36 protein-coding genes (1 of these 36 cut by a window edge) are annotated in these 57671 nt (G+C 61.9%); 13 read left to right on the top strand and 23 right to left on the bottom strand.

Annotation, left to right across the window (positions count from 1 at the left end; translation table 11 throughout):
- The 4 genes in view from BJP06_RS05305 to BJP06_RS05290 are tightly spaced (at most 13 nt apart) and all read left to right on the top strand, a layout consistent with a single transcriptional unit that may run on beyond the window.
- A protein-coding gene (locus BJP06_RS05305) for a Na+/H+ antiporter subunit D (protein WP_070478199.1) crosses the window boundary here: on the top strand, positions 1-773 show its end. The gene continues 1012 nt to the left of window position 1, outside the view; only the last 773 of its 1785 coding nucleotides appear in the window; its start codon lies beyond the left edge, outside the window; it ends in the stop codon at positions 771-773.
- On the top strand, positions 770-1291 hold the full coding sequence (locus tag BJP06_RS05300; RefSeq protein ID WP_070478201.1) for a Na+/H+ antiporter subunit E: 522 nt from the start codon (positions 770-772) through the stop codon (positions 1289-1291). The genes BJP06_RS05305 and BJP06_RS05300 overlap by 4 nt, the downstream gene beginning before the upstream one ends.
- A 3-nt stretch (positions 1292-1294) precedes the next feature.
- The gene (locus BJP06_RS05295; protein ID WP_070478203.1) at positions 1295-1570 is read left to right on the top strand and encodes a monovalent cation/H+ antiporter complex subunit F; all 276 of its coding nucleotides are present in this window, start codon (positions 1295-1297) and stop codon (positions 1568-1570) included.
- Positions 1571-1583: 13 nt separating this feature from the next.
- The gene (locus BJP06_RS05290) at positions 1584-2006 is read left to right on the top strand and encodes a monovalent cation/H(+) antiporter subunit G (protein ID WP_070361855.1); all 423 of its coding nucleotides are present in this window, start codon (positions 1584-1586) and stop codon (positions 2004-2006) included.
- A gap of 645 nt (positions 2007-2651) precedes the next feature.
- Here BJP06_RS05290 and BJP06_RS05280 read toward each other — a convergent pair.
- The 4 genes from BJP06_RS05280 to BJP06_RS05265 form a co-directional block, all read right to left on the bottom strand.
- Positions 2652-3041 carry a Panacea domain-containing protein gene (locus BJP06_RS05280; protein WP_255365794.1) on the bottom strand — a complete coding sequence of 130 codons (390 nt, stop codon included), beginning with the start codon at positions 3039-3041 and terminating at the stop codon, positions 2652-2654.
- Positions 3042-3357: 316 nt separating this feature from the next.
- Positions 3358-4491, bottom strand: coding sequence for a glutamate--cysteine ligase (locus tag BJP06_RS05275; protein WP_070361853.1), 1134 nt, complete (start codon positions 4489-4491; stop codon positions 3358-3360).
- Positions 4492-4533: 42 nt separating this feature from the next.
- Positions 4534-5262, bottom strand: coding sequence for a LytR C-terminal domain-containing protein (locus BJP06_RS05270; RefSeq protein ID WP_071573094.1), 729 nt, complete (start codon positions 5260-5262; stop codon positions 4534-4536).
- A gap of 718 nt (positions 5263-5980) precedes the next feature.
- Entirely contained in the window at positions 5981-6196 is a 216-nt protein-coding gene (locus BJP06_RS05265) for a DUF3263 domain-containing protein (RefSeq protein WP_070361851.1), read from the bottom strand.
- A gap of 16 nt (positions 6197-6212) precedes the next feature.
- Between BJP06_RS05265 and BJP06_RS05260 the strand changes: the two genes are divergently transcribed.
- Genes BJP06_RS05260 through cls form a run of 4 tightly spaced genes read left to right on the top strand, consistent with a single transcriptional unit; the run spans position 6213 to position 9616 of the window.
- On the top strand, positions 6213-6785 hold the full coding sequence (locus BJP06_RS05260) for a peptide deformylase (RefSeq protein ID WP_070363431.1): 573 nt from the start codon (positions 6213-6215) through the stop codon (positions 6783-6785).
- A 15-nt stretch (positions 6786-6800) separates the two neighbouring features.
- Positions 6801-7328 (top strand): hypothetical protein, encoded by a 528-nt coding sequence (locus tag BJP06_RS05255; RefSeq protein WP_070361850.1) that lies wholly within the window; start codon positions 6801-6803, stop codon positions 7326-7328.
- A 9-nt stretch (positions 7329-7337) separates the two neighbouring features.
- Positions 7338-8129 carry an exodeoxyribonuclease III gene (locus tag BJP06_RS05250; RefSeq protein ID WP_071573093.1) on the top strand — a complete coding sequence of 264 codons (792 nt, stop codon included), beginning with the start codon at positions 7338-7340 and terminating at the stop codon, positions 8127-8129.
- Positions 8130-8134: 5 nt separating this feature from the next.
- Positions 8135-9616, top strand: coding sequence for a cardiolipin synthase (gene cls, locus BJP06_RS05245; protein ID WP_071573173.1), 1482 nt, complete (start codon positions 8135-8137; stop codon positions 9614-9616).
- A gap of 302 nt (positions 9617-9918) precedes the next feature.
- Here cls and BJP06_RS05240 read toward each other — a convergent pair whose 3' ends face one another.
- Together BJP06_RS05240 and BJP06_RS05235 are read right to left on the bottom strand one after the other, a co-directional pair.
- The gene (locus BJP06_RS05240) at positions 9919-12375 is read right to left on the bottom strand and encodes a hypothetical protein (RefSeq protein WP_071573092.1); all 2457 of its coding nucleotides are present in this window, start codon (positions 12373-12375) and stop codon (positions 9919-9921) included.
- A 4-nt stretch (positions 12376-12379) separates the two neighbouring features.
- The gene (locus BJP06_RS05235) at positions 12380-15760 is read right to left on the bottom strand and encodes a Rib/alpha-like domain-containing protein (RefSeq protein WP_143110550.1); all 3381 of its coding nucleotides are present in this window, start codon (positions 15758-15760) and stop codon (positions 12380-12382) included.
- A gap of 697 nt (positions 15761-16457) precedes the next feature.
- Between BJP06_RS05235 and BJP06_RS11895 the strand changes: the two genes are divergently transcribed.
- Positions 16458-16931 (top strand): DUF559 domain-containing protein, encoded by a 474-nt coding sequence (locus BJP06_RS11895; protein ID WP_143110549.1) that lies wholly within the window; start codon positions 16458-16460, stop codon positions 16929-16931.
- A 200-nt stretch (positions 16932-17131) separates the two neighbouring features.
- Here the strand turns inward: BJP06_RS11895 and BJP06_RS05225 are convergent, their stop codons facing one another.
- Genes BJP06_RS05225 through BJP06_RS05215 form a run of 3 tightly spaced genes read right to left on the bottom strand, consistent with a single transcriptional unit; the run spans position 17132 to position 19279 of the window.
- Positions 17132-17860, bottom strand: a complete 729-nt coding sequence (locus BJP06_RS05225; protein WP_071573089.1) for an ABC transporter permease — start codon at positions 17858-17860, stop codon at positions 17132-17134.
- 2 nt (positions 17861-17862) lie between these two features.
- A complete protein-coding gene (locus BJP06_RS05220; protein ID WP_071573088.1) occupies positions 17863-18807 on the bottom strand; it encodes an ABC transporter ATP-binding protein in 945 nt (314 codons plus the stop codon).
- The gene (locus tag BJP06_RS05215) at positions 18800-19279 is read right to left on the bottom strand and encodes an NUDIX hydrolase (protein ID WP_071573087.1); all 480 of its coding nucleotides are present in this window, start codon (positions 19277-19279) and stop codon (positions 18800-18802) included. Before BJP06_RS05215 ends, BJP06_RS05220 begins: the two co-directional genes overlap by 8 nt.
- A 59-nt stretch (positions 19280-19338) precedes the next feature.
- Here BJP06_RS05215 and BJP06_RS05210 point away from each other — a divergent pair, with 59 nt between their 5' ends.
- Genes BJP06_RS05210 through BJP06_RS05200 form a run of 3 tightly spaced genes read left to right on the top strand, consistent with a single transcriptional unit; the run spans position 19339 to position 23952 of the window.
- The gene (locus BJP06_RS05210) at positions 19339-20700 is read left to right on the top strand and encodes a hypothetical protein (RefSeq protein ID WP_071573086.1); all 1362 of its coding nucleotides are present in this window, start codon (positions 19339-19341) and stop codon (positions 20698-20700) included.
- Positions 20697-21701 (top strand): glutamate ABC transporter substrate-binding protein, encoded by a 1005-nt coding sequence (locus tag BJP06_RS05205; protein ID WP_255365793.1) that lies wholly within the window; start codon positions 20697-20699, stop codon positions 21699-21701. The genes BJP06_RS05210 and BJP06_RS05205 overlap by 4 nt, the downstream gene beginning before the upstream one ends.
- Positions 21688-23952 carry a serine/threonine protein kinase gene (locus tag BJP06_RS05200; RefSeq protein ID WP_071573085.1) on the top strand — a complete coding sequence of 755 codons (2265 nt, stop codon included), beginning with the start codon at positions 21688-21690 and terminating at the stop codon, positions 23950-23952. Before BJP06_RS05205 ends, BJP06_RS05200 begins: the two co-directional genes overlap by 14 nt.
- A gap of 673 nt (positions 23953-24625) precedes the next feature.
- Here the strand turns inward: BJP06_RS05200 and BJP06_RS11890 are convergent.
- The 12 genes from BJP06_RS11890 to BJP06_RS05140 all read right to left on the bottom strand — a co-directional run bounded on the left by BJP06_RS11890 (position 24626) and on the right by BJP06_RS05140 (position 55390).
- Positions 24626-24880: a hypothetical protein gene (locus tag BJP06_RS11890; protein ID WP_143110548.1), complete on the bottom strand. Its 255-nt coding sequence runs from the start codon at positions 24878-24880 to the stop codon at positions 24626-24628.
- A gap of 446 nt (positions 24881-25326) precedes the next feature.
- Positions 25327-27777 carry a hypothetical protein gene (locus tag BJP06_RS05190; RefSeq protein ID WP_071573084.1) on the bottom strand — a complete coding sequence of 817 codons (2451 nt, stop codon included), beginning with the start codon at positions 27775-27777 and terminating at the stop codon, positions 25327-25329.
- 13 nt (positions 27778-27790) lie between these two features.
- Complete coding sequence (locus BJP06_RS05185; RefSeq protein ID WP_071573083.1) at positions 27791-31063, bottom strand: YPDG domain-containing protein; 3273 nt, start codon at positions 31061-31063, stop codon at positions 27791-27793.
- Between the two features lie 162 nt (positions 31064-31225).
- Entirely contained in the window at positions 31226-32428 is a 1203-nt protein-coding gene (locus BJP06_RS05180) for an acetate kinase (protein ID WP_071573082.1), read from the bottom strand.
- Entirely contained in the window at positions 32429-33772 is a 1344-nt protein-coding gene (gene pta, locus BJP06_RS05175) for a phosphate acetyltransferase (protein WP_071573081.1), read from the bottom strand.
- A 988-nt stretch (positions 33773-34760) separates the two neighbouring features.
- The gene (locus BJP06_RS05170; RefSeq protein ID WP_071573080.1) at positions 34761-39788 is read right to left on the bottom strand and encodes a putative Ig domain-containing protein; all 5028 of its coding nucleotides are present in this window, start codon (positions 39786-39788) and stop codon (positions 34761-34763) included.
- A 547-nt stretch (positions 39789-40335) separates the two neighbouring features.
- Positions 40336-45759, bottom strand: a complete 5424-nt coding sequence (locus BJP06_RS05165) for a Rib/alpha-like domain-containing protein (protein ID WP_071573079.1) — start codon at positions 45757-45759, stop codon at positions 40336-40338.
- 553 nt (positions 45760-46312) lie between these two features.
- Complete coding sequence (locus BJP06_RS11885; protein ID WP_143110547.1) at positions 46313-47122, bottom strand: hypothetical protein; 810 nt, start codon at positions 47120-47122, stop codon at positions 46313-46315.
- A 15-nt stretch (positions 47123-47137) separates the two neighbouring features.
- On the bottom strand, positions 47138-48445 hold the full coding sequence (locus BJP06_RS05155; RefSeq protein WP_071573077.1) for an AAA family ATPase: 1308 nt from the start codon (positions 48443-48445) through the stop codon (positions 47138-47140).
- A gap of 26 nt (positions 48446-48471) precedes the next feature.
- Positions 48472-52602 (bottom strand): YPDG domain-containing protein, encoded by a 4131-nt coding sequence (locus BJP06_RS05150; RefSeq protein ID WP_143110546.1) that lies wholly within the window; start codon positions 52600-52602, stop codon positions 48472-48474.
- Positions 52603-52687: 85 nt separating this feature from the next.
- Complete coding sequence (locus BJP06_RS05145; RefSeq protein ID WP_255365792.1) at positions 52688-53863, bottom strand: ATP-grasp domain-containing protein; 1176 nt, start codon at positions 53861-53863, stop codon at positions 52688-52690.
- A 237-nt stretch (positions 53864-54100) separates the two neighbouring features.
- A complete protein-coding gene (locus BJP06_RS05140) occupies positions 54101-55390 on the bottom strand; it encodes an adenylosuccinate synthase (protein WP_071573075.1) in 1290 nt (429 codons plus the stop codon).
- A gap of 50 nt (positions 55391-55440) precedes the next feature.
- Between BJP06_RS05140 and BJP06_RS05135 the strand changes: the two genes are divergently transcribed.
- Positions 55441-56325, top strand: a complete 885-nt coding sequence (locus tag BJP06_RS05135) for a hypothetical protein (RefSeq protein WP_071573074.1) — start codon at positions 55441-55443, stop codon at positions 56323-56325.
- On the opposite strand, the gene BJP06_RS05130 is transcribed toward BJP06_RS05135, so the two are convergent.
- Together BJP06_RS05130 and BJP06_RS12290 are read right to left on the bottom strand one after the other, a co-directional pair.
- A complete protein-coding gene (locus BJP06_RS05130; protein WP_071573073.1) occupies positions 56322-57494 on the bottom strand; it encodes an aromatic acid exporter family protein in 1173 nt (390 codons plus the stop codon). The two genes, BJP06_RS05135 and BJP06_RS05130, sit on opposite strands and share 4 nt — an antisense overlap.
- A gap of 70 nt (positions 57495-57564) precedes the next feature.
- Positions 57565-57630 carry a type II toxin-antitoxin system RelE/ParE family toxin gene (locus BJP06_RS12290; protein WP_369822218.1) on the bottom strand — a complete coding sequence of 22 codons (66 nt, stop codon included), beginning with the start codon at positions 57628-57630 and terminating at the stop codon, positions 57565-57567.
- Positions 57631-57671 lie beyond the last annotated feature (41 nt).

The following is a 57671-nucleotide window of genomic DNA, read 5'->3' as shown; positions in this document are numbered from 1 at the left end:
GCCTGTCGGGCGCGATCTTCTACGCCGTCCACCACATCCTGGTGCAGACCTCGCTCTTCCTGGTCGTCGGCCTGATCGAGCGCCAGGCCGGGTCCGCGCAGCTGCGCCGCCTCGGCTCCCTGCTCTACACCGCGCCGCTCATCGCTCTGCTCTACTTCATCCCGGCGCTCAACCTGGGCGGCATCCCGCCGTTCTCCGGGTTCCTCGGCAAGATCATGCTCATCCAGGCCGGCGCCGCCGAGGGCTCCTGGCTCGCCTGGGTGCTCATCGCAGGGGCCGTCGTCACCTCCTTATTGACGCTCTACGCCATGATCCTCGTCTGGTCCAAGGGCTTCCTCCGCGACCGCGCCGACGCCCCCGAATCCGTCGCCATGGCGCGGCCCTCATCGCTTACCGAGCGCCACGACACCATCGCCGTCGACGACCGCGCCGACGTCGGCCGCATCCCCGTCGGTATGCTGCTGTCCACCGCGCTCCTCGTAGCGACCTCCGTGGCCATCACGTTCCTCGCCGGCCCGATCTCCGCCATTACCGACCGCGCCGCCGAATCCGCCAGCGACCAACGCATCTACCAACACGCCGTCCTCTCCGGCGACCCCACCAACCCGACCCGGGACCTCGACGCCTTCCGCCAACCCACCGACTCCGGCGGCGGCAAAGACGCGCTCGCCCGCAAGTCAGCGCGCTCCGCTGACGGAGAGGACGTCGTCACGACAGAACGAGTCCCCCTCCCCGCCAGCGCAACCGCCGAACCGACAGGAGCAGACCGATGAACCACCTCCTTCCCGGCATCCGAAACCGCTTCCGCGGCGCCTTCGTCCTCTGGCTCGCATTCATGTGGGTCCTCATGCAAGGCGACCTGACCTGGGGCAACGTCGCCGCCGGACTGGCGCTCGGCGTCCTGATCGTGCTCGTGCTGCCGCTGCCGAATATCCCCCGCAGCGGCAACAAAATCCACTGGGGCAAACTGCTGCTGTTCGTGCTGCAGTGGTTCGCCGACCTCATCGTCGCCTCCGCGAAAGTCTCTTGGCTCGCGCTGCGGCCCGCCGCCCCACCCAAGAATGCCATCCTCCGCGTGCCCATGCGCGTCTCCGACGACCTGGTCCTCTACCTCGCCACCTGCGCCTACAACCTGCAACCCGGCGGCAGCGTCACCGACATCGACATCGCCAACCGCGAATGGACCATCCACGTCCTCCACGCCGACAACCAAACCGACATCGACCGCGAAATCGCCAACGTAGCCAAACTCGAGCGCCAAATGATCGACATCTTCGAAAGCAGGCGATAGCCTATGAACCCCCAGGTATACAACGCATTCCTCATCGTCGCCGGCATCTTCCTCGCCATCGGCTTCCTCGTGCTGGCCTGGCGAGTCATCGTCGGCCCCGACTCCATGGACCGCGTCCTCGGCAACGACGCCATCACCGCATCACTCCAATGCATGCTGGCCCTCTACATCTGCTGGACGCTCGACACCACCGTCGTCAACGTCATGATGGTGATCGCGCTCCTCGGCTTCATCGCCTCCCTGTCCGTCGCCCGCTTCCGCAAACGCGACAACTCTTAGGAAGGACCCACCAATGACACTCGCATTCTTCCTCGACACCGCCTCCCTCGTCTTCATCCTCCCCGGCGCATTCATGGTGTTCTCCGCCGCCATCGGCACCGCCCGCTTCCAATCCACCATGGCGCGCATCCATGCCATCACGAAGCCCCAAACCACGGGGCTAGTCCTCATGATCATCGGCACGATTATTCGACTCTCGAATGGGCAGGCCGGAGGGGCCACCGGCACCGGCGAGGCTGTCGGCACCCACGAACTTCACGACATCGGTGTCATCCTCATCCTGCTCATCTTCGCCCTGATGACCAACCCCGTCACCGCGCAGCGCCTCGGCCGCGTCGCCCGCCGCGAAGGCCTCTACGGCAACCCCGACTCCCTCAGCCGCAACGACCGCCCCGCCGCCTACCACCCCAAGCGCGTCGACCCCACCAAGAAGTAGGTTTTTGGCGCTCCCGCGCGAGTCGCGCGCACCACATTCCTGGATTCCGCGAACGCCCCAAGGTGTTTCCCCTGGTCGCGCGCACCCCTCGTGGGAATGTGGTGCTCAAGGTCCAGACCCACTAGGTACTTTGCTTCTCTACAGGGCAAACGGCATGGTGAGGGTCGTACCACAATACCCGGAATAGGTCACCGGATCGGAAGCCCCATAATCGGGTCTCGCCAGATAGGCGGAATCGAAACACGCGCTCCTCCGCAGAGGGCAGCGCTTGGATGCGCTTTTGGGCGTCGACACTTAGGGTCGAAACGTGTTGGTCATGGTTTCGGGGTCGTTTCTTCCGGCCGGACATGACGGTCTCAGCAAGGCACTCTTTCCATGTCTTCCGTGAAACGCTCTCCAAAAATGTCAAGAGCTCTTTCGTCTCTTTGGCCTCCAGCGACCATCGGCACCAGATTTCACTGGGAGGGATGTCCAATTCAGCGACTGTCCACCGAACAGGCATGTCCCGCCAGGCACTTTGTGTCGCCTCACTGGGCACACTTTTATCGCTTGCCACCGGCGACAAGTGCGGAACACGCTTACCCCCGAAGTTGTTTTGCTGACGCGCAAGCTTCTTCCGACTACGCTTTCCCCCACCCACGCGAACTACACCGCAGACGCCGACTGCATCGAACTGTAGAAATCCTGCATGACTTCCTGACTCACCTCATGTGTGGAAGGTGCCCCCACTGCAACGCCTTCACGGGCTTCCCGCCACGGCCGCTCGCCATGCGCGAGGTCGCTCAACTGTTGGCCAGTGAGATGTCCGTATGCGTCGAGCACAGTGTCGATCGTCTCCCGCTCATCGTTTGTGAGCCGGTGAGCATCGCCGGGAAACATTTCGGGAGTTGCGGTGAAGTGCCCACGGTGTTGGTTGTATAGTTCACGGCACACTGGGCCGTTCGCCCAGGCCTCGAAACGGGAGTTAAACAGCGGCTTCTCGTCCCAGACCAAGCTCCAAGCCTGTGCGTAGTAAACGAGTTTTTGCAGCTTCATGGTACTCAGGCTTTCCCCCTGACGCTCCAAAATGTATCTCGCCACATCATTCACGTTTGCCATGCTGTTCCCCTCTCAACACTTATCGACGCCAACCCTACCCCATCAAGCATCAACCAGCCCCTACGCGCACCACATTCCCTCACGAGCTTCCAACCACCTGGGCTTATTCCAGCCCGCTCTGCAGAAATCCAGGATTTTGGTGTCACCCCAGCTGGCACGCACACCACATTCCTGGATTCCGCGAAGACCCCAACGCATTCCCCCAGGTCGCGCAACCTCCCCGCGGGAATGTGGTGCACTAGGCCCAAACAAGCTACTCCCAGGTCATCTCCTGCATCTCGGCGCAGGTGGCGGCGACGACGTCGTGCCAGGAGCCCGTCATCTCGTAGATGCGGCGTTGCCGCTGGTAGCCGGCGCCGCGTTGCATGATCTCCAGCACCAGGTTCAGCTCGCGCGTGCACCCAAGCTGCGCAGCCACAGGCTGCAGGGTGTCCACCAACGTAACGAGTTCGTCGCGGAGCCAGCGTTCGTCGGTGTCGCGGCTGGTGATTACTAGGGCGTCGAGGCCGTAGCGGGCCCCGCGCCACTTGTTTTCGGCGACGTGCCAGGGCTGGAGCGTTGGGAGGGCTTCGCCGGCGTCGAGAAGCTGGTCGTAGTAGACGACCAAGCAGTGCGTGAGCGCGACGACCGCGGCGAGTTCGCGCAGGTTGGAGGTGGCGTCGCTGATGCGGACTTCGATGGTGCCCCACTTGGCGGCGGGGCGGACGTCGAAGTGCATGGAGCCGGTGTGGTTGATCACGCCGGAAGTGCGCTGGTCGTCCATGAATTGGACCCATTCGGCCCAGCTTTGGAACTGGTACGGCATCCCGGCGGTGGGAAGCTGCTGGTAGAGCATGGTGCGGTTGGAGGCGTACCCGGTGTCCAGCCCGTCCCAGCCGGGGCTGGATGCGGAGATGGCGAGCAGGTGCGGGTAGTGCGTCATCACCGCGTTGATGATTGGCCAGACGCGGTCTTCGTGACTGATGCCGACGTGGCAGTGAATACCCCACAGCAGCATTTGCTGACCCCAGTACTGAGTACGGTTGATCATTTCCTTGTAGGAAATTTTGGGGCTGAGGGCTTGCTCGCGGAAGTCGGAAAATGGGTGGCCGCCGCTGGCCCACAGGTCGAGGTCGCGGGCGTCAGCTTCGGCGCGCACGACGGCCAAGCTCTCCGCCAGCTTATCGACGGCCTCTTTCGTATTCTTACATACCGGCGTCACCAGCTCGACCGTGTTTTGGAGGAACTCCCGCTCGAGGTGCACGTTGGGGTTGGTGGCGGAGATGGCGTCGATAATTTCGGGGGCGCGGGGTACCAGGTCCCGCGTCTCCTTATCGACAACACAGATCTCCCACTCCACTCCCAGTGTCGGCTCGGGGGAACGGGCGAACTCGCGGTATGGATCCATAAGTAGCCAGTCTAAACGCTGCGCTGGGCCCGCGCGGGGGTTTTATTCTCCCGCAAGGACGACAGTGATCGCCTCCGGCTTCTCGACGGCCTCCCGCGGCAAACTCGTATTCGCCGGCACATCCGTCGTCGCCCGAGGCGTACCACCGATCCGCTGCGCGAGCTCCGCCGCAACCGCGTCAGCACCCGGAGTGTTCGGGTTAAAGAACACGAAGGTTTGCGGGAACGCGCCGTAGGTCTGCTCCGGCATGTTCATCGCGGCGGCGTCATTGGAACGGTTCGCCACGTTGTAATGGGCGGCGAGGTCACCGGCGGTCCGGTTCGCCAGATCCGGGATGCCGGAGTTGTTGTAGACGTACACCTGCGCCTGCTCCCGGGCCAGGCCGGCGGGGGCTGGCGCTGGCTGTTCCTGCTCGGCTGGCTTTTCGGTGGGCTTGGCTTCTTCGGCTGGTTTTTCCTGCTCGCTTGGTTGCGCCTGCTCCGACGAGTTCGCCGGCGCCGAGATCGCGGTCGTTGCCTGGGTTGCTTGGGTGGCTTGGGCGGTCGTGGCTTCGGTGGAGCCCGGCGCGGCCGCGTCCTGGTTTCCGTCGCCCTTGTTCATGGCGTAGATGCCCCACAGCAGCAGAAGTGCCGCGACGGCCAGCAGGATCATCGCGACGCCCCGCTTCGGGAACGCCGCCGCCGGCGCCGCTTCGTAGTTTTGGTCGTAGTCGTCCTCTTCGGCGCGGCGGTGGGCGCCCTGGTACTCGTTCTCAGGATTCACATTAGTCACATGCGCCACTCTAAACGTTTTTGCACACGTTTACACCTTCCCACGCGCACCGCGTTCCCGGTTTCGCCAACCGTCAGTACATTCCGGTCGAGGTGTTTAAGGAGTGCGACGCTGGTCGCCGAAAATCGACCGGGCTGGGTGAAAATGCGCGACCTGCATCGCACGCTTCTAAGCGCACGCTACGAGCGAAAAAGGTATCAAACCTGGCGGTTGCGAGCCCGTGTCGGCCGCAAGTTGAGCGCTACATACAGTGCTCTCTCCTGTCGCTTTCGTTCCGGTCGAGGTGTTTAAGGAGTGCGACGCTGGTCGCCGGAAATCGACCGGGCTGGGTGCAAATGCGCGACCTGCATCGCACGCTTCTAAGCGCACGCTACGAGCAGTTTGGGGCGAGGAGCGGGCCGGGTGCGCACCAAATTCCTGCATGGAATTATGCGACCTGGACTTTCGCAGATCCGCTTGCCGAAAAACAGGAATGTGGTGTCTGAGTGGGAGGGACGCGCACCAGATTCCTGGTTTTTGGCGGGCACGTTTGGAAAATCCCAGGTCGCTAGGGGAAAACCCGGAATCTGGTGCGCGATCACGCCGGGTCGGGGAACAATCTTCGTAAACAAACGTCGCGACCTGGGGAAACGAAAGCGTTGGTCGACCGGAGCCGGCCCCAAACGCAAAATAGTTCCCGGGCGCGGGAACTTTTTCACAGCTCGAAGAGAGGAGCGGCTCAACGGTCGCGGAGGCGCTGCAGGCGGCGTACGAGTTGTGGGAATTCGGAAAGGGCGGAGGGGTCGTCGAGAAGGAGGTTGAGTTTTTGGTAATAGCGAACCGGTGTGAGCCCGAGCTGGGTGGTGATGGCCTCTTCTTTGGCGCCGATGGCACGCGGGGCGTGGGCCTCGAAGGTGAGGATGGCGCGGTCCGAATCTGAAAGCTGCTCAGGCATGCCTATTATGGTAGCCATGACCATTCGACCGATCGTTATTTATGGCGACCCTGTCCTGCACAACCCGACGAAGCCTGTGGAGCAACCGGTCGAGGAGCTGCAGGAACTCATTGCAGACATGCACGAAACCATGGACGCCGCCAACGGCGTGGGCCTGGCCGCGAACCAGATTGGTGTGCCGCTGCGCCTGTTCGTGTACCACTGCCCTGACGGCGACACGATGCGTCGCGGCACCGTGATCAACCCGGTGCTGGAGACGAGCGAGATCCCGAAGACCATGCCGCGCGACGACGGCGAGGACGACGAAGGCTGCCTCTCCGTCCCGGGCGAGGGCTTCCCTACCGGCCGCGCGGACTGGGCCAAGGTCACCGGCCTGGATGAGAACGGCAACGAGATTGAGGTCGAGGGCACTGGGTTCTTCGCGCGGTGTCTGCAGCATGAGGTCGGCCACCTGGACGGCTTCGTGTACACGGACGTGCTCACCGGCCGCTACAAGCGCGAGGCGAAGCGCGCGATCAAGGCGAACGGGTGGACGGAGCCGGGCAACACGTGGCTGCCGGGCACGGACGAAGACCCGTTCGGGCACTAAGGCACTAACAGCAAGATGTTCCGCCAAGAAGCGCCCGCTGTCGGGGGCAGGGTGACGGTTCGCTACCGCACGGAGTCCGGGGTCAATGAGGCGATCGGGGAGGTCGTGGGGTTGGACCCGCTGCGGGTGCGCCGCCGCGATGGGCGCGAGGTGACGATCACGGAACCGGTGGCGGTGCGTTCGCTGGCGCCGAAGACGGTTCGGAATTCGGAGATTCGTCGAAAAGAGGTGGAGCTCGCGGAGGCGAACCCGGCACCGGTGCAGGAGTGGGTCGAGGGGTGGCTGGCCCGCGCGGGCGCCGCGAACCCGCAGGATAATACGGCAGTGCCGTTGGGCCCGTCGGCGGCACTCGCACCGCTGCCACTCACCGAGCTCAAAGATTTTTACGACGCCCACTCCCTCCCAGTGCGCCTGTTGGTGCCGGAGCGCATCGGCAAGGCGGCGGAGAAGCACGCGGCGCGACACCCGGAGCTGTGGGAGGTCGGCCCGGAGGAGATCGTGGGCGATGACCATCATCGGCGGCGTGTCCTGCGTCTGCGCTAGGATATTGGCATGCGCATCGCCACTTGGAACGTGAACTCTGTACGTACGCGGGCGGAGAGGATCGCCGCTTTCCTCGACCGCAACGACGTCGACGTGTTGGCCATGCAGGAAACGAAGACGAAGGACGCCACGTTCCCCTACTCAACGTTCGAGGCGGCGGGCTACGAGGTCGCACACGTGGGCTACGACCAGTGGAATGGTGTGGCCATCGCGTCGCGGGTGGGGCTGGAGAACGTGCGGACGCACTTTGAGCGCCAGCCGTCGTTCGCGAAGAAGGGAGATCCGGTTGTGGAGGCCCGGGCGGTTGGGGCGAGCTGTGGGGGCGTCGATATCTGGAGCTTGTACGTGCCGAACGGGCGCGAGATCGGCGACCCACACTACGACTACAAACTCGAGTTCCTCTACTCTCTGCGCGAGACCGTGGACCCGCAAACGTTGCAGCTGTTCACGGGCGATTTCAACATTGCGCCGCGCGACGAGGACGTGTGGGACATCGCCTGGTTTGAGGGCAAGACGCACGTCACGGAGCCGGAGCGCGCCGCGTTCCAGATGCTGCTGGAGTCCGGCTTGGAGGAGATCCGCCACGCGGACCCGTACTCGTTCTGGGATTACAAGTCCATGCGCTTCCCCAAGAACGAAGGCATGCTCATCGACTTCCACTTAGCGACGCCCCCTCTCGCCCGCCGCCTGCAACAGGCTTGGGTGGACGTGGCGGAGCGCGACGGCAAGGGCGCATCGGATCACACGCCCGTCATCGCTGATTACGACACCGCCGACCTCGCACTCGACCAGGTGCGGTAGCCATGTTGTCTCTGTTCAGTGGCCTCTCCCTGTGGCAGCTCATCGCCATGGGCATCGACTACGCCATCAAGTTCGTCATGATTGGCGTGGTGCCGTCGAACCGCAAGCCGTCGAGCGCGAACGCTTGGCTGCTGCTCATTCTGCTGCTCCCGTTCGTGGGCCTGCCGCTGTACCTGCTGATGGGGTCCAAGTACGTCTCGCAGCGGCGCCACCGCATCCAGAAGGAAGCGAACGCCGTCCTCAACGACGTCTACTCCGACATCCCGGACATTCCCGCCGGTCAGCAGGCGAACCCGGAAGTGACCTCGATGATCACGCTGAACCGCACCCTGACCGGCTTCCCCGCCGTGCACGGTAGCGCGGTCGCCATGTGGGCGGATTACGAGAAGACGATGGTGCGGATTGCGGAGCTCGTCGATAAGGCGGAAGAGTACGTCGACATCGAGATTTACGCGGTGGCCTGGGACAACACCACCGCCATTGTGTTTGAGGCGTTGGAGCGTGCCGTGGCCCGCGGCGTCCACGTCCGCCTCCTCTTCGACCACATCGGCTCCATGAAATACCCCGGCTTCCGCGCGCTCAAACGGCGCCTGACGAAGGCCGGCATCCACTGGCACCTCATGTTGCCGCTGAGCCTGCTCAAGGGCCGCTTCCGCCGCCCGGATCTGCGCAACCACCGCAAACTCATCCTTATCGACGGCCACACCGCCATGATGGGCTCCATGAACCTCATCGACCGCACCTACCTCACCCGCCAACACCGCGCCGCCGGACGCCAATGGGTCGACGCCTTCGTGGAACTCCAAGGGCCCATCGTCACCTCCATCGAGGCGCTGTTCGCCGTGGACTGGTACTCCGAATCCGGCGAACCCATCGAGCTCACCGCCCCCTTGGACCTCGGCGCCCCCGCGGATGCCAACCTGGTCCAGCTCATCCCCTCGGGACCCGGCTACCAGGCCGAACCGAACTTGCGGATGTTTAACACCCTCATCCACCACGCCAAAGAACACCTGGTGCTGTGCTCCCCCTACTTCGTCCCCGAGGACTCACTGCTGGAGGCCATCACCACCGCCTGCTACCGCGGCGTGCGCGTGGACCTGCTCGTCGGGCAGAAGGCGGACCAGTTCATGGTGCAACACGCCCAGTCCTCCTACTACCAACAGCTCCTCGAGGCCGGCGTGCACATCTGGGAGTTCCCCGCCCCCTACGTCCTGCACACCAAGTTCCTGCTCGTCGACCCCACCTCGAAGGAGCCCGGCGCCGCCGTCGGCGTGCTCGGCTCCTCCAACATGGACATTCGCAGTTTCTCACTCAACTACGAAAGCTCACTCTTAATTTGCGACGGCCCCCTCCTCCGCAACCTCAACCACCTCGCCGACACGTACTTGTCCGTGACGCGGGAGCTCACGCTGGAGCGCTGGAACACGCGGCCGTGGTACCGCCGCTACATCGACAACGTGATGAAGCTGACCTCGGCGCTGCAGTAGCCACTCGCTGAGGACGCGCGCACCAAATTCCTGGATTTCTGTGAGCAAGTCCTTTGTTTCCCCAGGTAGCGCATTGGGCGAACTGGAATTTGGTGCGCGCCCTCAAACGCCAAACACCAAATTCCCTCACAACCGACCAGCGACCTGGGAAAACGCCGAGGCCCCGTGCTCGAACCCGGGAATTTGGTGTCCCCCCCATCTAGCTAGACACCAGATTCCTGGATTTTCGCGAGCAAACCCTACGTTTCCTCAGGTCGCGCATTTGGTGAACTGGAATTTGGTGCGTCGGGCGAATAAGCGACCTACTTGTTCGCCATCACGGCGGCGGCCGCGCCGCCCAGGCCCAGGATGCCGAGCAGCACGCCGACAACGATCAGGATCGTGTTGCGCGTCTTCTCGTCGACGCCGCCCTTGTCGGTGGCCTTGGCGTCTTGCGTGGTTGGGTCAGCTGGCGCCGCGGTGCTCGGGGCCGCTGAAGGCGATGGCTTTGCCGACGTGGTTGGTGGCGTCGATGGCCGCTTAGGTTGCTTCAGTTCCTTGGTGTCCGCGAGGTTGCGGCGGTTGGTGTCCTGGAAGTCGCCGAGTTTACCTTGGGAGAGCAGTGCGGATGCCCGCTGGCCCAGCACGGAGTCACCGAGTTGGGTGCTGACTTGGCGCAGCTCGTCCTCGGTGTAGTCGAGGAGGCTGATGTCGAAAAGCTCGCTGAAGACGATTTCGCCGGACTCGTTTTCGATCTGGATGTAGACCGGCACGTAGGAGCCGTACAGGCGCTGCGTGTCCGGGATTGGGATCTGGATTTCCTTGCGGGACTGCGGCCCGGCTTCCTTGGCGTCGCCGATGCCCTTGACCTTGATGGTCTGGACTGGGGCGATGCGGGAAAGTTCCTTGCCGTAGAATGCGCGCACGGTGAACTCATGGTCGTGGTAGCCACGGTTGCCGATGGTGCCCACAACCTTGTTGTCGGTGCGCACGGTGGCGATGCTGTTCTCGTCGGCCATGTAGAAGTCGGCCTTGCCGTCGTTCTTGAGGGCAGCGGCGGCGTCGAGTTCGCGGGCGTCGCGTTCGATGCCGCGGCGCTTCTCGGCGTCCTTGTCCGACTCGGAGTCGGACTCGGCGGGCTTGACGGAGACGTCACCGATGCCGCCAGCCTTGACGTTGAGGTTCTTCCACTCGGACGGGACGGACCACTCGCCGACGTAGCAGTCGGGGGCGCCGGCGCAGCCTGGGTGCGGGGCCTCCTGGTTGCCGCTCTTGTCTTCCTCCTGGTAATCGAAGGTGACGAACTGGTAGGCGTAGTTCATGGCGGATGGGCGATCGCTGAGCCAGTCTCCGTACTTGGTCCATTCGTAGACGGATTGGCGCTTGCCGTCGACCCACAGCATGCCGTTGTGGTTCAGGCCCAGGTTGTGACCGAGCTCGTGCATGATGGTGTTGCGTACTTTGTCCTCGGCGCCCATGCGGGCGTTCTTGGACACGTAGAAGCTCGTGCCGCCGATCAGTGCGCGTCCGGTGGCGTAGTTGATGGAGCCGTTGGCGGAGGGGGCGTCCATAAGGTCGCCGATGACACCGGAGCGGAAGATGCCTTCGCGCTCTTTGAGCAGGTCCACCGACGTGGTGATCAGCTCCGAGCCGGACGTTTCGGGCGAGTTGAAGTAGTGGTCCTTGTAGCCAAGGATCGGCCCGCCGCGGTATTCGTCGTCGCGGGCTTCGAAGTTCTTGGAGTAGCCCTTACCTGCGTCGATGTGCAGGTTGTAGCCGTGTGCGGCGAACTTCTTCACCAGCTGGTCCAGGATGAGCCCGGACGGGCGGTAGACGTTCGTGTTCATCTTCGAGCAGGCGTCGTAGCGGGCGAAGCCTTCGGGGTTGACGGCGAAGCGCGCCGCTTCCTGGCAGCCCTCGGTTTCCCATTCGGACTTCATCCAGTTCATCTGGAGGAAGATGTCTTTCTCATACGGGTTGGCGCCCCAGCGGTGCAACGGCATATCGACGCCATTTACATTCGCACCCTGCATTTCCCAGATGTCTAGCAGGCCGTCACCATCCGAGTCCAACGCCCCCAGCTGCGTTTCGATCTTGACCGTCATCTCGGCCTTCATCGTCGCGCCAGGCTCGACGGTCTGGACCCAGGTGCCGCTGAGGACTTCACCACGTTCCATGTTTTTGTTGTCAGAGCCCGCGTTCCACTCTGGGAGAGTCGCCGGATCCTGAGCGGTGGCAAGTGCCGTCGCACCCGGGAAGTTCGCGTCGACTCGGTAGGCGGACTTGTCCTCCCCGCGCAGGCTGTCCCCAAACTGCGCGGCGGTCATGGTGCCCTTCATTGGCTTGGCGTGGTTGTACATGCGGATCGCCAGCTCACGGGCGGTTCCGGCGTTGTTGGTCAGCTCGGTGACCACGTTGATCTCGTCGCCTTTGACGGTAAAGGTGCGCTTCATGGTGACTTCGCGTCGCGGGTCGGTGTGCTCCAGCACCGTGACGCCGTCCTCGGGGGAGCTCTCAGTCGTACTCTTCGCGATCGGCGCCACCACGCGCCCATCGGCCCAGCCGATCACACCGACCTGGTTCTCCAACTTGCCCGCAACCGACTTCGGGTTCATGTAGGTCAGGGTTGCCTCGTGGTAGCTCTTCCGGATGTGGAGCTGGGTCTGGATGGCATCATCATCTGAATTGACGGGGGACGCCGTCGCAGGCACGGCCGACACTGCGCCCATGCCGAGCGCGAGCGTCACTGCACCTGCAATCACTGTCTTGTGAAAACGCATCCTTTTACCTCCTCAAGCCCAGGTCACGCATAAGGTGTCTGAGATTCGACTGAACAACTGGGACTTCCTGCAGCGCGAGCAAACCGGCGCCTACCAGGAACCCAAGTGCACCGAGAATTACAGTAATCCACCCCGCTGCCGAACTCCCAGTCTCGGGGGCTGGGTCCGGCTCCGGCGTTGACGCCGGGGTGCTCGGGGTCGGTGTCGGCGTGGACGTGGGTGCCTCTGTCGATGGTGTCGGCGCAGCGGTCTGGCGCGGCTCACGCACGTACGCCGACACCTTCACGGTGCGCTGCGAGCCGTCCTGGTAGGTCACCACAACCGGCACCTCAACCTTCGACTTCGGCTTCACCGACGCGTCCGGCAGCACCTGCAACCTGCCCGAATACTTATCGACGTGCACCTGCCACCCCTTGGCGGCGAAGCTGGCGTCGATACCAAAGGTGGTCTCAGGCGGGACGCGCTGGCCCTGCGGCGTGGAAGCCAAGTCGCCGGCGTTGACGTAGATGTCGCTCCAGCGCGGGCGCTCTTCGTCGGCGATGGCCTTCTTGCGCAGCTCGGCGTCGATAAACTCCTCGGAGCCATCGGGGTACTTCACGCGCACGCGCACGTTGTACTTGGCGCCGCCCGGCGCGTCTTTCGGTAGCACGGCGGTGATGCGGCCCGTCTTCGTATCGACGCTCACATCCAACCCAGCGTTCTCCTCAATCGAGAACGTGGTGTTTTCCGGCACCGGGGTCAGCATCTCGTAGGACGTGCGGGTGCCGCCGGTCAGCGTTTCCGGCGCGTACCTCGGCGTGAATGTCTCCGCGTCCGGTTTGCTGTGCTTCACCCCGACGTGGAATGGCACATCGGTGGAACTGCCGTCCGGGTAGGACACCGTCACCACCGCGTCCAGCGGCCGGGCACCATTTTCCGGCGCACGCACGACCAGGTTGCCGGTGTCACGGTTCACGGACACCTTCCACCCATTGAGGTTCTTGTTGCCCTCGGCGTCCTCGAAGAACACGAAGTCGGTGCCCTCCGGCACGTTGCGAACATCCGTCCTATGCAGGACGATCGGCGTCCCCGGCAGCACCTCGCGGCCAGTTTCATAGGCGTGGTTGTAGCTGCCCGCGATCTGGCGCGGCAGGATGTTGAAGTAGACGGGGACGTGCTGGGTGGAGCCGTCGCTAAAGCTGGCCTTTACCATCACTTGCACGACGTCACCGGCCTCCAGGTCGTCGCCTGTGGCCTTGAACGTGACCATGCCTGGCTGCTCGCCGTCCTCGGCGGTGCCCTCCCGCTCAACGACGCTCGCGTCAGTTTCGCCCTCGATCGAGTAGGAGACCTGTGCCTCTTCCGGGATCGGCTGGTTGAAGAACACCTCGGCGCCCTGCATCAGGGTCGCCAGCGGCGCGTGGCTGCGGGTCTCTTCGCCCAGGCGGACGAACACGTCCGGGTACTGCAGCTTGTACTCTTCGGCGTACGGGGTTGGGTCGAGCACGTTGACCTTAATCACGCGCTGCTCGCCGGTGGAGAGCCGTACCCAGTACCTGCGCTCACCCTTCGATCCGCCCTCGGAGCGCGGCGGCTTCAAGAACACCTCGCCGTCCCTACCGATGGAAACCCAATCCGGCACCCCACCGGCCTTCAGTTCATCCTTCGTCGAGACGATCTCCATGCCGCTCGCGATTTCATCCGGTCTCATCACGTTCGTCTCAAGCGTCGTCCCCGCCTTCACGTTGATCGGCGTCCAATCCTCCGAGAAGTCAGACTCGACGTGAAGCGTCGCCAGCTCTTCGTACAGCGGGTCCCACACCTTGAAGGAGAACTTGTGATTCCACTTGTCACTACTGCCGACAACACGCACGTTGCCATCCGGCGTCAGCGACACCTGGTAGCCCTCCGCACCCAGGAACTTGGTATTCGGGTCCAACTTCGCCGACGGCACGAACTCGTACACCTCGCCAGGCTTTACGCTCTTCGAGGTAATCGCGAACTTCGGCTTCTCATGAGGAGTGCTGTCCGGTGAGAAGGGGTTCGTCCCCAAGCTCACTTCGTCCTCGTTGCTCACGCCATCGCCGTCGAAGTCCGCGGCTGGGATGGAGAACACACGCTCGTCCTCGCCAACAAACCCGATCAAGAAATCCTTCGCATCAGACGAGTTATCCGGGTAGTCCACCTCCACGCGCGCATGCGTGATGAAGGTGTTCATGAACCACTTCGAAACCCGCTCAAACTCCGGCTTCGAGTTCCCAAACTCCTGCTCGTAGGCCTCCGCGAACGCCTCCAGGCCTTTCGCCTTCACAACGAAACGGTTACCGTCGGAGGCGTCGACAAGCGCGTGGTCTAGCGCCGGCGACTTCCTGCCGTTCTGCTCGCCCTTATACCGAATCGAGCGCACCTTCACCTCAGCATTGCCGAACGGCGTCCCGCTTCGGAACTCCTGGCCCGGCTTCAGCCGCACCAGCAGCTCGCCCGGGTACGGGTCGTACTGCTCAGCCATGTATGGCTTCCGCGTCGTCGTAGTCGGCTTCACACTTGTCGACGTCGGCTTCGCACTCGAAGGCTTCGTCTGCTGCGCGCTGCTCGGCTTCGGCTGCGGCTGCGGGGTGCTGCTCGACGGCGACGGCTTTGGCTGCGGTTTTGCGCTCGTCGTTGTTGAAGTAGGCGCCGGCGTTGTCGTCTCCGGAAGCTTCGGCAACGGATTCTTCGCAACACCCCTATCCCTGGCGTCGAACGGGTTCGCCCCCTTCTTGGCCTCCTCGCCATTCGACACACCATCGCCATCAAAATCCCCATCCGGATCGTTGGCGAGGCGGCCGTCGAGACCCAAGAGACGCAGCGGCAACACCACGTTCTCCTGCACCGAGCCATCCGTGAACCTAATGTCGAAATCCAGTTCGTTGATCTTCGACTGGTCATCCAAAAACTTCTGAGGATTCCACTTATAAATGGAGTCCTTCCCCGACAGCACTTCTTTGTGATATTCGGTGGCAAGTACCCCAATCTCCGGTGCCCACACACTCACCTGAAAGCGATGCGTCGCATCAATGCCGCTCGTGGGTGTAGGGTGCCACGCCACGTCCGAAAACTTAATTTTCTTGATAAGCCGCTCGACCCTGCCTATCGACGTCAAGTCCCCCGACTCCAGCTCACTACGCCCCAGCTTCCCGGGCCTGACCTCCAGCAGCTTATATTTGATTGGATTCGTCTCGGCCAGCGCCGGGCCCTTCGCCTGCGCATTTGCCTGCACCTGCAGCTCTGTTGGCCCTGCAACCTGCACCAACGGCGTCACGATCAACGCCGCCGCCGCAACAACCACACCCCTCCGCAACCGGGTCCGCACACGCGAACCCGCCCGGCGAGCTTCATCTGCTGCCCGGCCGCGATTATTCGCCACAACGAATCCTTTCTGCAGCAAAAGCCAATGACACTCCCAGGGTAGTCCCCATTATTCGTTTTGCCTAAACCTCCGCAACTTTCTAAATGTTTTCTCATGTGGCGGGTGTGGTTTGTGGGTCTTGCCATCTCATGCGCTTCGTTGGACGTGCACCAAATTCCCCTCCAGCCCCCGCACGAACAGGGAAAACGTCGTCACCCCCTTCCGAAATCAAGGAATCTGGTGCACACCCCGCCCAGCCTGACACCAAATTCCCCTTTCACCCCTACACCACCAGGGAAAATACAGATGACATCCGCCGAAAACAAGGAATCTGGTGCAGACCTTGGAACCAAACGGGGGTCCGAGAAGTCTAAAAGATATGCGATACACACCAATGAACCAGTCAGACGCGCTCCAGCGAATCCTCACTTTTGCGAGGCCGCGTCCTCAACACATCGCGAGTGGGTACTCCGCGCTCGCCCTGTATCAACTGCCCTACCTTGTAGACTCAGCGCCGCTCACATTCATCGGCCCCACCCGAAAAACGCGCACCCCGACCCCGGAGGTTCCTGGTGTCACCCGCCGTGGCGCCGAACGCATCCTGGTAACAGAAGTACGCTACCCGGGGCAATTAATTCTCGCAGCGTCGCCAGTTCATGCCACTGTCCAGGCATTACAGATACTGAGGAAGGGAACATACCAACCGCCAGCGGTAGTGCCTGATGGCTTTGACCCACTGTTAGTGCGGGCAGTACAGCTGGTCGACTGCGTACGCAGGCACCTGCAGGTTTCACCAGATGCGTTGCTTGAGGCAGCTTGGGGCAGGGTTGATCGCCCGTGGTTGTTGAAGGTACTCAATCTGTCCAGTAGGTTCGCGGACTCGCCACGCGAGACGGAGCTGCGTCTGCTGCTTCGGGCTGTGACGAAGGAGCGTCAGCTGAAACTAAGTGAGCAAGTCCCGGTATATAGAGGCCGCCGCCTCGTAACGACGTTCGACTTCGCCATCGAACCGCTCAAAATCGGGATCATGTATGACGGCCAGCACCATTGGGAGTATGACCAGCGTCAGAAGGATGCCCGGATCAACTTGGATCTGGCGTTGGAGGGCTGGACCGTGGTCAGGTTCGCCGCCGCCACGTTTAGTGAGGTGGTTCCACGGATGGTAGAGCTCCTCGACAGGCCTCGATAGATAGGCGTGCACCAAATTCCCCCGCAGCCTTCCAGCCACCTGACGAAACGCCAACGGCGCCTCCAAAAACCAGGAATTTGGTGCCACGCGATCCAGCACAAGCACCAAATTCCCCCTCACACCCGAGCTGAACTGGGGAAATGCAAAACCCGCGCCCCAAAAGCAGGAATTTGGTGCGCGGGAAGGCAAGCGGCGAAAAGCTACGCGTCCCGCGCCTCAGTCAACAGCACGCCGATCACCCACAACGCCACGGCCCAGACGGCGAAGATGCCGAGGGAGGCGCCGAGCTCCCAGTGTTGGGTGGGTTGGTTCATCATGAAGGCGATGAGGTTGTTGAAGGGGAGGAACTTCGCTACGTCTTGGCCGTATTTGGGGATGAACCCGACGATGGTCTCCAGGAGGAGCATCATGGACAGGCCGATCACGATGGCGGCGGACGTGTTGCGGACGATCCAGCCGACGCCCTGGGTGAACAGGGTGAGCAGCGCCATGCCGAGGGGTACTGCCCACAGGGCGCGCTGGGTGGCGCTATTTGTGGTCCAGCCTGCGGGGACGGCGGTGGTGAGGTCGGCGAGGATGAACGCCACGACCACGGCTAGCAGCGTCGCAACCACAACGCCGACGACGCCCACTACGACTTTGGCCAGGGCGACTTGCCAGCGCTGCGGTGTGAGGCGGAAGTTGGTGGCGGGGATGCCGAATCGGTATTCGGTGGTGACGGTCATGGCGGCTTGCACGATGACGACGATCCCGATGGTCATGGAGACGGTCGAGACGACGGTCAGGGGTGTGTAGGGCATGCCGGAGGTGTTGGCCAGCCAGCCGAAGAGTGCGCCGTAGATGCCGGCGACGATGATCATGGCGGCGCTGGTCCACCAGAAGGAGCGGGTGCTGCGGAGTTTGGTCCACTCGGAAAGTATGAGGTTCATGGTTACTTGCCCTCCTGGACTGTGCGGGATGCGAACTGTTCGGTGCCTTCGGTGGATTGGATGTAGGCGTCTTCGAGGGAGGCGTGGTGTTCGCTGAGTTCGGTGAGGATGACGCCGGCTTCGAAGGCGATGCGCCCGATGGTTTCGGGGGTGGCGTCGTTAATGGTGAGGTTGGGTCGGCCATCGGCGTCGGTGCCTGGGCTGATGGTGGCGCCCGGCGCGCCTGCTTCCACGGCCACCCGCAACGCCCCCAAGCCATCGTCCAAAGCACGCACCACAACGCGGGAGCCGGAGTGGGCTTTGATGAAGTCGTGGACGGAGGTGTCGGCGACGAGTTTGCCCTTGCCGATCACGATGAGGTGGTCGGCGGTCTGCGCCATTTCGGCGAGGAGGTGGGAGGACACCAGGATGGTGCGGCCTTCCTGGGCGAGCGCGCGCAGCAGGGAGCGGACCCAGCGGATGCCTTCGGGGTCGAGGCCGTTGACGGGTTCGTCGAGGATGAGGTATTCGGGGTCGCCGAGCAGGGCCGCGGCGATGCCGAGGCGCTGCCCCATGCCGAGGGAGAACCCGCCGACTTTCTTGCCCGCCACGTCGGTCAGGCCGACGAGGGAGAGGACTTCGTCGACGCGGGAGGCGGGGATGCCGGAGGCCTGCGCCTGCCACAACAGCGTCGCCCGGGCGGAGCGGTTGGGGTGCACACCTTTGGCGTCGAGGAGCGCGCCGACTTTTTGGGCGGGGCGCTTGAGGTTGCGGTAGCTGGTGCCGTCGATAAGACAGCTGCCTGACGTGGGCTTATCCAGGCCGACGATCATGCGCATGGTGGTGGATTTGCCTGCGCCGTTGGGGCCGAGGAACCCGGTGACGATGCCGGGTTTGACGCGGAAGCTCACGTCGTCGACGGCGCGGACGGGGCCGTAGACCTTTGACAGGTTTTGGACTTCAATCATGCGAAACAGTATGCCTGAGAATGTCTGGCAGCGCGGCACGCAGCCCCGGGTGTAGGGCGAGTTCTTCGAGTTTTTTCAGGGGAACCCAACGCAGCTCAACGCTTTCTTCGTTGGCGGTGGTCTCGAGTGGCTCGCCGGAGCGCACGCGCGCGAGCACGGTGGTGTAGGTCCAGCCACTCTCGGCGGGCCCGGAGGTGACGAGCTCCTTATTGACGTCCACTTCGCCCCCATCGATACCACATTCTTCTTCCGTCTCCCGCAGGGCGGCTTGGGAGGCCGTTTCGTGTGAGTCGCGGGCGCCACCGGGGATGCCCCACGTGTCTCCTTGGGCGGTCCAGGGGGCGCGGTGTTGCATGAGCACGACGGGCTCGCCGCCGTGCGTGGCCTGCAGGAAGAGCCCCGCGGCGCCGTGTTTGCCCCACATTTTCTGTCCGTTGGGCCCTTCGACCCATCCGTTGCCGTCTCCTTGCATGTGTTCCACTGTAGGTCGTTTCCTAGAAATAGGTCGGGCCCGGTGGTTATGGTTGAGGAATGACTGTCACGACGCCACCTCCCAGCGACGCCTGGTTGGATGATCTTGCGCTGCATCCGCAGCAGCGCGCGTCGAGTGGGCCGATTCGCGCGGCGCGGCGCCTGGCGGACTTCGTGATCACCACGCCGGGCAAGATGCTGGCGATGATGCTGGTGCTCACGGTGGCGGTGGGCGCGATTGGGTTCGCGCAGAGCCAGTCGATGAGTAAGCGCCAGCACGCCCTCGACGTGCTGGTGCAGACAACAGAGCCGATGAGCCACTCCGCCCACGTCCTGCTCACGTCGTTGTCGCAGGCGGACACGGTGGCCACGACGGGCTTCGTGCAGACAGGGTTGATGACGCCGGATGAGGTGCAGGCGTATTTGGCGTCGATAGATCAGGCGGTGATCGCGGCGAGCGACATCTACGAGGGCGCCTCGGAGTTGACGCGGCCTGAGGACCAGGAGCGCATCCAGTCCCTGGTGCGCTCCATCCAACGCGACCTGCCGCTGTACGTGGCGTTCATGGAGCGCGCGAAGGTGAACCAGCGCCTGGGCAACCCGGTGGGCGTGTCGTATATGTCGGAGGCGTCCGGCATGATGCGTGAGCGGATGATTACCTCGGCGAACACGCTGTTTGCGCTGACGCAGCGCCAGGTGGCGGTGGAGATGGTGCGCCTCAACGCGCCGCAGTGGGTGCCGCTTTCGGGTCTGGTGGCGGCGCTGTTGCTGCTGGCGGGGGCGCAGTGGTGGCTGTGGCGCACGTTCCGCCGCCGTTGGAATAAGGGCTTCGTGGCGGCGACGGCGGCGATGGTGGTGGCGCTGGCGTGGGTCGCGGGCTCGAACTTCATTTCGTGGCGCTCGGGCGTCATCGGGTTCGAGCAGGCCGCGGCGCCGCTGCGCCAGCTTACCGACGCCCGCCTCCGCGCCCAGGAGACCCGCACCGACGAGACGATGGCGCTGCTGCGTCGCCAGTCCGTTGCGGAGTCGGCGGAGTCCTTCGAGTCCACGTACCAGGGGGTGAGCGCGGCGTTGGATACGGCGTCGGATGCGCCGGAGGTGGCGTCGGCAAGAAGGGCGCTGGAGCAGTGGTCGCAGGCGCATGGCGAACTCGTCTCGACGCTCGATGCCGGCCGGTTTGAGCGCGCCGTCGACGTGCTGATGGTCGATAGTGCGGACCACCCGAGCGCGTCCACCGCGTACACGGAGCTGGACGCGAACATGGTGGAGTTGATTGAGTCGGCGCGCGCCGAGATGCGCAACTACATTCACACCTCCCTGGACGCGACGAGGCTGGTGTCGACGGTGGTCGCGCTGCTGTCGCTGCTGGCGGTCATCAGCATGTGGTTCGGTGTGCAGCGGCGATTCAGGGAGTACGTATGATGCGCAGGGCTGGCTCGTTGTTGGTGGCGCTCGCGGTGGCGGTGGGCGCAGTGGGGTGTGCGCCGCGGTCCTCGCTGGAAGAGCTGCCGACGGGGGCGGCGTCCACGGCGCACGAGGCAATCCCGTTGCCGCCCGGCGCGCTGCTGGACGGGGCGGGCAAGCAGCCGTCGATGGAGTTTGTGCCGCACGGACTGGACTGGGAGGGCTCGCTGCGCCCGCGCTCATCCTCCCCGGATGATGACCCCGCCCTGGAACAGATCCGGGAGCGCGGCCGGCTCATCGTGGGCGTGGAGCAGTCCCAGTACCTGCTGTCCTACCGCGATATGGTGCGCGGGCAGCTTCGCGGGTTCGAGGTGGAGCTGGCCCGGGAGATCGCCCGCGACCTTTTCGACGACCCCGAGGCGGTGGACTTCCGCTTCGTGGACTCGGCCTCGCGTGCGGAGCTGCTCCGGGAGGGGCGCGTGGACATTGTGATCAGGACGATGTCCATTACCCCGGAGCGCGCCTCCAAGGTGGCGTTCTCCACCCCTTACCTGAAGTCCCAGGTCAGGGTGCTGGCCCCGATTGATCGCGGCATCACGAGCCTGGACGACCTGCCCGAGCGCACCGTGTGCGTCGTCGACCGCACGACGCTGCTCAACATCGTGCGCACCCTCGCTCCGCACTCCCCGGTGCTGCGCACCCGCTCCTGGTCCGACTGCCTCATGGCCACCCAGCAGTTCCAGGCCGACGCCATCATCGCCGACGACGCCATCCTCGCCGGCATGCTCGCCCAGGACCCGCACACCGACATCCTGCCCGACGCGTTGGCCACCCAGTACTACGCCGTCGGCATCCCGCTTGAGCACGACTCAGTAGTGCGGCAAGTCAACGCGACCATCGAGCGCATCCGCACCGACGGCACCTGGCACCGCATGTTCCAGGAGTGGCTGTCGGACTCCACCACAGACCCCTACCCCCCACCGCTGATGTACCGGGAGGAACCCAATGAGCACGAATGACCCAGGCACCGAGGCCGTCGCCTTCGACCCCTTCGCCGACGACGACGATGACGACGACCTCTTCGAGTACGACGACTCCATGTCCGCACTCCTCGAAGACCTCGAGGCGCTGCGCCAGGAGAAGCGGCAGGAGGATACCTCGCAACGCTCGCGGCGCCGCGCACTCGACCGGTTCCGCGAGCTGCGCGGCACGCAGCGCGAGACCCGCACCGTCGCCGACGGCATGGTCGAACTGCCCTGGGTCCACCCCATCAACCCCACCGACGCCCTTCGGGACCCATCCACCTTCGAAGGCGTCCCCGCCCCGGCGCTGAAGCCCGGCGACCTGGTCGCCGAACAATACGAAGTGCTCGGCACCATCGCACACGGCGGCATGGGCTGGATCTATTTAGCCACCGACCACTTCGTCTCCGGGCGAAACGTCGTGCTCAAGGGGCTGCACTCGGCCCGCAACAAAGACGAGGAGGCCGCCGCCGTCGCCGAGCGCGAGTTCCTCGCCGACATCACCCACCCCGGCATCGTGAAGATTTTCAACTTCATCGACGACCCGCGCGTGCCCGGCGGGTTCATCGTCATGGAGTACGTAGGTGGGCCGTCGATAAGCAGGTGCGACGTTGACATCGCGATCGCCTACATCCTCGAAGTGCTGCCCGCGCTCGACTACCTGCATTCGCGCGGCGTCGTGTACAACGACCTGAAGCCCGACAACATCATCGTCACCGAAGACCAGGTCAAACTCATCGACCTCGGCGCCGTCTCAGGCATCGGCTCCTACGGCTTCATCTACGGCACCAAGGGCTACCAAGCACCCGAAGTAGCTACCGACGGCCCCTCCGTCCAATCCGACATCTACACCATCGGCCGCACCCTCGCCGCCCTCATCATCGACCTCCCACACGACGCCGACATCCCCACCCCCACCACCGAACCCCTCTTCCGCCGCTACATCTCCCTCTACCGACTCATCGCCCGCTGCTGCGCCCCCAACCGTGACGACCGCTTCGACTCCGTCACCCAACTCGAAGCCCAACTTCTCGGCGTCCTGCGCGAAGTGCTCGCCATCCGCGACGGCCGCACCTTCCCCGCCCAGCACTCACTCTTCTCCCCGCAGCGCCGCACGTTCGGCACCAAGCACGTCGTCTTCCGCACCGACCAACTTATCGACGGCATCACCCGCACCGTCACCATCACCCCCCAGGAAGTCAACATCGCCCTGCCCGTCCCACTTGTCGACGCCACCGACCCCGGCGCCGCCACCCTGCAGAGCACCACCTACTCCGAGCCCTCCGAAACCCTTGCCGCCCTGCGCCAAGCCCTCGCCGAGGACCGCCACCCCGACTCCATCGAAATCCCCTTCGCCGTCGCCCGCACCCTCCTCGACCTCGGCTTCACCACCCAAGCGCGCACCTGGCTCGACTCACTTGACGAGGGCCTGCGGAAGAATTGGCGCTACCACTGGTACACCGGCATCACCAACCTACTGACCAGCAAATTCACCGACGCCCAGGTCGCCTTCTCCCGCGTCCTGCAAATCCTGCCCGGCGAATCCGCCACCAAACTGGCGCTTGCCGCCGTCGCCGAACTCCTCCTCCAATCCGCCGACCTCCACGACACCGCGTTGTTGGAACCCCGCGTAGCCCGCGGCGCCGCCGGCATGAGCCGTCACCTCGACGAACTCCCCAACACCGTCTTCGAGCACCTCCACGAAACCGGCTCCCTCGACCCCGACTGGTCCATGGTCACCACCAACCCGGCCATGCTGCGCTTCCACGCCATCCGCCTCTACGCCCTGGTCTGGAGCACCAACCCCACCACCGTCTCCTCCGCCTTCGGACTGGCCCGCCAACTCATGCACGAAAACCAACCCGAGCTTGCCGCCGCAGCCCTGGACCGCGTCCCCGTCGCTTCCCGACACAACCGCCTCGCCCAACTCACCTCCATCCTCAGCCTGGTCACCGACCCCACCGAGCCCCGCATCCGGGAGGCCGCCCTTCGCCTCCAACGCATCCCCAACACCGAACCCCGCTACCTCCAAATCAAGGTCTTCATCCTCCGCGCCGCCCTCACCTACACCCTCGACGGCCACCAACCCGACCCCTCCCCCATCCTGGACACGAGGTTCACCGCCCACGAGCTACAAAACGAACTCGCCAGGACCCTGCGCGCCCTGGCCAGAGTGGCGCCCTACCTCCAACACCGCTTCGACCTCGTGGACATGGCCAACAAGATCCGCCCCGTGACGTGGTTCTAGGGTTTGGTTGGGTTTTGGAGGGGAATTTGGTGCCTCTGTTTGAGGCGCCAGTGCCAAAGGACGCATTCGAGTTTGCCTAGCCCTTTTACTACCATTACGTTTGAACATCTGGTCCAATTCGAGTTGCGTCTTTTGGCACTGGCCCCTAGCCAGGCGCACCACATTCCGGGATTTCCCCTAGCTGGCAGGTTTTTGCGTTTCCCAGGTCGCCGGTTTCCCGGGAGGGAATCTGGTGCGCACTCCACTAGGGGCGTCGAGCATACACCCCTCTTACCCGAGAATTTCCCATTATCCATCTACCCGCATCAGGACTTATCCAGCTGGACACAGCCTCAATTGCACGCAGTGCCCGGTCAACATTTTCAGCCTCCACAATGCGATCAGCCTTGACTAGGGGCTCGTGATGGGCACACCGGTTCCTCAGCCGATAAACAATTTGTATCTCGCCTGCAAACTCTTCAATAGAATGACGATGTTTAATGGCCGAGATAAGCTTCGGGTGGATAGTTGCACTATGCCGGTTATCAAAAATGTGAACCCAGAAATCGAGTGTCAACTCTGCAATCACACGCCCCGGAGGCGGATCCACTTCTCCCGCACGCCTTTTCGCTTTTTGTCATCCCCCGCCGATCAATGCTATTAAAGTTCAGCCCAGCGGGATTCGACGGGGAGTTTATATTGTCATACCACCTCTCCCCCAAGCTTTAGCAACGCATCGATCAATCCAATCGCGCAGCAGTACTTCAAAATGTTCAATGTCTTCAAGGAACGCTTTGGCAAGTTGTGCATTCCAAAGGTATAAGTCCACAGGATTTTTCTGGCTCGAAAAGGTCTCCATTCGCGGAACCGAGAACCAACACCCTAGGTCAGCGAGCGAGGCGGAGACTTCCGGGTTCTGACAGATCGGCTGGCTCTCTCGCACAGTCATAGCGCGAAGTATATATACCAAACGATATTAGCGTTAGTGCCACTCCATTGACTTACCCCTTCGAATCCGATAACCTCGACCAGCGAAGGCCCTAGGACGATCCCTGCATTAAGTTGCAAATCGCTGGGGTCACTGCTTTCCCACGTCCACCTGGCACCACATTCCGGGATTTTGACGGGCAAGCTTTGCGTTTCTCCAGGTCGTTGGTTTCTCGGGAGGGAATTTGGTGCGCCGCTTGAGATGACAGTGCTAAAAGACGCATTCGCTTTTACCTAGCCCTTTTACTACCAGTACGTTTGAACATCTGGTCCAATTCGAGTTGCACCTCTTGGCACTGCACCCCACCCAGCCCGGCACCAAATTCCTCAATTTCCCCTACCCCAAAGAAATTCCCCCAGGTCACAATCTGGACCTGGAGGAATTTGGTGCAAACCCAATCAGCGAGCTTAGAAGCCGCCTAGGCCAACGGCTGCGGCCGCGATACCGAGCAGCGCCAGCAGGCCGACGACGATGCCGGCGATGGCGCCACCGGACAGGCCACCGGTTTCCCCACCCTTACCCGGGTTATGCTGCTGCGAAGTCGACGGCGCAGGCGCTGGGTGGGCGGTTGGGCGAGTGGTCGGCTTGGCAGGGCGCGCGGGAGCTGGGGCGTCGTAGGTCCCGCTTGGCGCGGCATTCAACGAAGTCACTGGTGCTTGGCCGGCGCGGGTCGGAATGACGGCGTTGGCCTGGGTTGCCAGTGGCTTGGTTGGGCGTGGCCCGGCGCCGCCTTCCACCTTGCCCACGGTTTGTTCTGCCTTTTTGAGCAGGTCGGAGTTCTTCTTGCGCAGCTCCTTGATCAGCTTCGCGGTGTCTTCGCCGTTGTAGTTGAGGACGGAGAACTCGATGGTGTCGTCAGCGACGATGTCGTTGTCTTGGTTGAAGACACGGAAAGTGATCGGCATGGTGGAGCCGGTGTAGCCGGCGGTGTTGGTGATCGGGACGCTGATCGGGAGTTTGGATTCGTCGCTGAGGGCGCCTTCGATGGTGTATTCCTGCTCGTATCGGCCGCCGGGGTAGGTGGCTTGGAGGCGGAACTTGTGGATGTCGATGCCCAGGTTGGCGATCTCCATGGCGACCTTGGAGTCGGTCCGGTTGGCGATGATCATGTTGCCGGCGCCTTCTTCGGTGCGGACACGCAGACCTGCCTTGCCGTTGTTGAATTCGGCGGAGTAGACCTCGAGTTCGCGGACGGTTGGTTCGTCGTCGGCGTGTTCGTGGTCGTGGTCGTCGTGGCCGGGAGTGCCGGTGGTACCGTTGGCGCGCCCGATTTGTCCGCCGATGAAAGCGAGGTTTGGCCAGTCGGGGTCGATGTCGTAGTCGCCGGTGTAGCACTGGACGGTCTGGCATGCCTTCGGCAGCTTGCCCGTCGGACGAGAGCGCTCGTTGGAGTACCGGAAGTCGGTGAACTGGTAGAGGTAGTTCATGACTGAGAGGTAGCCGGGCACATAGTCGGAGATTGGTCGGCTGGTGTCGGCGAGTGGCCCGGAGTGGGTCAGGCCGAGGTTGTGGCCAAACTCGTGCAGGATGGTGTTTCGCAGTTGGTCCTGCGAGGTCATCATGCGGTTCTTTGCGACGTAGAAAGCGCCGTCCCCGATCAGGGCGTTGCCTGAGGAGAAGTTGGTGCGGGTTTGTTGGTCGCCGATGACGCCGACGCGGAAGACGGTTTGGCGGCCGTTAAGGAGGCGGTCGCGGTCCTCGAGCATCTTGATACCGGGGACTTTGCCTTCGAAGTAGTACGGCGTGAAGTCCTCGGTCGGGCCACCTTGTGGGTGCTCGAGGCGCATTGGGTTGTAGTAGTCGCCGGCGTCGATGTGCAGGTTGATGTTCTGCTGTGCGAAGGCGTCAACGAGGTCGTTGAGGGTTTGGCGCGATGGGCGGTACACGTTGGTGTTGGCTTCGGAGCAGTCGAGGAACTTGCGGAAGTCTTCCTCGGTTGGCGCGTATTTGCGCTGCTCGGAGCACTTCTTGGTTTCCCATTCGGACTTCATCCAGTTGAGTTGGAGGAAGAGGTCGACCTTCTTGGGGTCGGCGCCCCATTTGTGGAGCGGGAAGACCTTGCCGTTTTCGTCGGTGAAGCCGTTTTCTTCCCATTCGTCGGGGAAGCCGTCGCCGTCGGTGTCGATGGTGCCTTGGGCGACGTCGAGGGTTATGGCGGTGGTGGCGCGCAGCGTGCCGTCGGCGGGTACGTCTTGTTCCCAGACGCCGGCGACGAAGTGGGCGTCGTCACCTGTGCCGCCGTTGATGGCGTCGTGGCGCTGTTCGCCTTTGCCCTTGCTGGTGGCGCCCATGAAGTCGATGTTGAGTTTGTAGGCGTTGCTGACGTCGACGTGGTAGCCGTCGCCGCGGGGGACGCCGGTGACTTGGAAGTCGCGGTCGATGATGCCGCTGGCCATTTCGACGCGCATGTTGGCGGCCTGGCCGGTGGTGTTGCGCAGTTGGACGGTGACTTGGATGGAGTCGTCGCCGACGATGAAAGTGCGGGTCATCTCGACGCCCGAGTTGGGGTCGGTGTGGCGCAGCACGACGCGGTCGGTGTTCCCGACGGGCTTCGCTTCGACGACTTCGGTGGCGTTGCCGACGTAGCTCATGGGTGAGCCGTTGACGGCGCCGTCGATGTAGAAGGCGTTCTGCAGCAGGCGCGTGGTGCCTTCGGGATGGTTGAAGTACATCCAGGACACGCGCGCTTTGTTCACGTCGACGCGGAAGTTGCCGCTGTCGGAGTCGCGGTTGACGCCGATGGCGAAGCTGCCTGGGGTAATGGCCGCATCCGCGTGTGGGGCCACGACGATGCCTGCGGCGACGCTAACGCCTGCGAGTATCGCTGCGATGCGTTGTTTGCTAGTTTTGCCGGTCACTGTCGTTGTCCTCTCAGCGCTGCTGGTTGATTGGGAATGCTAGAAATGTGCGGAAGAAGTCGCGGTGCTCGTACAGGGAGTACCCGAGCCCGCCCAGGAAGGCGAGGAGGCCGAGCACGAAGCCCGCGATCTTCGCGCCTGGCGGAATCTCACTGCTTGTCGACGACCCCTTCTCCACCTCCTGCGGCCCCTTCACCACCTGCACTCGGAGGAGCTTGGTGGCCTGGGAGCCGTCCGCGAAGCTGACCACGACTGGGACTGGCACGATTCCAGGTTTCGCGCCAGCGGGTGGCGTGATGGTGAGTGCGCCGGTGGCGGCGTCAATGCCGATCTTCCAGTCGGCGAGCGCCTTCGGCAGCTGGCCGAGGGCAAACGCCTCCTTGGCGGCCCCGGCCGGCTTCGGCACTACGTAGGTGGTCGCCTTGCCCGGGTAGGCCTTGATGGTGTCGTTGAACTCCGGGGTGGCCTCGGCGAGGGACGGTTTGCCGTCGGTGGTCAGCACGGAGATGCGTGCGTTCGCGATGGTCGTGGAGCCGTCCGGGAAGCTGATGCGGACCGGGACTTCGCGTACGCCGGGGACCGCGTTCGGGCGAGCGCCGACGGTGAGGACGCCGGTGGTGGCGTCGATACGGGTGTCGAGGCCGCCGACTGGGTTGAGCAGCGAGTAGTGCGCGCCCTGCAGCGTCGGGGGGAGCGTGACGGTTTCGCCTGCGCGGACCTGGGTTGGGTCGTACGCGTTGGAGACTGCCCCGCCCATCGCCTTGACGGCGGTGACTTGCGCCTCGACGAGCTTCTGGGAGCCGTCTTCGAAGGTGACCACGATCGGGATCATGGTGCGGTCCCCGACGTGCGCCGATGCGGGGGCGGCGACGGTGAGTGCGCCGGTGGTCGCGTCGACGGCGGCCTTCCAGCCCTCCGCGGCGAAGTCGGCGGAGATGGCGTAGGTGGCTCCCTTCGGTGCGACCTTCGGCTCATGGGTTACGGCGTTGGCACCGATGGCCACGCCGATCGGGGTCCAGGACGGCTGCTCGCGGTGGGCCTGCGAGTCGCGGGCGACGTTGAGCTGCACTACCTTCGAGCCACCGTCGGGGAAGTTGATGCGCACGCCCAGGTCGTAGCCCTGGCCGGGCTTGGCGTCCTTCGGCAGGGTGACCTTGATCTGGCCGGTCTTCTCGTCGACATCCACGCGCAGACCAGCAACGCCGCCGAGCGCAGCTGCACCTTCCGGTTCGAACTTCACACCGGTCGGGATGTCGCCCTTCGGGGTGATGGTGACGGTGCCGTCGTCGCCGACGACGGCGTCCTCAAAGTCCAGGTTGGACGTGTAGGCCTGCGGCTTCGCGTCCCGCACGCCGATCACGGCCACGACCGTCTTGTGGGAACCGTCCGAGTAGCGCGCAACGACTTCCACGTTCAGCGGTTTCGCGTCCTGCGCTGGGGCGGTGGCGGTGATGGTGCCGGTGGTGGCGTCGATAAACAGGTCCCAGCCCTGCAGCTTGGAGGCCTTCGTCAGGATGGCGAACTCGGGGTCGGAGGCTGGGTCGAAAGGTTCGGTGAGGTTGACCTTGATGGTTTCGCCTTCGAAGGCCTCGCGGCGCTCGTACTCAAACTTCTGTGTTTGCGCGAACTGCGGCGCCAGCACCTGGAAGTGCGCGATGATCTCCTTCGTGCTGCCGTCCGGGTAGGTGACGGTGACGGGCACCTCGATAGTGCTGCCCTCCTCCGCGGTCAGGTCCGCCGAAAGCGTGATCTGGCCCGTGTGCTGGTTCAGCTTCACGCCTTCGGACTTCGTGCTAAACGACGCCTCCTTCGGCAGCGGCTGGCGCTCAAAGACCATGCCGTTGTAGCCCAGGCGGGCGTACGGCGCAGGTGAGGTGGCGGTGCCGCCGGCGCGGACGTAGGTGTCCGCGTAGGAGGACTCGTAACGTACGGAGTCCTTGACGGCTGCGGTGACCTCGACGGTGATGGTGTCCTGCTCGCCCTTCTCAGTGCGAACCTTCATGGTGTAGGTGCCCGGCTTCGCGTCACGCGACGGGGCGGCGTACACGGCGCCGTTGGCGAAGACGGTGAACCAATCCGGGTTCCCGGGCTCCGCGAGCACGCGCACGCCCTGCGTGGAGCGGGCGGGCGTCACGCCGGTTTCCTCGCCTGCGCGGACCTTGATGGGGTTCCACTCGAACTGGTCAGGGGCGGCGGGACCCGCAGGATCCGATGGATCCGTGGGGTCGGCGGGCTCGGACGGCTCACTTGGCTCCGGTGCGTTCTCGTCCACCGTCAGCTCGAAGGAATCACGCTTGTGCGTGCCGTCCTCCGTGACCTTGTCCACAACGACCTCGGAGGTGCCCTCCTTCGTCGGCGTGCCGACGATCGCGTGCTGCTCACCGTCGTACTTCAGACCCTCCGGCAGGCCCTCGACCTCGACGGAGGAGGCATCCTCGACGTCGAGCGGGATGTGCACGTCGGTGCCGGGGCGCACTGGCGGGACCTCGGAAGGTGCGATGTCGGCGTCCTCCGGCTCGCCGAGCTCAGCCGAGTCGGCGACCGTGATGGCGAACGTTTCCTCGAGCGGGTCGCCTGCGCCGGTGACGCGTGCAGTCACGTTGAACGTGCCGGTCTCAGTCGGGCGACCGTTGATAAACAGGTAGGAGCCGGAGCCAAGGCGGGTCTGGGCGGAGGTGCTCAGGCCCGCGGGCAGGCCCTCAAGCTCGATGACGGCGTCAGCCGGGACGTTCCACGCCATCACGCGGCGCGGCTGGATCAGGCGGTTCTGCCAGTACTTCTGGTCCTTGATCGGCTCGATGGTTGGGCCGTCGGCGAGGGTGACGTTGGCTTCGACGTCCTTGGTGGAGTCGTCAGCAAAGGTGATGGTCACCGGCACCTTGAACGTAGTGGTTTCGATGCCTTCGCCGGCGGTGGCGTTGAGGGTGCCGTCCTTGGAAAAGGTGAGGTGCCAGCCGGTGGGCGCCGAAAAGCCCTCCGAAAGTTCCCACTTCACGGGGGTGCCGATTTTGTTCCAGGCGGCGGTCCAGAAGTTGCGCTTCAGTTCAGGCCTCGACGTGGCGGTCTCACCGGGCGCGACGACGAGGTCCGGGAACTTGACGTCCGTACGCGCCGCCTCAGTGCGTGGCGTTTTCCATGATGTGGACTCAGCAGTGGGCTCCTGCGCCGTGGCTGTACCTGCCACCACCGGCGCGCCTGTGATTACTAACGATGCCCCAAGTGCGCATGCCGCTACCGACACCCCACCTCGCCGCTTCGCCCCGTTGCGACCGCTCACGTTGCCCATCATCGTTCCTTCTTAAAACTGTCCGTAAATTGCTAAACGCTACTCAGTGTACTCACTATGCAGACATTTGCCTTTACAGCTATTGACATGCCGTTTTAAATTCTAACGAATAACGGCCATACAACAAAGGTGTTGAACAATGACAGGCAGGCGCACGGGAGGCTACGCGCGGCGCGCAAGCGCCGCCGCCTTCTGGGCGATGGCGAGCTCCTCGTTCGTGGGGACGACGAGGACTTTCACGCGAGAATCGTCCGCGGAGATGATGCGCGGGCCGTCGTTGGGCAAGGAGTTGCGCTCCGGGTCGATCTTCACCCCGAACGCCTCCATGTTGTCCAGGGCATCCGCGCGCACAAACTTGTCATTCTCGCCGACCCCGGCGGTAAACGTGATCGCGTCCACCCTGCCGAGTGCCACCATGTAACTGCCGATGAAGCTGCGCAACCGGTTGATGTAGACATTGTAGGCCAGCCAGGCGTCGCCATCCTCGTTTTCGATCATGGCACGCAGCTCGCGGAAATCGTTCACGCCGGCTAGGCCTTTGACGCCGGAGCGTTTGTTCAGCAGCTCGTCGATCTCGTCGATGCTCATGCCGCCGTGCCGCGCGAGGTGGAAGATCACGCCCGGGTCGATATCCCCGGAGCGGGTCCCCATTACCAGGCCGGCTAGCGGGGTCAGCCCCATCGACGTATCAATCGCGTGCCCGTTCGCCACCGCCGAGCACGAAGCACCGTTGCCGAGGTGCAGCACGATCTGGCGGGTATGGTCCGGGTCCGTGCCGATCAGCCCCGGCACCTGGCTGGAAACAAACTCATGGGATGTGCCGTGGAAGCCGTAGCGGCGGATCTGGTTCCGGCTCGCCACCTCGGCGTTGATGGCATACAACGCGGCCGCCGGTGGCAGTGAGTGGAAGAAACCGGTATCGAACACCGCGACGTGTGGGATGTCCGGCAGCAGCTCGCGGGCGACCTCGATGCCGTCAATGTTGGCCGGGTTGTGCAGCGGTGCCAGCGGCACCAGCTCCCGAATCATGTCCACCACCGGGTCCACGATGATTTCAGGCTGGCTGAACACCATGCCGCCGTGCACCACGCGGTGCCCCACCGCCACCACGTCAAGCTCCCGCGGGCTCACGCCGCGCAGCGCCAGGCGCTCGAACGCCTCCTCCAAACCTTCCTTGTGCGTGGGGATGGATTTTTGCAGTACCCAGCGGTCCTCGCCGTGTGTGATGGTGATGCGGCCTTGGGGCTCCCCGATCTGCTCCACCAGCCCGGCAACAAACGGCGGATCGGAGGCGTCCGAATTCGGGTCGACGATCTGAAACTTCACAGAGGAGGAACCGGAGTTAATCACCAGTACGTAGCTCATTTACTTCACCCCTGCCTGAATCGCGGTCACGGCCACCGTGTTCACAATGTCGTCCACGGTTGCGCCGCGCGAGAGGTCATTGACCGGCTTGTTCAGCCCCTGCAGAATCGGGCCGACGGCCAGCGCGCTGCCAGTACGCTGCGCGATCTTATACCCGGCATTGCCCGCCTCAAGGTCGGGGAAGATGAACACGTTCGCCTGCCCCGCCACCGGGGAGTCCGGCGCCTTCTGCTTCGCGACGCCCCCATCGCACGCAGCGTCGAACTGGAGGGGGCCGTCAATAATTAAGTCGGAATCAATAGCGCGGGCGGCGGCAACCGCCTCGACAGCGCGCTCCACGTCAGGGCCCGCGCCGGAGCTGCCCGTGGCGTAGGAGAGCACCGCGACTTTCGGGTCAATACCGAATTGAGCGGCGGTCAACGCGGAGCTCACGGCGATTTCGCCGAGCTGCTGCGCGGACGGGTTGGGGTTGACGGCGCAGTCGCCAAACGCCCAGAGGCGGCCCTGCATCACCATCAGGAAAATCGACGACACCACGGACGCCTCCGGCCGCGTCTTAATGATCTGGAACGCCGGCTTAATCGTCTCCGCCGTAGTGTGCACCGCGCCCGAGACCATGCCGTCCGCGCGCCCAGTGTGCACCAGCATCGTGGCGAAGTAAGACACGTCCTGCATTACCTCGCGCGCCTGCTCCAGGGTCACGCCCTTGGATTTACGCAACTCGGCGAAGGTCTGCGCAAACTCCTCGACCAGGTCGGAGGTGCGGTGATCCAGCAGCGTCGCCGCCGACACGTCCAGCCCCAGCTCCTGCGCCTTCGCGGCGATCGCGTCGGGTGCGCCCAGCAACGTCAGCTTCGCGACGCCCCCCTCCAACAACCTGTGCGCCGCCTCAAGCACGCGGGGCTCCTCGCCTTCCGGCAGTACGATGTGCGCGCCGACCTCGCGAGCCTGACCCAGCAAATGCGACCCGAAGACCAGCGGGGACATCACCGGCGCGACCTCCGGGATAGTCAGGTCGGCCGCTTCCTGCACGTCCGTCACCGCCGCGAGCAGCATTGCACCGGAGCGCTCGACAGTCCGTTGCGCGAGGGTAGCGCGCTGCGGGGCGTCGACAAGCACGATGACCGCCGCACCGAGTGCCGCAGCGAGCTCCGCATCAAAGGAGCACCCCCCTTGCCCCACGAACAAGGTGGACTGTTCCTGGCCGGCGCAAGCAGCGTAGGCTTCGGCGAGCGTCTCCCCCGCGACGCAGACGGTGCGCAGGCCGTGCTGCGCCGCGAGCGCGTCAGTATCAGCACTGCCGAGGTTCGTGTTAGTGCAGGTAAGCAGTAGATGATGAGCCATAACCCAACCTTTAGAATCGTGGCGGACATAAATGCATATCATTCTACAGCCCCACCACAACACGCGCGCGTTATTTTGGGACACAGTTCACATTTCTCTGAAATTGGTCGTTGGATCTCACTTGTGGTGATGGGTGGACGGGCTGTTTCTTGTGCGGTGTGACGGTGCTGGCCAGCTCCCACTGCAGTAACCTGCAAAAAGTTCCCGCGCTCGGGAACCATTTTGGCTATCAGTCCGGTTCCGGTCGACCGACGCTCGCGTCTTCGCAGGTGGCGACTCCTGTCCACGAAGAACGTTCCCGATTTTCAACATGACCGGGAAATAATTTCAAACTCCCGCACCCAGAACGCTGCAGGAAGACTCGAAAATCGGTCTATCCTGCACCGGCTCGCCCCCACCTTGCAACAACGCAAAACGGCCAGTAAGCGTTGGACCCGTGGCCCTAATAGTCAACCACCAGGAAAACTACTTCGCCCTATTTCGGCCTTCGTGGCTTCATCCGACTTGCGACGGCTTAAGGGCAGAAAGAGAACCAGCCGCCTTTCCTTATCGGAAATGACGGCTAGTCGTGATGTTTGCAATTATGCCATTACGTCCGCGAACCTTCATCCCAGCAGTAGGTAGCAGACGGGGTACTTACACAGCTTGCTAGCGATGGTAGACATAGTCAACGGCCCGGAAACGAAAGCCCTTCATTAGTGAAGAAGGGTTGGGCTCAAGCTTCTCAATCCTGCGAAATTCCAAGCAGCTCAGACTCACGCCAACAGGTTGGCAGCACCCAGCAACGTCGTCAATGTACTGATGCACAAAAACCGACCCTACCCAGCACCGATATTCGTATCAGGCACCGGCTCGCCTTCGGTGTCCATCAACAACGCAAAAGCTGCCGCCCGCCACAACGGCGGACAGCAGCTTTTCTCACAAAGCGGTCAGTAAGTGTTTAGCCCGCGATCTCCCACAAGGGGCGACTGTGGGCTAAACGTTGTTCTTACTTCTGCTTCTTCTCCGGCTTAGCTGGAGTGGTAGGGGTCGCGTTGTCTTTCTTCGACGACAGTTTCGTCGTCTTACCAGACGAACCCTTCAGCTCCAGATCCTTGACCGAAGAGGAAGGACCACCAGGCTTGCAGTTGTCGTAGATGACCGTGCCAGCCAAGATGCCAGCGGCGATCAGCACGATACCTGCAGCGACCATACCCAGGTCAGCACCAACCGTGCGCAGCTGCGCGTTGATCTGCTCAGCCTGACGAGCCATCTCCGGGTTGAAGATGCCAGCCTGCTGCTGGATACGAGTGTTCACATCCTGCAGCTGAGCATCAACCTGAGCAGCCACATCGCTGAGCACCGGAATCTGAATCTGGGAAGCCAGACCCAGCGGCAGCAGCGCAATCAGCGGCAGACCGAAGCCAACAGCGGATGCGGCACAGCGACCAGCGTCGAAGCCGTTTTCCTTCGGATCGAACGGGTTGAGCCCCTTTTCAATTTCCTTGCCGTTTGGAACACCGTCACCATCGAAGTCACCGCTCGGATCCAGGATAGACTTGCCATCCTGACCAACCAGGCGGAACTGCGCCTCGCCTGGCTTGGTGTTCTTGCCGTCAGTGACACCGAACTTCGCCAATGGGTTCGCTACATCACCGAAGTCCTTCTTAAACTGCTCGAAGGTCAGCGTACGACGTGCGTCACCCGGCTGTCCGTACTTGCCAGTGAACTGCTTCGTCAGCTGGTCCATGGACGGTGCCTGGCCGGTAACTACCGGACCATTCGTGCCGAACTGCCAGTCAGTAGCACCCTTAGCCTTCGCATCCTGAGCCTTGATGCCCTTTGGCGTGTAAGGCTTGCCATCCTTGGTAAAGGACGGGGAAGCCTGACCCTTCGCACCAGGCTTGACCTTGGTCTCGTCTGGGTACTTAAACTCCAGGGAGTCCAGGCTGTCACCAGGAGCCGGTGCGGGATTCTCGCCTGGGGTCTGCGGGTTGTCGCCGTCGCCATCCTCCGGCTTCGGCTGAACCTCAGCCGTCGACTCGTTACCAGCCTCGTCGGTCACCGTAACCGTGCCACCAGGCTTCAGCTCCGTACCAGACGGAACATCAACCTTCCAGTTACCGTCCTTATCGGTAGGTACCGTCTTCTTCGTACCATCCGGGAACTCAACCGTGACATTCGAATTCGGACGATCATCCGAACCCTTGATGGTCTTATCACCCTCCGTCACCTTATCAATGGTCGGAGCGGTCTCATCCGGAGTGCTCGTCCCATCAGCAGGGTTGGAGCCCTTCTCGATCTCGTCACGGTTCTTCTTACCGTCACCATCGAAGTCACCATCCGGATCCAGCAAGGACTTACCATCCTTACCAACCAGATCGAAACCAGCTTTACCAAAGTTCTCAGAACCATCGTCGTAGACGAAATCAACCGTTACATCCGGCTTCGCCATCGGAGTGAAGTCCTTGACGAACTTATCCCAACGCTGCTCCTTCGGAGTCTCCTTCAGCTCAGGCATCTTCTCAGCAATCTTCTCACCAACCTTCTCGTAGGTCGGGGAAGTCGCCGTGACAACACCATCGGTCTGCGAAGTCTCAAACTTCCAATCCTCAGAACCCTCAGACGGCGTGGACTTCGCCGACTTCACAGGAACATCGGTCTTGCCCTCAAACGGCTTCTTCGACGGCTCAGTCTTACCAGCCTCAACGTTCTTACGATCACCGTAATTCGGCACGAACTTCGCAGCATCAGACCTCGGGTCAACGATCTTCACATCGATCTCACCAACAGTCTTGCCACCCTTATCAGTCACAATGACCTTGGCATCCTGCGGATCAGTACCCTCCGGCACCGTCACCTTGACGTTACCGTCCTCGTCGATCTCGACCTTCGAACCCGGAATCTCGTTGCCGTCCTTGTCAACAAGCTTGCCGGACTCATCACCCTTCGGGTTCTCAACCTTGCCAACCTCATGCGGCGTCTTATCAGCCGGAACCGTCGTGTTATCACCAGGAACGACCGAAGTCTCAGGCGTCTTGTCGGAGCCGTTGTCGTCAACACCCTTCTTGTGGCCGTTGACCTCAACCTCAACATCCTGCTTGCCACCGTCAAGATCCGGATCCTCAACAGTCACGTTGATCGGACCATCGACGTCCTTACCCGGGGTGACCTCAATTTCACCGGTCTCCGGATTGATCACGGCAGGAACATCCTTACCGTCCTCATCCTTAGCCGAAACCTTGGTGTCATCATCCGGGTTGTTGACGATGACGCCAGTGCCCTGCTTCTCATCAGTCGGATCAACCGGCTTCTTACCAGACTCGTCGACTGTGGTCTTGTCGGAGTCGTTGTCGTCAACACCCTTCTTGTGGCCGTTGACCTCAACCTCAACATCCTGCTTGCCACCGTCAAGATCCGGATCCTCAACAGTCACGTTGATCGGACCATCGACGTCCTTACCCGGGGTGACCTCAATTTCACCGGTCTCCGGATTGATCACGGCAGGAACATCCTTACCGTCCTCATCCTTAGCCGAAACCTTGGTGTCATCATCCGGGTTGTTGACGATGACGCCAGTGCCCTGCTTCTCATCAGTCGGATCAACCGGCTTCTTACCAGACTCGTCGACCGTGGTCTTAACGCTCACAGCCAGCGGGACGATGTCGGTGTGCTCGGTCTCGTTGCCATCACGATCAACCAGAACGTACTTCACTGTCACATTCGGCTTCTCCTCAGAAGCCTCAACAGCCTTCTCCGGCGTACCAGTGATCTTGCCGTTTTCAAACTTCAAGCCCTCCGGAAGACCCTCAACCGTAACCGAGCCCTGCTTCAGCTCGAAGCCCTGCGGCAACGGACCGAAGCCCTCCGGCTTCACATCCTGGGTGTACTCCTCACCAACAGTGCCAGCCTCCAGCGGCGTATCCGTGATCACAATCTTTGTGACGACACGCTCCTGCTGCTTCTCAGGCACAGTGGACTTCTCAGTCTTCTGGATACGCTTCGCTGGGTTTTCCTCGTCCGGATTCTCGTAGACCGGGTTTCCATCCTTATCGGTGACACCAACGTACTTGTCCGCCATGACCTCAACCTCACGGGTGACGGTCACCTCAGTGGTACCAGCCTTGGTTGGAGTACCCGTGATCTTGCCGGTTGCCTCATCAATCGTCAGACCCTCAGGCAGCCCCTCGGCAGAATACTTCGGAGCTGTGCCCTCAACCTGGTTATCCGGTGCCTTGGCAAACATCGAAGCGACGTCTTCAGCCTTGTACTCGTCATACCGCGAACCCAGTGGCAGTGGTGCAGGAACAACAGCGGTAAACGAGTCCGCGATCTCCCAACGATCAGAAGGCTCACCCGACGCAGGATCCACACTGACCACAGCGGCCGTGTAGACAGTGGTTTCCTTCAGGTCTTCAGGAGCCTGGAAATCACAAGACTTCAAGGCGCCCTTGTCGTCGCTCTTGAACTTACACATCTTGTCCTTGAGCTCAACCTGCTTGCCCGAAGGATCAGTTGCGTACCAACGGATCGCATAATCCGCATTCGGCATCAACCCAGCCGTCTTGGTGGTCACCTTCGAACCCGCACGACCCTTGTTGTTCGCAGAGTCATACTCAGGAATATCGAAGATTGGCTGCGCAGACATCAACGGGAACTGCAGACCGTTCATATTGAACCCTGCAGCAATCGCCCCTTGGTCCTGATAGTTCTGGAACATGTTCATCGGGAACGCCGAATTCTTCACATCCCGACCCTCAATACGCGGGTAGATGTACATGTAATCCGTGTTAATGTGACGACGCTTCGCCGAGTTAATTGCGCCACCAGAGAACGCACCATACCGAGAAGCACCAGTCTCGGTCTCAAATGTCTTAGCAACCTTGCCGAAATCGCCTTCTTCAAGCTTGTTGCGCAACTGTGCAGTCTGGTTTTCCTGCGTGCGCGAGACACCATACGTACCCTTAAACGGCAGGTAAATCTTGCCATTATCCTTCGACGGCACAACTACCGTCTCAGCGATATGCGAACCCTCACCGTGCTCCTTCTGATACTCGGTGATGATACGTTCCTGGTTGGCACGCTCCTGTTCAACGGTGTAGCCAGGGTTCGCTTCCTTCCACGCATCCAACTCACGCGCAACCTCATCATTGAGGTAGGAAGCAATAATCTCTACACCACCGGCTGCACGGTCGCCCTGACCAGGCTGGTACTTGTAGTACCCCGGCAAAGAACCGGCATCTTCACCGTTTTCCCACCACACCTGCGACTGGTTCGGAGCAGCAAGGCTCTTAATGGTGCCATAGTTGCCATAGTCCGGGAACTGACCATCAACCGTCGGCTTACCGGTCTCACCGTCTAGCGCGCGGGTCCACTCGGACTCAGGCTTTGCCAGCCAGCCAACGTGGTTCGGCTTCTCCTCCAGCACGAAACGCCCGTTGGTAATACGCGAGCCAGACGGGCCGGCGGTGAAGTTCCACGACTCCTGCACACGGTTGGTACGCGTGGTGTAGCGACCAGACTCCATGTCACCAGCCATGACCACCGAGTACTTATTCTCGTCAGGGTTTTCACCCCACACGCGGACCCTGAGGTTACTATCGCCAGCGAGGTGAAATGCCGGTGCATCATACTCATTGGTGACATTTTCTGAAAGATCAAAAGAGAAACGACCCTCCGAGTCCGTCAGCGTGTAGAACACCGGGGACACTTCACCCTTGCCCGTGACGTACTGCAGATAGATGACGTTGCCCTTCAACGGCTCATTACTGTCCGCCAGGTCGTCCGCACGGCCGTCCTTGTTGATGTAGGCGTAGCCGTGGTAGCCGTAGTAATCACGCCAGCCACCCTTGGTGTAGATGGCGTCCGGGACAAGTTTGTTCTTGCCCTGCGCCGCTGCAGGAGCCTCTGCACCAGCCGCGACAACTGGCACATCCTGCGCAAACGCAACCGGCTGCGCCAGCGGCGCAACCAATGCAAATGACAACGCAGCCGCAGCAAGCGACGTGCCACGACGTGCCTTATATTGGCCTCGCATAAACATTCCTTCCATATTGTCCAATTAATGTGACTTCAACTTCACTGACCAAAAGCCCTAAAACCGCACTACCGCAGGTCGTCGAGGTGAAGGTCGGACTGGGTCTAGTCACTCATTGTAAATTGTATCAACCCATAAAGACTGCAGAGTCCCCACAGTACGTTTCTAACTCTCCAGTCGACACAATGACAATTGCCAGAAATGCGCAGCTTGGAAACTGTAGTTTTTCTATTACTACAATTCAGTACCCATATGGAATACTATTCGACGCCATCTCATTAGGACCAGTTCATTTAAACTAAAAGGCGAATGTTAACATTTGTCGAAATAATTAGCTTCAATAATTGAAAGAAAAAGTTGTCGTCTATTACAGCAATAGTAATAGGCAACAACTTTAATTTTCTTACCGATGTTTTAGGCCAAATTTAATTAATGTAGCCCCCTGCATGGGGGAGGGGCTACACCGTGGTCCTTTTACTTCTTTGGCGTCTCGGTCGCAGGCGTCTTCGGGACAGCATTTGCGGTCGGCTTTGCAGGAGCCTTCGCGTTACTTCTCCGAGGAAAGCTTCGTCGTCTTACCGGACGAACCCTGCAGCTCGAGGTCCTTCACCGAAGAGGAAGGACCGCCGGGCTTGCAGTTATCGTAGATGACCGTACCGGCCAGGATGCCTGCGGCGATCAGCGCAATTCCCGCAACAACCATGCCGAGGTCAGCGCCAACCGTGCGCAGCTGCGCGTTGATACGCTCTGCCTGGCGGGCCATCTCCGGGTTGAAGATGCCAGCCTGCTGCTGGATGCGCGTGTTCGCAGCCTGCAGCTGTGCTTCGACGTGGCCAGCGAGGTCACTCAGGACTGGGATCTGGATCTGGGAGGCCAGACCCAGCGGCAGCAGCGCAATCAGCGGCAGACCGAAGCCCACAGCAGACGCTGCACAGGCACCAGCGTTGACCTTGCCAGCAACCGTGACGGTCTTTGCCTTATTGTCAGCGCCGTCCCTGACGTTGATCTTGTCGCCCTGCTTGAGCTCAACGCTCTTTGGCAGGTCAACGGACCAGTTCCCGTTCGCGTCGGTCGTCGCCTTAAGCTCCTTGCCATTCGGCAGCGTGACGATGATCGTCTCGTTCGGGCGGTCACCCTTACCGGAGATCTTCGTGTCACCCGCCGTAATCGGGTTCACCGTCGGCGCAGTGGTGTCTGGCTTCTCACCATCGTTTGCCGGGTCCGAGCCAGCCTTGATCTCAGCTTCATTCGTGACGCCGTCACCATCGAAGTCGCCATTCGGATCCAGCAACGACTTGCCATCCTTGCCGATCAGGTCGAAGTTGGCGGTCGCGCTGTTCGTCGAGTCGTCCTCATAGGTGAAGCCAACCTCGACAGACGGACGAGCGAACGGCGTGAACGTCTCGAAGAACTTGTCCCAGCGCTTATCAACTTCGGTGCTCTTCAGCTCCGGCAGCTTCGCCGCGAACTCATCAGAGACATCCTTCATCGACGGCGCCTTCGTCTTGAGCACGCCGTTCTCCTGCGGGGTGAACGCCCACTTGTCAGCACCCTGCGACTTCTTCGCCTCAGCACTCTTCACCGGTGCCTTGGCACCGAACGGGTCGTTGGTGTTCTTCTCACCATCAACCGGCACCTCGGTGAGCGCGTCGTACTTCGGCACGAAGCGCTCGGCGTCAGCGCCGACGGTGATGGTTGTCTGCACCTCGTCGGTGGAACCGTCCGGGTAGGTCACAATAACAGTGACGTCGTAGACACCCGGCTTCGAGGTATCCGGGGTCTTCTTGTACTTAAACGTCGTACCCTTCGGCAGGCTGTCGGCGTCCTTAATATTGCCCTTCGCATCCGGGGTGCCACCGGCCTCGACCTTCTGATCCTGCCCCTGTGGGTCATTCTTGTCGGCGTCGGTTGCGTTCTTCTGCACCTTGACGTTGGCGTTGACCTTGTCGGTGGTGCCATCCGGGTAAGTGACGACGATGGTCACCGGCTTGTCGCCCTCAGTGGAGGTGTCCGGAGCCTGCTCGTACTCGAAGGTCGTGCCCTCCGGCAGCTCGTCGATGTTGGTGACGTGGTCCTTGGCCTCAGGTACCTCGTTCGGAGCGACGGTCTTGTCCTTGACCTGTGGTTCGTAGGTATCGGCGTCCGACTTCTTCGGCTGCTCCGGCTGTGGCTTCGGATCCTCCGTCTTCGGCTCCTCCACCTTCACGGTGGCCTGCACCTCGTCGGTGGAACCATCCGGGTAGGTCACAATAACGGTAACCGGCTTATCGCCAGCGGTAGAGGTGTCCGGATCTTCCTTGTACTTGAACGTCGTGCCCTTCGGCAGGCTGTCCGCGTCCTTGACGTTATCTTTCGGTTCCGGCTTCTTGCCGGTTTCAATCGTCTGGTCCTGGCCCTGCGGATCATGTTGGTCAGCCTGCGTGACCTTGTCTTGGACAACGACCTTGGCCTGCACCTCATCGGTAGACCCATCCGGGTAAGTCACGATGACGGTCACCGGCTTATCGCCAGCAGTCGAAGTATCCGGGGTCTCCTTGTACTCAAACTTCGTACCCTCCGGCAGCTTGTCCGCATCCTTGACGCTGTCCTTCGCCACTGGGGTCTTGCCCGTCTCGACCGTCTGATTCTGACCCTGCGGGTCGTGCTGGTCAGCCTGCGTGATCTTGTCTTGGACAACGACCTTGGCCTGCACCTCATCGGTAGACCCATCCGGGTAAGTCACGATGACGGTCACCGGCTTATCGCCAGCAGTCGAAGTATCCGGAGCCTCCTTGTACTCAAACTTCGTACCCTCCGGCAGCTTGTCCGCATCCTTGACGTTGTCTTTCGGTTCTGGCTTCTTGCCGGTTTCGACCGTCTGGTCCTTGCCTTGCGGGTCGTGCTGCTCAGCCTGATCCTTAGCGACCTTCACCGTCACCGGCACCTCATCAGTGGTGCCATCCGGGTAGGTCACAACAACCACAGCCGACTTGTCACCGGAAGTGTCAGTCTTCGGCGCATCCTTCCAGGCGTACTTGGTGCCCTCCGGAAGATCGTCCTTGTTCGCGATCGAATCCTCAGCCTTCGGCTCAGAGTTCTTCGCAACCTCCTGGTCCTTACCCTGCGGGTCGTGCTGCTCAGCCTGATCCTTAGCGACCTTCACCGTCACCGGCACCTCATCAGTGGTGCCATCCGGGTAGGTCACAACAACCACAGCCTTCTTATCACCAGAAGTGTCGGTCTTCGGAGCTTCCTTCCAGGCGTACTTGGTGCCCTCCGGAAGCTCGTCCTTGTTCGCGATCGAATCCTCAGCCTTCGGCTCAGAGTTCTTCGCAACCTCCTGGTCCTTACCCTGCGGGTCGTGCTGCTCAGCCTGATCCTTAGCGACCTTCACCGTCACCGGTACCTCATCGGTGGTGCCATCCGGGTAGGTCACAACAACGACAGCTGGCTTGTCACCAGAGGTGTCGGTCTTCGGAGCATCCTTCCAGGTGTACTTGGTGCCCTCCGGAAGCTCGTCCTTGTTCGCGATCGAATCCTCAGCCTTCGGCTCGGAGTTCTTCGCAACCTCCTGGTCCTTACCCTTCGGGTCGTACTTGCCGGCCTGGTCGGTGACCTTCAACGGCACAACGTCGGTGTGCTCGGTCTCGTTGCCGTCCTGATCCACCAACGTGTAGGTGACGGTGACATTCGGCTTTTCCTCAGAAGCGTCAACCGTCTTCTTCGGCTTGCCGGTGATTGTGCCGCCCTTGAACTCCAGCCCTTCCGGAAGGCCCTCAACCTTGATAGAGCCCTTCTTCAGCTCGAAGCCCTGTGGCAGCTTGTCAAAGCCTTCCGGCTTCACTTCCTGCTTGTAGTCCTCGCCGACGACGCCGTCGGCAAGCTTGGTGTCCGTCACCGTGATCTTGGTGACCACCTGCTCCTTACGCTTCTGAGGAACGAGTTTCTTTTCGGTCTTCTCGACGCGCTTTTCCGGATCTGCCTCGTCCGGGTTTTCGTAGACCGGTTTGCCATCGTCGCCAAGCACCGGCACATCCTGCTCGACCATGACCTCAACCTCGCGAGTCACGATGACCTCAGTGGTACCCGGGGTGGTCGGCTTGCCGGTGATCTTGCCACTCTTCGGGTCGATCTCAAGGCCAGCTGGCAGATCCTTCGCGGAGAACACTGGTTCAGTGCCCTCTTTCATGTTGCCCGGCAGATCCTTGAACAGCGGTGTGACGTCGTTATCCGGGAAATCGGTTCCCACCGAACCCAACGGCAGCGGCTCAGGCACAACAGCCGTGAAGGAGTCGGCGATCTCCCATCGATCAGACGGCTCGCCGGAAGCCGGGTCAACAGAGACCAGCGCAGCGGTGTAGACCGTGGTCTCCTTCAGGTCTTCAGGAGCCTGGAAGTCACAAGACTTGAGCGCGCCCTTGTCGTCACTCTTGATCTTGCATAGTGCATCCTTGATCTCGGTCTGGGTGCCGTCCGGGGCGGTGGCGTACCAACGGATTGCGTACTCCGTGTTCGGCAGCAGGCCGGACGTCTTCGTGGTCACCTTGGAGCCGGGACGACCCTTGTTGTCGTAGGAGTTGTACTCCGGAATATCGAAGATCGGCTGTGCAGTCATCAACGGGAACTGCAGACCGTTCATGTTCGCGCCAGCAATAACGGTGCCCTGGTCGCCGTAGTTCATGAACATGTTGGCGACGAACGCAGAGTTCTTCACGTCGCGACCCTCGATGTTCGGGTAGATGTACATGTAGTCAGTGTTGATGTGGCGCACGTCGTACAGCGAAGCACCGGTAAACACGTTGACCCACTGGTTCTGATAGTCGTCGGCGACCTTGCCCCAGTCTTCGTCGCTGACCACATTGTTCACACCGAAGTTGGCCTTGTCGCGCGAGTAGCCCAGCGTGCCCTTGAACGGCAAGTAAATCGTGCCGTCGTCCTTAGACGGGGCAACCACGGTCTCCGCAATGTGGGAGCCTTCGCCGTGCTCATCCTGGTACGCCTTGATGATGCGTTCCTGGTTCGCACGCTCCTGCTCAACGGTGTAGTTCGGGTTCTCGTTCTTCCAGGCGTCAATCTGACGCGCGACTTCGTCGTTGAGGTACGACGCGACAATCTCGATTCCGCCAGCGGCGCGATCGCCGCGGCTCGGCTGGTACTTGTAGTAACCCGGCAAGGTACCGGCAGACTCACCAGTCTCCCACCACACCATGGACTCGTTCGGGTGGGCAATGCTCTTGATCGCGCCAAAGTCTCCGTAGTACGGGAACTGACCATCAACCGTCGGCTCACCAGTCTCGCCATCGAGGGCTCGGGTCCAATCCTTCTCCGGCTTAGCCAACCAACCAACGTGGTTCGGCTTCTCTTCCAGCACAAAACGGCCGTTGGTAATACGGGAACCAGCAGGGCCTGCAGTAAAGTTCCAAGATTCCTGCACACGGTCCGTAATCGAGGTGTAACGACCCGAGTTGAAGTCACCCGCGGCAACCACCGAGTACTTGCTTGGATCCGGGTTCTCGCCCCACACGCGGACGCGAACGCCACCGGCGGCCAGCCAGAACGGCGGCGCGTCGACCTCGTTGGTCACGTTTTCAGACAGGTCGAAGGAGAAGCGACCCTCGGAATCGGTCGTGGTATAGAACGTCGGCGAGACCTCACCGTTCTTGGTCACGTACTGCAGGTAGATGACATTGCCCTTGAGCGGCTCATTGTTCGAAGACAAGTCATCGTGGCGGCCATCCTTATTGATGTACGCCCAGCCGTGATAGCCATAGAAATCACGCCAGCCGCCCTTAGTAAAGATGGCGTTTGGCACCTGCTTGTTCTTACCCTCGCCTTGCTGCGCGCCCTTGTCAGCACTTGAGGCAGGAGCAGCAGAAGCCGGCGGGTTGTCTTGTGCAAACGCAACCGGCTGGGCCAGCGGGGCCACCAGTGCAAAGGACAACGCCGCGGCGGCAATCGAAGTGCCGCGACGTGCCGTGATGCTCTTTCGCATATGTTTCTTCCTTCTTCCCGAAGATCTGAATGTCCAGAAAGTTGTGTCCGTGCCCGTCAATAAGGTGCACAGACCTTTCCCGAAACTAAACAATATCGACAGGAGTGCACCGTTCCGGGAATCCTTTTTCGCAAGAAACTTGCGCAATTCCGCCCGTATTCAGCGCCTATTCGACCGTAATCCACGGCAGCCTGCATCGACTCAAACTGAAACCCCATCCCCGGCCGGTTACTTTTCTTTTGGTTAAAGCGTTTTAAGAATGAATTGATAACGGCCCTATTTCTTTTGACTTTCAACAGCAGCCAAGCGGATTACCGCCAAACATTCTTTGAGCCCCAACGGGAATAAAACCTAAACACATCGAACGAAACACAAACGTAGCGCTCACGACATTTGCATCAGACCTTTAGTTCAGCGTCTTATCCGGTAATTGCCGAAACGAGTTCCTCCCCGAGTTTTCCAGACAAAGATCAGCCAAAGTGATGGCGAGAAATCTCCAAGAAGCGCGAAAGGCCCCCTAATAGGGGCGTTCTAATAGTTGATATAAGGCGGTCTACTGCGAGTTTTCCACGCAGAAGCTGAGGTAGACCGACGGAAACTCCGGTGCTTTCGTCTCAAGCGTTTTGAGTCGCGCCCTCACAATCTTCTGGCGTAGCTGGCGTCGGCTCACGTTGTGGTGCTTGCGCGACAGCTCTTTGATCGCGCTAACAAGGCCTCGTGTCAAGAGTGCGTACAGCTTTGCCCTAGCCTCCTTCAGCCAAATGGCGTTGAGGTTGAGTACATCGTTGAGAACGTCTTGCGCGGCCTTCATTTCCTCTTCGCCGGGAAAATATGCCGGGTTTGGGCGCACCGTTCCGTCCCTTTCCACGACAACCAGGCTGCCGAGCTCAGAAGCCGATGGATCGCGTTGTTCGGCGGTGTTTGGGTTTTTCAACTGGGCACAAATATCAGTGTTGGCTTTGCTTGTATCACAGTGGCGACTCACCACACCCGCAAAGTCAGTCTGCCCTGCGCACACCGCGAGCAAGTTGGTGAGTTCCAGAGAAGATTCGTGCAATTCGTTGCATCCCGCAGCAGCCCTGCACTCATCACTAGCAGTCACACTGCTCTGAGGATGAAAGTGCTCAATCTTATTCGTTGGAGCGCGGCGCGTGTCTGCTTGAGATTTCTTTGAAGTGCGTCGCTTGTCGTTGATCCTTCGTTCACAATAAGCACACCGATGGCCCTGGCGATTCAGCAGAAATGCGCGGAGCTTATCCTTGCCTGAGTAATCATGGAACTCCAAGCCCTGGCGAAGCGCACGTTGAAGCTCTGCCCGCAGCTGCTGTTCTTCTTGGTTGTCCTGACGGCGCTGAATAAACACTGTCGGTTCCCCCCCCTAACCGTCACCTTCAAGAAACAGATACGCATCTGCTTCCAAGAGTTCTGGTACAAGGTCGACGCCGCCGAGGGATTCCTCAATCCGTCGGCGCAATCCAAGGGCTTCTTCGCTATTGCCTTGCCCGGCGTGAACCATCTCCATATAGGTGGTGAGCATCCTGCGGTTCGCTGTATCCGGTGTAGGATCCACACCCTGGACTCGTTCAATTACCGTCTCAATATCAAGGCCCTGTGCATACTCTGGTGTGTGCGCCTCATTGTCTACGAGAGCCCGGACTGATGCCGTCTCCGCGTTGGCAATGACCAACGGGCTGTGCGTCGTCACGATGAACTGTACGGCGGGAAAGGTTTCCAACAGCGTCGGCAAAATCTTCCTTTGCCACGATGGGTGTAAGTGCATGTCCACTTCATCAATGAGCACGATGCCGGGAGTCTGGCGCCGCAGGTCCTCACCAGAAAGGTGTGGGTTGAGTCGGCCCATACGAGTAGCGATATCAAGCGCTAGACCAGCACAAATCTTCGTGCCAGTTGCCATCAAAGAAAGTGGCAGGGTCCCATGTTGCTTGTGCGTAAGCACCACGGACTTCGCCTTCCGGTCCCACCGAGCATTCCCCCACCCTGTTGGCTCAAGGATGCTATTGCACGAGTCAAAGATGGACTGCAGCTGCTGTGCATCGGCGTTCGTCTTAAGAGACTCGTCAGCGCTGAGCGCGTCGAGGCGCTGCGCGTCCAGATATTCAATGTATGACGAAAGCTGGTTCAAATCCGAACGAGGATCCAGCACATTGTCGTAGGCCGATAGGCGCGAAGTGGGCACAGACGCCTTGCGCGGAATCTCTTTCACTAAGCGCTCGACACCATACGCTGCAAGGAGCGGAGCCGTCTTCATACTCGCGTCCGCGATAAGCTCCTCTTTCAAGGACTCACAGTACTTCCGGAATTCAGAATTCGCCCCAACTGTTTTCCGCTTCGGCCCGTTGAGCGAGCGCGTCATCTCAAAACGTTCATTGCCGCATACCAAGTCAGCATTGACGGACACCGGGTAGTACGGTTCCACCTGAGACACGCGGTTGTTGTTTCCCAACTGTGGCGCTAAGTGCGCGTCGTCCTGCTTGATTCCAACTGCTTGGTAGCCAAAAACCCCAACTGGCACCGAAAGGATGATTTTCAATGCATCCAGCACTGCAGTCTTTCCGGCACCGTTCACACCGGTAAGAACAGTCAAGCGCTCGTGAAAGTGGAGCGAGAACCGTTCGTAGTTACGAAAGTTCTCAAGCTCTAGGGTTTCAAACCTCCACTCAGACATGCGCTTGACTATACCGGAACCGACCTCTACTTCTTACTGCTCAGCCCGTCCTTGTTCACCTCTGGCCCGCACTGCGTGTAGATCAGTGCACTGAGCGCCACGCCGAACGCCAGCAGGCCCGCGCCAGCCAGCGCGATCTCCGGGTTCTTCACGCCGGACTGGCCGCCAGGGCCGAACGCGTCGGCCATCGCCTTGCGCATCGGAGCAAGCGCATGCTGCACGCCAGGGATCTCCTGCGCCGCAATGCCCAGCGGCAGCAGCAACAGCAGCGGCACGCCAGCCGCGACGGACACCGCGATGCACTTCTCCACTTCCCAACGCTCCGAACCGGAATCCGGCTTCTGCGCCGTCGTGGGCGCAGGGGTAGTGGTCTCGGTTGGCTGCTCCGGCTCCGTGGTCGGGGTCGGGGCGGGCACGGCGAACGGGTTCGTGCGCTGCTCCAGCTCGTCGAGGTTGGACACGCCATCACCGTCGGCGTCCGCGGTGCGGTCGAGCAGTGGGTGCTTGTGGGCGTCGATAAGCTCGAAGGCTGCTGTGGCCAGCTCGACGCGGCCGTCTTCGTGCTCGACGATGACGTTGACCGCCGGGCGAAGCACGTGCTGGAAATCCACCGCGAACTGGGCCCACACAGGCGGGCGCAGCTGCACCACACCGTCGCGGGCGCTGCCGTAGGCCTCCTCGAAGAGCGCGGCCAGGAACTCCTGCGACGGCGCGACCGCGTGGATCTGGCCAGTGTTCTCGTCGAGGGTGAAATCCCAGCCGTGCGCGCCCGCCGGGGCGTGCATCTCGTAGCTGCGCACCAGCGCCAGCGAGTCGGCGAATGGGTCGCGCGTCATGGCGCGTCCGCCCATGTCAACCGGCACGCGGCCGAGCGCACTATTCGGGTCGGCGTAGTTCGCGCGGGCGTCCGCCGGCGGAATCGGGGCCGCCGAGGTGGTCGGCACTGGGGTGGTGCCCGGCGCGGTCGCTGGGGTGGTCGGGACCTGCGAGGTCGCCACACTTGTCGACGTCCCCTTCGTCGTCACCGGTGCTGGTTCATGCGGCGCGGTGGACGTCGACACCGTCGCCGTAGGGGCAGTCGTAGTCGGGGCAGCGACAAACGGTGTCGTCTTCCGCGCTGTCGTCGTGACCGGGGCGGCCACGCGGACGCGCACCGGGATCACGTCGGAGGAGCCGTCCTTGTAGCGCACCGTAATATCGAAGACCACGGTGCCCGGGGTCGCGTGCTTCGGCGCGTGCAGCTTCACCGCGTCGCCTTCGACGGTAACGCCCCAGTCCAGCGGGCCACTAACCGAGACCTCTGCATCCTTCGGCAGGGCATCGCCCAGGTTGTCCAGTGTGAGATCCCCGTTGGCCTTCGTCGTCGCGCCCTGGTACTTCGGCGTGTAGAGGTCCGCGACGTTCTCGGTGACGCGCAGCGGAATGCGGCCGATCTCTTCGCCGGTAGAGAGCGCGGAGACGACAATCACGTAGTCGTCGCCCGGCTTGGTCTCCACTGGGACGGTCAGCAGCATTGCGCCAGAATCCAGGTCCAGGTCTACTGAGGCACCCTCAACAGACTTACCTTCGGCACCGATGCGCTCCAATCGAGCCTGCGCGTTGCCGGCGTGCTCCACCGTCGGAAGCAGACGCTCCTGGTGGGCACCCGCCGCTACTGACTGCTGCTCAACCGTGCTCAGTACCGGCAGCGGCATGCGGAGGCGAACTTTCGCCACGCCGCGGATCGGATCCTCGTACGGCACGTGCGCCACGACCGGGACCTCAACATCAGTGAGCTGGCGGTGCGAAACATCGACCGTGAGCTCGCCGGTGTCGGCGTCGATAGTGACGCCCTCCATCGGGCGCTCCAGCTCGAACTGGGTGCCCTCGAACGTGAGCTTCTCATGCTTCTTGGTCGCGCGATCATCGAACGTCGGTGCCGGGAACTTCGCCGTCTGCCCCGGCTCCACCTGCTGCTCCTTGTACTCCAAGGCGTACTGGGCAACGTGCGGCACGAATGTCGCAATCGCGGCCGACACCGGACGCGAGCTCGGGCCCTGCGAACCCTGCGCATCATAACGCTGGATCTTGTTACTCGGGTCCAGCATCTCCACCGGGATCTCAATGCGCTCGCCAACCTGGTCCATGCGAGGCGTGAAACGGACCACGCCATCATCGTCCACGCTCACCTGAGACGCATCAACCCCGAACGGCAACGAACCCAACTGGAACTCCGCGCGCTCCGGCTTCGCCTCCACCGGGTCCGAATCCGGGTTATCAAAGCTCGGCGTCGCCTCCGCCGGTCTACCGACGGCCGCCTCAACCGGATCCCCGTACTCCAGGAACATGTGCGTCACCGCAAACGAATCCTGCGCCAGCATCGCCTGCACGTTGCCAGCGTCCGACGCGTAGAACAGGCGGGCAATGTACGTATCGCCCTGCTTAGCATCATCCGGCACCTTGAAGTCACACGATTCAATGCGCGCCTGGTCATCCGGCGTCGTTGCCTTGCATTCGTGAACCCGTTCGCCTTCGTCATCATACCAGACGATTTTGTAGCTCAATCCCTTCGAAAGCGGCACGCCCGAACCAAACGTGCGAACCGTCTCCCCCGGAGGCGCCCAGTTGTTAAACGTATTCCGCTTCTCCACGTGGAACTTCAAGGGGGCCGTCGATAGGGCGTAGCGCGGCGAGCTCACCAGCGTCGACCCAGCGTACGCCGAGCCTGCCCATGCCTTCAGCCACGGCACATCCGAACCCGACCAGTAGTCGAAGTAGCCACCACTCGGACCTGGGCCGCCCCAGTAGCCCAGTGCCCACGGGTGGATCGCACCAACGTTGTTCGGCAGCTCCTTGCCGTCCGGCGTCAGGATCGAAATATAGGTCCATTCCCAGTTGATGTGCTTGGAATACATATTGCCCTTGGCCCATGAGCCCTCATCCCACGACTCCGCAACCCTGTGATGCCAGCTTCCTACCAGACCGGGATAGCTGTAAGTGTCACCGTAGGTACCCCGCCAGTACAGGTTAAAGTCACCATTCTCGTCCGTCGTGGTCACGGCGGTTTCCGCGATCCAGCTCTGGTCCTTCGCAACCTGCTCATTAATCCACAGCTGCAGCTGCTTCTCATACTCCGGAGTCCACGATCGGCTACGCACCTTCTTGCCGAACTGCTTCTTGCCATACTCGAGCGTCTTCGCCACTGCCTCATCCGACAAGTAGGAGCCGACCACCATCATCCCAGCAGCCGGCGCATCCCCCGCATTGTTCGTCATCGACTCCTGGTAGCGCCGGTTATACGGCGTATCCACCGTATTCCAAAACATCTGCCCCGTGTACACACCAAACGGAGTTCCCGAGCCGTCATTCTCAGCCCACTTCGAGCGGTCCTTCAGATGCTGCGCCGAGTTCCTCCGGTCCTGGTACGCCACGAAGAAGCCATTCACCTTGCCGCCACGCCACCAACCATTCGTCTCATACGAAGGCGTCACATTGCCCAACCAATTCGTCGGCGGCACAATACCCGCCGGCTGATGGATCAGGCGGTAATCATCCCGCACGCTCTCCGGCAGCTCCACCCAGACGCGCAGCTTCTCACGCAACTGATCACGCCCGCGATCACCCGAACCAACCACGCCGACCGTCGCATCCGCCAAAAACTCACGCTCCACCCCACGCGCATCCACATACGGCTGCAGCTTCAGCGAAAAGTTCCCGTTCTCATCCACCTCCGTATAAAACGTCGGCGACGAATGCTCCGTATACACGCCCTCATACCACTGCGCGAACACACGAATCGGCTCCCGACGCACCGGCGCCCACGTCCCCGGATGCAACGCCGGCGTCAAATTCCCCGAACCATCATCAACCATCACCGGCCGCCCCAGCGGCTCCCCCTTGCGGTTCGTCAGCACCTTCGCCGACGCACTCACCGTCCGCGCCGAACGCGCCACCTCCATCGGCAGCTTCACCGAACCACTCACCGTCGCCGGATCATCCGGATTCCCCGGCGAAAACAGCGCCTCCGTCGAATGCAGCGCCTGCGCATAATCCGGCGCAACCACGTTCAGAAACGGCTTCGCCGCCTCCACATCAATCTGCGCCGACGCCTGCGGCACCACAATTGACGACGCCACCACCGCAGCAACCACCGCCATACCCAACCGGGAAGTGTTCATGCGCAGACAACTCCATCTCTAAAAAAGATTGCAGTAATCTGTCAATTAAACCAGTAAACTAGTCCAAATCCAACACGGGCCCGGTTCAGAGGCGCGACGCCGCCAGCGTCGCCCGGTCCCGCGCCTCCTGCGCCGACTCACCCGTCGACGTCACCACCGCAGCACCATCCACAAAACGCACACCAGTCTCCGCCACCGACATCGCCTTCGCAAAGCCATCGACGCTCGGGACAACATCCTCCACCAGGACCATTGCGCCTGGGCTGACCAACGTGGCGTCGATAGGCAGACCAATCACCGCCCGCGCATGCAGCGAGCACTGGTTCAGGCGCTGCGTCGCACGCGTCAACAACCCATCCAAGGACGGCCGCGGCCGCGCATCAGAGAAGTACACCTCATCACCGGCCACGAACATCTCCACCGCGTACACACCCTGCCCGCCGAGCGCCCCCGTAATCCGCGCCGCAATCGACCTCGCATTCCCCGCCGCAGCCTCCGACAACACCGCCGGCTGCCACGCCTCCACCAAACGGCCGCGCTCATGCCGCGTACCGATCGGCTCACAGAACCACGTCGCCAACTCACCCGTCGCCGGATCCACCGAACGAGCCGCCAAAATCGTCAACTCAAAATCAAACTCAATAAACCGCTCCACGACCACGGGACCCTCCGGGTCCACCTCCGCAGCCGCCTCCCACGCCTTGACCACCTCAACGCTCAAGTCTTCCTCACTCCGCAGCACCGTCTGGCCCTGCCCCTCCGACGAGCGCCCCGGCTTCACGACGACCGGCAAACCCAACCGCAACGCCGCGTCCTCCAGCTCCTCCGGAGAACGAACGAACTCACAACGCAACGTCGGCAAACCCAAGGAATCCGTCGCCGTCGCCCGCACACCCTCACGCGAACTGCACAGCTCCTGCGCCTCCACCGACGGCGCCACAATCGACCCGGCGCGCTCCTCCAGCTCCTTCAGCACCTCAGAGTCCACGCCGGCGCCCGCCACCGTCAACGACGGATACCGCTGCTGCATGTCTTCCGGGTCTATTTCAGTGGTGCACAGGTGCGTCACGTCAAACCCGAGCTGCTTGAAGGACCACGCGAGCTCCTCCTCAACCACGCTGTTGCCCAGCACCAGCACTTGGCGAGGGTCACACCTCAAATCCCGCGCGGGGTCGAGCTGAGTGATGGGCTCGTTGTCGAGCTGCTGTTGCGGCTCCGACTGCTGCTCTGGCTGCTGCTCTTCAGGCATTGCTGCGTTCATAGTGGTCAGCATATTCAGCTGCTTATGTGGCGAGCAAACTTGAGAGGGGAAGGTGCGCTCTCGAGCGGAGTCGGGAAATTGTGAACAAATTTGCTTGTGTGCGCTGTCACAAAAAGCGCAATTTTGTTCACGATTTTCCGAATAAAGTTGAGAGGCATATATCCACCCCCTCGCCCCGAGCAAAAAAGAGGACCTGGGAGCGTCTCCCAGGTCCCGAACTTCGGAGGAAGCAGGAAGCTAGCGGTCCATCACGTCGAAGCGGACGATGGTCTGATCGCGGCCAGGGCCGACGCCGATGTAGCTGATCGGCGCGCCGGAGAGCTCCTCCAGGCGGAGGACGTAGTCCTGGGCCTTCTGCGGGAGCTCCTCGAAGGTGGTGCAGCCGGTGATGTCTTCGTCCCAGGCCGGCATCGTCTCGTAGATGGGGGTGGCGTGGTGGAAGTCGGACTGGGTCAGCGGCATTTCGTCGTGGCGGACGCCGTCGACGTCGTAGGCGACACAGATCGGGATTTCGCCGATGCCGGTGAGGACGTCGAGCTTGGTCAGGAAGTAGTCGGTGAAGCCGTTGACGCGGGCGGCGTAGCGGGCGACGACGGAGTCGTACCAGCCGCAGCGGCGCTTGCGGCCGGTATTCACGCCGACTTCGCCGCCGGTTTCCTGGAGGTACTCGCCCCACTTGTCGAAGAGTTCGGTCGGGAACGGGCCGGCTCCGACACGAGTGGTGTACGCCTTGACGATGCCCAGGGTCGCCGTGATCTTGGTCGGGCCGATGCCGGAGCCGACGCAGGCGCCGCCGGCGGTCGGGTTGGAGGAGGTCACGAACGGGTAGGTGCCGTGGTCGACGTCGAGCATGGTGGCCTGGCCGCCCTCCATGAGGACGTGCTTGCCTTCGGCGAGTCCGGTGTTGAGGACGTTTTCGGCGTCGATAATCATGGGCTTGAGGCGTTCGGCGTAGGACATGAAGTGGTCCATCATTGCGTCGGCCTCAATAGCGCGGCGGTTGTACATCTTGACCAGCATTTGGTTCTTGACGTCCAGCGCCGATTCGATCTTCTGGCGGAGGATTGATTCGTCGAGGATGTCTTGGACGCGCAGGCCCACGCGGGCGACTTTGTCGGCGTAGGTGGGGCCGATGCCGCGGCCGGTGGTGCCGATGGCGCGCTTGCCCAGGAAGCGTTCCTGGACGCGGTCGAGCGTCTGGTGGTAGGGCGCGACGAGGTGCGCGTTGCCGGAGATGCGGAGGCGCGAGGCGTTGGCGCCGCGGGCTTCGAGGCCGTCGATTTCGTCGAAGAGCGCTTCGAGGTTGATAACGACGCCGTTGCCCAGGATCGGGGTGGCGTTCTCGCTGAGCACGCCTGCCGGCAGCAGTTTCAGTTCGTACTTTTCGCCGCCCACAACAACCGTGTGACCTGCGTTGTTACCGCCGTTGGGTTTGACTACGTAGTCGACTTTCCCGCCGAGGATATCGGTGGCTTTGCCTTTCCCCTCGTCGCCCCATTGGGCGCCGACAATGATGATGGCGGACATTCTCTCTCCTTTAATAGGCACTAATCCGGGCTTATTGTAGCGTGAATGGCATGCGTCTTCTTCATTGTGCGTGTGCTAGCTCCCTCACAGTTCCGGGTGCGGAGGAGGTCACACTTCCGGAGGTGCCGTCGAGAAGTGAGCTTTCTTTTCTTCTCGACGCCGCCAGCTCCGCCCTCCCTCACGACCCGACGCCGAGCCTGGCGGAGATCCAGAAGTCGCCGTCGGTGGAGCACCTGGGTGCCCCGCAGTTGGCGCCGCAGCGGCCGGAGGAGCGGCTGCGTGTGGTCGTGTCCGGCAGTGATGCTGCGCTGAGTGCGGTGCTGACGCGGCTGATGCGCACGGACGTGATGTGGGTGGAGGTCGCCTACCTGCCGACCAATGCGGCGTCGCCGGCGGCGGTGGCATGGGGCGCGGGCTCCGTGGACCTGGCCGTAGAGGGCCCGGTGGTGCCGTCGCCGTGTATTCGGACGGACACGGGCGTGGTGGTGGCCGGTTCGGCGACGCTCTCCCACGGGGATGGGCGCAGCGAGTACGTTGGCGAGATCGTGGTGGATTCGCAGCAGCTGGTGATGCGCACCGGCGAGGAACCCTCCGCGCGGCACTTCGGGCAGTTCGGGGCGCGCCTGGTGCCCACGCCTGATGCGCCGGGCCTGGCGGCGTCACGGCTGGTCACGCCGCTGGTGGTGTCGGAGGGGCGTCGCGTGGACCCGCAGCGCCTCGAGGGGCTGGCGGGCATGCCGCTGGGCAGCTTGCTCACGAAAGGCAAAACGGTCGCCCCGGCCCTCGCGGACCCGGCGACCGTGCTTACCGGCCGGGCACTACAGTCCGGCGGGGAGGACATCACGCTGGTGGTGGACGGCGTTGCCCACCCGCGGCCGCTGCAGCGGGTGACGTTCTACCGCCACCTTCGCGACATCCAGTCAGTGCGGGGCTAGTCCAAATCGAAGGTTTCCGGCGGGTACGCCGGCGTGTCCGACGTCGGCGCCAACGCCGCCAACGCCGACTCCCGCGACATGCCACACACCTGCAGCAGGTCCACCGTCAGCGAACGCGTCTGCGCCAGGATTGCATACTCAGACAACACCGCGTCCTTGCCCAACAACTCCACCGACGAGCCCTGCGCCACCGCGCGTAGCTCGTTCACGATCTGCGGGATCACGGTCGCCTGCGCGCGTCGCGACTTCACCTCGTACACCTCAGAAATGTCCAGGCACGCTTTCGCCAACACATCAATCAGCTCAATCTGCTTCGGCGAAACGTGATCTCCGTCCTCACACAACACCAACGCGCGACGCGCCAGCACCCGGCACGAACGCACCGCGTTGTCCACTGGTGGGATCACCAAGCTCAGGGAATTGATATAGCGGCGCGCACCCCACAAAAACGGCGAAATCTTCGTCGTTTCCTTCCCCGCGTTCACTGCAGACGCCATATCGTCAATATCGGTCTGCGACCCGCGGATCGCCTCCAGGGCATCATCGATCACTAATGGGTCGCGGTCGGTGAGGCCGGAGGCGACGTCGTCAAGCACTGAACTCATTAACCCCATCAAGTTCGAAATCTCCGCGCGCACCGGCTCCATCGGCCCCTGCGGAATCAGAGCAATCGTGGCCAACGCCACCATGCAGCCCACCGCCGCGTCAATCGTGCGGTCAAAACCCGTCACCTCTGCACCGGGAGGCATGATAGTTGCGATCAGAATCGAACCAATCGCCACCTGATTATTCACCAGCTGCGACTTCGAAAAGAACGACGCAATCAACAAACTGCCCGACACAATCGCCGCAATCTGCCAACCCCCATCCCCCAACCTGTAAAACAGCGAATCCCCCACCAACACGCCCAACGCACAACCAATCGAAAGGTCAATCGCCTTGGTAATGCGCTCCCCGCCCGACATACCAATAATGATGACTACCGAAATCGGGGCAAAAAACGGCTTCGCGTTCCCAATAATGTCCCCCGCGATCCAATACGCAATACCGGCAGCGATACCCATCTGCAGAATCGGCAGCAAACGCTTGCGCACACGCATCAACCGCGCCTGAATCGACTGATCCACCGACGCCAACCTGGCACGCGTACCCATTCTCTCTTTCGCCATGCCATAACCATAGCGCCCCTGGACGGCGGGTTAGGTGGGCTAGGTGGGCTAGGTGGGTTAGGCGAGTGCGCTACCTATAGATTTCCCCACGGTGGCCCACATCAACCACCAGCACTGTCACGATGTCGTCCTGAATCTCTGCAATTATTCGATAGTCCCCGACACGCCACCCACAAG

Origin of the sequence: Corynebacterium sp. NML120713 (genome assembly GCF_001875735.1) — a bacterium.
GTDB classification, from domain to species: Bacteria; Actinomycetota; Actinomycetes; order Mycobacteriales; family Mycobacteriaceae; genus Corynebacterium; species Corynebacterium pseudogenitalium.
Note: the sequence above shows the minus strand (reverse complement) of the source record. Positions and strands in the feature narration are given on the sequence as shown.

What these genes read in the sequence shown, in the direction of transcription:
- BJP06_RS05150 (WP_143110546.1), bottom strand. Translation starts at nt 52,602, where the DNA reads ATGAACACTTCCCGGTTGGGTATGGCGGTGGTTGCTGCGGTGGTGGCG.
- BJP06_RS05140 (WP_071573075.1), bottom strand. Translation starts at nt 55,390, where the DNA reads ATGTCCGCCATCATCATTGTCGGCGCCCAATGGGGCGACGAGGGGAAA.
- BJP06_RS05300 (WP_070478201.1), top strand. Translation starts at nt 770, where the DNA reads ATGAACCACCTCCTTCCCGGCATCCGAAACCGCTTCCGCGGCGCCTTC.
- BJP06_RS05155 (WP_071573077.1), bottom strand. Translation starts at nt 48,445, where the DNA reads ATGTCTGAGTGGAGGTTTGAAACCCTAGAGCTTGAGAACTTTCGTAAC.
- BJP06_RS05210 (WP_071573086.1), top strand. Translation starts at nt 19,339, where the DNA reads ATGACTGTCACGACGCCACCTCCCAGCGACGCCTGGTTGGATGATCTT.
- BJP06_RS05135 (WP_071573074.1), top strand. Translation starts at nt 55,441, where the DNA reads ATGCGTCTTCTTCATTGTGCGTGTGCTAGCTCCCTCACAGTTCCGGGT.
- BJP06_RS05185 (WP_071573083.1), bottom strand. Translation starts at nt 31,063, where the DNA reads ATGGGCAACGTGAGCGGTCGCAACGGGGCGAAGCGGCGAGGTGGGGTG.
- BJP06_RS05295 (WP_070478203.1), top strand. Translation starts at nt 1,295, where the DNA reads ATGAACCCCCAGGTATACAACGCATTCCTCATCGTCGCCGGCATCTTC.
- BJP06_RS05165 (WP_071573079.1), bottom strand. Translation starts at nt 45,759, where the DNA reads ATGCGAAAGAGCATCACGGCACGTCGCGGCACTTCGATTGCCGCCGCG.
- BJP06_RS05225 (WP_071573089.1), bottom strand. Translation starts at nt 17,860, where the DNA reads ATGAACCTCATACTTTCCGAGTGGACCAAACTCCGCAGCACCCGCTCC.
- BJP06_RS05280 (WP_255365794.1), bottom strand. Translation starts at nt 3,041, where the DNA reads ATGAAGCTGCAAAAACTCGTTTACTACGCACAGGCTTGGAGCTTGGTC.
- pta (WP_071573081.1), bottom strand. Translation starts at nt 33,772, where the DNA reads ATGGCTCATCATCTACTGCTTACCTGCACTAACACGAACCTCGGCAGT.
- BJP06_RS05240 (WP_071573092.1), bottom strand. Translation starts at nt 12,375, where the DNA reads ATGCGTTTTCACAAGACAGTGATTGCAGGTGCAGTGACGCTCGCGCTC.
- BJP06_RS05215 (WP_071573087.1), bottom strand. Translation starts at nt 19,279, where the DNA reads ATGCAAGGAGACGGCAACGGATGGGTCGAAGGGCCCAACGGACAGAAA.
- BJP06_RS05255 (WP_070361850.1), top strand. Translation starts at nt 6,801, where the DNA reads ATGTTCCGCCAAGAAGCGCCCGCTGTCGGGGGCAGGGTGACGGTTCGC.
- BJP06_RS05200 (WP_071573085.1), top strand. Translation starts at nt 21,688, where the DNA reads ATGAGCACGAATGACCCAGGCACCGAGGCCGTCGCCTTCGACCCCTTC.
- BJP06_RS05220 (WP_071573088.1), bottom strand. Translation starts at nt 18,807, where the DNA reads ATGATTGAAGTCCAAAACCTGTCAAAGGTCTACGGCCCCGTCCGCGCC.
- BJP06_RS05260 (WP_070363431.1), top strand. Translation starts at nt 6,213, where the DNA reads ATGACCATTCGACCGATCGTTATTTATGGCGACCCTGTCCTGCACAAC.
- BJP06_RS05170 (WP_071573080.1), bottom strand. Translation starts at nt 39,788, where the DNA reads ATGCGAGGCCAATATAAGGCACGTCGTGGCACGTCGCTTGCTGCGGCT.
- BJP06_RS05275 (WP_070361853.1), bottom strand. Translation starts at nt 4,491, where the DNA reads ATGGATCCATACCGCGAGTTCGCCCGTTCCCCCGAGCCGACACTGGGA.
- BJP06_RS05205 (WP_255365793.1), top strand. Translation starts at nt 20,697, where the DNA reads ATGATGCGCAGGGCTGGCTCGTTGTTGGTGGCGCTCGCGGTGGCGGTG.
- BJP06_RS05265 (WP_070361851.1), bottom strand. Translation starts at nt 6,196, where the DNA reads ATGCCTGAGCAGCTTTCAGATTCGGACCGCGCCATCCTCACCTTCGAG.
- BJP06_RS11890 (WP_143110548.1), bottom strand. Translation starts at nt 24,880, where the DNA reads ATGACTGTGCGAGAGAGCCAGCCGATCTGTCAGAACCCGGAAGTCTCC.
- BJP06_RS05250 (WP_071573093.1), top strand. Translation starts at nt 7,338, where the DNA reads ATGCGCATCGCCACTTGGAACGTGAACTCTGTACGTACGCGGGCGGAG.
- BJP06_RS05180 (WP_071573082.1), bottom strand. Translation starts at nt 32,428, where the DNA reads ATGAGCTACGTACTGGTGATTAACTCCGGTTCCTCCTCTGTGAAGTTT.
- BJP06_RS05290 (WP_070361855.1), top strand. Translation starts at nt 1,584, where the DNA reads ATGACACTCGCATTCTTCCTCGACACCGCCTCCCTCGTCTTCATCCTC.
- BJP06_RS05130 (WP_071573073.1), bottom strand. Translation starts at nt 57,494, where the DNA reads ATGGCGAAAGAGAGAATGGGTACGCGTGCCAGGTTGGCGTCGGTGGAT.
- BJP06_RS05145 (WP_255365792.1), bottom strand. Translation starts at nt 53,863, where the DNA reads ATGAACGCAGCAATGCCTGAAGAGCAGCAGCCAGAGCAGCAGTCGGAG.